47 protein-coding genes, 1 tRNA gene and 1 pseudogene (2 of these 49 only partly in view) are annotated in these 57,671 nt (G+C 67.2%); 38 read left to right on the top strand and 11 right to left on the bottom strand.

The window, feature by feature from the left end; translation table 11 throughout:
* From BCHO_RS00955 to BCHO_RS00920, 8 genes are all read left to right on the top strand, one after another.
* On the top strand, nt 1-56 hold the end of the coding sequence (locus tag BCHO_RS00955; RefSeq protein WP_024540339.1) for an ABC transporter ATP-binding protein. The gene continues 823 nt to the left of window position 1, outside the view; 56 of the gene's 879 nt are visible here — the last part of the coding sequence; the start codon falls outside the window, past its left edge; its stop codon occupies nt 54-56.
* On the top strand, nt 53-1,732 hold the full coding sequence (locus BCHO_RS00950; RefSeq protein WP_051354826.1) for a hypothetical protein: 1,680 nt from the start codon (nt 53-55) through the stop codon (nt 1,730-1,732). The genes BCHO_RS00955 and BCHO_RS00950 overlap by 4 nt, the downstream gene beginning before the upstream one ends.
* An 87-nt stretch (nt 1,733-1,819) precedes the next feature.
* On the top strand, nt 1,820-3,298 hold the full coding sequence (dacB, locus tag BCHO_RS00945; RefSeq protein WP_169743519.1) for a D-alanyl-D-alanine carboxypeptidase/D-alanyl-D-alanine endopeptidase: 1,479 nt from the start codon (nt 1,820-1,822) through the stop codon (nt 3,296-3,298).
* Nucleotide 3,299: 1 nt separating this feature from the next.
* Nucleotides 3,300-4,415 carry a tRNA lysidine(34) synthetase TilS gene (tilS, locus tag BCHO_RS00940; protein WP_024540336.1) on the top strand — a complete coding sequence of 372 codons (1,116 nt, stop codon included), beginning with the start codon at nt 3,300-3,302 and terminating at the stop codon, nt 4,413-4,415.
* Nucleotides 4,390-4,953, top strand: a complete 564-nt coding sequence (hpt, locus tag BCHO_RS00935; RefSeq protein WP_024540335.1) for a hypoxanthine phosphoribosyltransferase — start codon at nt 4,390-4,392, stop codon at nt 4,951-4,953. The genes tilS and hpt overlap by 26 nt, the downstream gene beginning before the upstream one ends.
* Nucleotides 4,950-7,037 (top strand): ATP-dependent zinc metalloprotease FtsH, encoded by a 2,088-nt coding sequence (gene ftsH, locus BCHO_RS00930; protein ID WP_024540334.1) that lies wholly within the window; start codon nt 4,950-4,952, stop codon nt 7,035-7,037. Before hpt ends, ftsH begins: the two co-directional genes overlap by 4 nt.
* A 108-nt stretch (nt 7,038-7,145) precedes the next feature.
* Nucleotides 7,146-7,997, top strand: a complete 852-nt coding sequence (locus BCHO_RS08675) for a hypothetical protein (RefSeq protein ID WP_024540333.1) — start codon at nt 7,146-7,148, stop codon at nt 7,995-7,997.
* A complete protein-coding gene (locus BCHO_RS00920; RefSeq protein ID WP_024540332.1) occupies nt 7,994-8,572 on the top strand; it encodes a DUF3180 domain-containing protein in 579 nt (192 codons plus the stop codon). Before BCHO_RS08675 ends, BCHO_RS00920 begins: the two co-directional genes overlap by 4 nt.
* A 35-nt stretch (nt 8,573-8,607) precedes the next feature.
* On the opposite strand, the gene BCHO_RS00915 is transcribed toward BCHO_RS00920, so the two are convergent.
* From BCHO_RS00915 to BCHO_RS00900, 4 genes are all read right to left on the bottom strand, one after another.
* The gene (locus BCHO_RS00915; protein ID WP_024540331.1) at nt 8,608-9,519 is read right to left on the bottom strand and encodes an acyl-CoA thioesterase; all 912 of its coding nucleotides are present in this window, start codon (nt 9,517-9,519) and stop codon (nt 8,608-8,610) included.
* 391 nt (nt 9,520-9,910) lie between these two features.
* The gene (gene ettA, locus BCHO_RS00910) at nt 9,911-11,587 is read right to left on the bottom strand and encodes an energy-dependent translational throttle protein EttA (protein ID WP_024540330.1); all 1,677 of its coding nucleotides are present in this window, start codon (nt 11,585-11,587) and stop codon (nt 9,911-9,913) included.
* A gap of 173 nt (nt 11,588-11,760) precedes the next feature.
* Nucleotides 11,761-12,189, bottom strand: coding sequence for a peptide deformylase (locus BCHO_RS00905; RefSeq protein ID WP_024540329.1), 429 nt, complete (start codon nt 12,187-12,189; stop codon nt 11,761-11,763).
* A 78-nt stretch (nt 12,190-12,267) separates the two neighbouring features.
* Nucleotides 12,268-13,572, bottom strand: a complete 1,305-nt coding sequence (locus BCHO_RS00900; RefSeq protein WP_029675258.1) for an O-acetylhomoserine aminocarboxypropyltransferase/cysteine synthase family protein — start codon at nt 13,570-13,572, stop codon at nt 12,268-12,270.
* 167 nt (nt 13,573-13,739) lie between these two features.
* On the opposite strand from BCHO_RS00900, the gene BCHO_RS00895 reads away from it, so the two are divergent.
* The 4 genes from BCHO_RS00895 (at nt 13,740) to BCHO_RS00880 (ending at nt 19,680) form a co-directional block, all read left to right on the top strand.
* Nucleotides 13,740-14,264 (top strand): NAD(P)H-dependent oxidoreductase, encoded by a 525-nt coding sequence (locus tag BCHO_RS00895; protein ID WP_024540327.1) that lies wholly within the window; start codon nt 13,740-13,742, stop codon nt 14,262-14,264.
* A gap of 405 nt (nt 14,265-14,669) precedes the next feature.
* Nucleotides 14,670-16,019: a xylose isomerase gene (gene xylA / locus BCHO_RS00890; protein WP_024540326.1), complete on the top strand. Its 1,350-nt coding sequence runs from the start codon at nt 14,670-14,672 to the stop codon at nt 16,017-16,019.
* A 324-nt stretch (nt 16,020-16,343) separates the two neighbouring features.
* The gene (locus BCHO_RS00885) at nt 16,344-18,002 is read left to right on the top strand and encodes a glycoside hydrolase family 43 protein (RefSeq protein WP_024540325.1); all 1,659 of its coding nucleotides are present in this window, start codon (nt 16,344-16,346) and stop codon (nt 18,000-18,002) included.
* On the top strand, nt 17,995-19,680 hold the full coding sequence (locus tag BCHO_RS00880; protein WP_024540324.1) for a glycoside hydrolase family 43 protein: 1,686 nt from the start codon (nt 17,995-17,997) through the stop codon (nt 19,678-19,680). The genes BCHO_RS00885 and BCHO_RS00880 overlap by 8 nt, the downstream gene beginning before the upstream one ends.
* Nucleotides 19,681-19,690: 10 nt before the next feature.
* On the opposite strand, the gene BCHO_RS00875 is transcribed toward BCHO_RS00880, so the two are convergent.
* Nucleotides 19,691-20,695: a LacI family DNA-binding transcriptional regulator gene (locus tag BCHO_RS00875; RefSeq protein WP_024540323.1), complete on the bottom strand. Its 1,005-nt coding sequence runs from the start codon at nt 20,693-20,695 to the stop codon at nt 19,691-19,693.
* A 281-nt stretch (nt 20,696-20,976) separates the two neighbouring features.
* Here BCHO_RS00875 and BCHO_RS00870 point away from each other — a divergent pair, with 281 nt between their 5' ends.
* From BCHO_RS00870 to BCHO_RS00855, 4 genes are all read left to right on the top strand, one after another.
* Nucleotides 20,977-22,260, top strand: coding sequence for an ABC transporter substrate-binding protein (locus tag BCHO_RS00870; RefSeq protein ID WP_024540322.1), 1,284 nt, complete (start codon nt 20,977-20,979; stop codon nt 22,258-22,260).
* Between the two features lie 74 nt (nt 22,261-22,334).
* Nucleotides 22,335-23,399: a carbohydrate ABC transporter permease gene (locus BCHO_RS00865; protein WP_024540321.1), complete on the top strand. Its 1,065-nt coding sequence runs from the start codon at nt 22,335-22,337 to the stop codon at nt 23,397-23,399.
* Nucleotides 23,396-24,310 (top strand): carbohydrate ABC transporter permease, encoded by a 915-nt coding sequence (locus BCHO_RS00860; RefSeq protein ID WP_024540320.1) that lies wholly within the window; start codon nt 23,396-23,398, stop codon nt 24,308-24,310. The genes BCHO_RS00865 and BCHO_RS00860 overlap by 4 nt, the downstream gene beginning before the upstream one ends.
* Nucleotides 24,311-24,389: 79 nt before the next feature.
* Nucleotides 24,390-26,015, top strand: coding sequence for a glycoside hydrolase family 43 protein (locus BCHO_RS00855; RefSeq protein WP_024540319.1), 1,626 nt, complete (start codon nt 24,390-24,392; stop codon nt 26,013-26,015).
* A gap of 234 nt (nt 26,016-26,249) precedes the next feature.
* Here the strand turns inward: BCHO_RS00855 and BCHO_RS00850 are convergent.
* A pseudogene (locus BCHO_RS00850) lies at nt 26,250-27,775 on the bottom strand (xylulokinase).
* A gap of 200 nt (nt 27,776-27,975) precedes the next feature.
* On the opposite strand from BCHO_RS00850, the gene BCHO_RS00845 reads away from it, so the two are divergent.
* The 3 genes from BCHO_RS00845 (at nt 27,976) to BCHO_RS00835 (ending at nt 31,867) form a co-directional block, all read left to right on the top strand.
* Nucleotides 27,976-29,199: an ROK family protein gene (locus tag BCHO_RS00845; protein ID WP_024540317.1), complete on the top strand. Its 1,224-nt coding sequence runs from the start codon at nt 27,976-27,978 to the stop codon at nt 29,197-29,199.
* Nucleotides 29,200-29,534: 335 nt separating this feature from the next.
* Nucleotides 29,535-30,185, top strand: a complete 651-nt coding sequence (locus BCHO_RS00840) for an ECF transporter S component (protein WP_051354825.1) — start codon at nt 29,535-29,537, stop codon at nt 30,183-30,185.
* A 749-nt stretch (nt 30,186-30,934) separates the two neighbouring features.
* The gene (locus BCHO_RS00835; RefSeq protein WP_024540315.1) at nt 30,935-31,867 is read left to right on the top strand and encodes a hypothetical protein; all 933 of its coding nucleotides are present in this window, start codon (nt 30,935-30,937) and stop codon (nt 31,865-31,867) included.
* Between the two features lie 337 nt (nt 31,868-32,204).
* On the opposite strand, the gene BCHO_RS00830 is transcribed toward BCHO_RS00835, so the two are convergent.
* Nucleotides 32,205-32,281 (bottom strand) — tRNA-Ile (locus BCHO_RS00830).
* 399 nt (nt 32,282-32,680) lie between these two features.
* Complete coding sequence (rpmE, locus tag BCHO_RS00825; protein WP_024540314.1) at nt 32,681-32,893, bottom strand: 50S ribosomal protein L31; 213 nt, start codon at nt 32,891-32,893, stop codon at nt 32,681-32,683.
* 306 nt (nt 32,894-33,199) lie between these two features.
* Here rpmE and prfA point away from each other — a divergent pair, with 306 nt between their 5' ends.
* The 12 genes from prfA to BCHO_RS08670 all read left to right on the top strand — a co-directional run bounded on the left by prfA (nt 33,200) and on the right by BCHO_RS08670 (nt 46,925).
* Nucleotides 33,200-34,297: a peptide chain release factor 1 gene (gene prfA, locus BCHO_RS00820; RefSeq protein ID WP_024540313.1), complete on the top strand. Its 1,098-nt coding sequence runs from the start codon at nt 33,200-33,202 to the stop codon at nt 34,295-34,297.
* A gap of 99 nt (nt 34,298-34,396) precedes the next feature.
* Nucleotides 34,397-35,422 (top strand): peptide chain release factor N(5)-glutamine methyltransferase, encoded by a 1,026-nt coding sequence (gene prmC, locus BCHO_RS00815; protein ID WP_232513748.1) that lies wholly within the window; start codon nt 34,397-34,399, stop codon nt 35,420-35,422.
* 125 nt (nt 35,423-35,547) lie between these two features.
* A complete protein-coding gene (locus BCHO_RS00810; RefSeq protein ID WP_024540311.1) occupies nt 35,548-36,207 on the top strand; it encodes an L-threonylcarbamoyladenylate synthase in 660 nt (219 codons plus the stop codon).
* Nucleotides 36,204-37,397, top strand: coding sequence for an MraY family glycosyltransferase (locus BCHO_RS00805; RefSeq protein WP_024540310.1), 1,194 nt, complete (start codon nt 36,204-36,206; stop codon nt 37,395-37,397). The genes BCHO_RS00810 and BCHO_RS00805 overlap by 4 nt, the downstream gene beginning before the upstream one ends.
* Before the next feature lie 106 nt (nt 37,398-37,503).
* The gene (gene guaB / locus BCHO_RS00800; protein ID WP_024540309.1) at nt 37,504-39,045 is read left to right on the top strand and encodes an IMP dehydrogenase; all 1,542 of its coding nucleotides are present in this window, start codon (nt 37,504-37,506) and stop codon (nt 39,043-39,045) included.
* Between the two features lie 510 nt (nt 39,046-39,555).
* Entirely contained in the window at nt 39,556-40,152 is a 597-nt protein-coding gene (locus BCHO_RS00795; RefSeq protein WP_024540308.1) for a hypothetical protein, read from the top strand.
* A 261-nt stretch (nt 40,153-40,413) separates the two neighbouring features.
* The gene (orn, locus tag BCHO_RS00790; RefSeq protein WP_024540307.1) at nt 40,414-41,061 is read left to right on the top strand and encodes an oligoribonuclease; all 648 of its coding nucleotides are present in this window, start codon (nt 40,414-40,416) and stop codon (nt 41,059-41,061) included.
* Nucleotides 41,062-41,163: 102 nt separating this feature from the next.
* Nucleotides 41,164-42,009 carry a Cof-type HAD-IIB family hydrolase gene (locus BCHO_RS00785; protein WP_029675250.1) on the top strand — a complete coding sequence of 282 codons (846 nt, stop codon included), beginning with the start codon at nt 41,164-41,166 and terminating at the stop codon, nt 42,007-42,009.
* Nucleotides 42,009-43,430 carry a PIF1 family DEAD/DEAH box helicase gene (locus BCHO_RS00780; RefSeq protein ID WP_024540305.1) on the top strand — a complete coding sequence of 474 codons (1,422 nt, stop codon included), beginning with the start codon at nt 42,009-42,011 and terminating at the stop codon, nt 43,428-43,430. Before BCHO_RS00785 ends, BCHO_RS00780 begins: the two co-directional genes overlap by 1 nt.
* Nucleotides 43,431-43,601: 171 nt before the next feature.
* Nucleotides 43,602-44,054 (top strand): hypothetical protein, encoded by a 453-nt coding sequence (locus BCHO_RS00775; protein WP_024540304.1) that lies wholly within the window; start codon nt 43,602-43,604, stop codon nt 44,052-44,054.
* 126 nt (nt 44,055-44,180) lie between these two features.
* Complete coding sequence (locus tag BCHO_RS00770; RefSeq protein WP_029675248.1) at nt 44,181-45,983, top strand: proline--tRNA ligase; 1,803 nt, start codon at nt 44,181-44,183, stop codon at nt 45,981-45,983.
* Nucleotides 45,984-46,337: 354 nt separating this feature from the next.
* Nucleotides 46,338-46,925 carry a single-stranded DNA-binding protein gene (locus tag BCHO_RS08670; RefSeq protein WP_024540302.1) on the top strand — a complete coding sequence of 196 codons (588 nt, stop codon included), beginning with the start codon at nt 46,338-46,340 and terminating at the stop codon, nt 46,923-46,925.
* Nucleotides 46,926-47,048: 123 nt separating this feature from the next.
* Here the strand turns inward: BCHO_RS08670 and BCHO_RS00760 are convergent, their stop codons facing one another.
* Nucleotides 47,049-49,136, bottom strand: coding sequence for a M13 family metallopeptidase (locus BCHO_RS00760; RefSeq protein WP_024540301.1), 2,088 nt, complete (start codon nt 49,134-49,136; stop codon nt 47,049-47,051).
* Nucleotides 49,137-49,470: 334 nt separating this feature from the next.
* On the opposite strand from BCHO_RS00760, the gene BCHO_RS00755 reads away from it, so the two are divergent.
* From BCHO_RS00755 to BCHO_RS00745, 3 genes are all read left to right on the top strand, one after another.
* Nucleotides 49,471-50,082 carry an HdeD family acid-resistance protein gene (locus tag BCHO_RS00755; protein WP_024540300.1) on the top strand — a complete coding sequence of 204 codons (612 nt, stop codon included), beginning with the start codon at nt 49,471-49,473 and terminating at the stop codon, nt 50,080-50,082.
* A 162-nt stretch (nt 50,083-50,244) separates the two neighbouring features.
* Nucleotides 50,245-51,051 carry a type I methionyl aminopeptidase gene (gene map, locus BCHO_RS00750; protein WP_024540299.1) on the top strand — a complete coding sequence of 269 codons (807 nt, stop codon included), beginning with the start codon at nt 50,245-50,247 and terminating at the stop codon, nt 51,049-51,051.
* Between the two features lie 224 nt (nt 51,052-51,275).
* On the top strand, nt 51,276-52,571 hold the full coding sequence (locus BCHO_RS00745; RefSeq protein WP_024540298.1) for a citrate synthase: 1,296 nt from the start codon (nt 51,276-51,278) through the stop codon (nt 52,569-52,571).
* Nucleotides 52,572-52,629: 58 nt separating this feature from the next.
* Here BCHO_RS00745 and rlmH read toward each other — a convergent pair whose 3' ends face one another.
* On the bottom strand, nt 52,630-53,109 hold the full coding sequence (gene rlmH, locus BCHO_RS00740; RefSeq protein ID WP_024540297.1) for a 23S rRNA (pseudouridine(1915)-N(3))-methyltransferase RlmH: 480 nt from the start codon (nt 53,107-53,109) through the stop codon (nt 52,630-52,632).
* A 113-nt stretch (nt 53,110-53,222) separates the two neighbouring features.
* Nucleotides 53,223-54,212, bottom strand: a complete 990-nt coding sequence (gene dapD, locus BCHO_RS00735) for a 2,3,4,5-tetrahydropyridine-2,6-dicarboxylate N-succinyltransferase (RefSeq protein WP_024540296.1) — start codon at nt 54,210-54,212, stop codon at nt 53,223-53,225.
* Between the two features lie 202 nt (nt 54,213-54,414).
* On the opposite strand from dapD, the gene BCHO_RS09660 reads away from it, so the two are divergent.
* The 4 genes from BCHO_RS09660 to ftsX all read left to right on the top strand — a co-directional run.
* Nucleotides 54,415-54,549 carry a hypothetical protein gene (locus tag BCHO_RS09660; protein WP_257790230.1) on the top strand — a complete coding sequence of 45 codons (135 nt, stop codon included), beginning with the start codon at nt 54,415-54,417 and terminating at the stop codon, nt 54,547-54,549.
* A 187-nt stretch (nt 54,550-54,736) separates the two neighbouring features.
* Nucleotides 54,737-55,867: a peptide chain release factor 2 gene (gene prfB, locus BCHO_RS00725; protein ID WP_024540294.1), complete on the top strand. Its 1,131-nt coding sequence runs from the start codon at nt 54,737-54,739 to the stop codon at nt 55,865-55,867.
* A gap of 62 nt (nt 55,868-55,929) precedes the next feature.
* On the top strand, nt 55,930-57,198 hold the full coding sequence (ftsE, locus tag BCHO_RS00720) for a cell division ATP-binding protein FtsE (protein WP_024540293.1): 1,269 nt from the start codon (nt 55,930-55,932) through the stop codon (nt 57,196-57,198).
* On the top strand, nt 57,195-57,671 hold the 5' portion of the coding sequence (gene ftsX, locus BCHO_RS00715) for a permease-like cell division protein FtsX (RefSeq protein WP_024540292.1). It continues 447 nt past the right edge of the window; 477 of the gene's 924 nt are visible here — the first part of the coding sequence; the start codon lies at nt 57,195-57,197; its stop codon lies off the right edge, out of view. The genes ftsE and ftsX overlap by 4 nt, the downstream gene beginning before the upstream one ends.

The raw sequence follows: 57,671 nt of genomic DNA, 5'->3' as shown, positions 1-57,671 counted from the left end.
GCGAATCCGCCGATGCCGATGCCGTCGTCGCCGCGACCGAAGGCGGCGCGCGATGAGCGGGGTGGCCTCCGGGACGCCGCCGGCGCCCGAGGCGATGGCGCAGCCGCCGGTCGGCACCTTCGTGCGGCTGCGCTGGGCGATCACGATGGCGACGATCAGACGCTCGGTCTGGCAGCTCGTCGGCTTCATCGTCACGTTGATCATCGCCGCCAGCTGCATCGGCGGCGCACTGGTCGGCGGCATCGTGCTCGGCATGCAGACCGATCCGCTCGTCGGCGTCGTGCTGCGCATCGCGGTGCCGCTCGCCGGCGCCTTCGCGATCCTGCTCGCCGTCATCATCCAGCTGATGATCGTCGGCGAGAACTCGACGATGACGCCCGACAACTTCGCGATCTACGGCATCGACGACCGCCGGCTGACGACCGGGCTCGTCGCCGCCGGCCTCGCCGGGCCGACCGGACTGACCTTCCTTGCATGCCTGCTCGCGTTCGCACCCGCCTACGCCCATTTCGGCGCCGCATCCGTCGCGGCCGCCGTGCTCGCCGCGTTCGTCGTCATCGCCACGGCGATGCTGTGCTCGAAGGCGCTGCTGTCGCTCTTCGGCGTCCTCGTGCGCTCGCAGGCCGGCAAGAACATGTTCTACATCGTCATGATGGTCGTCATCATACTGCTCGCCGAGGCGCCGAGCATGATGATGGCGTCGCTTGACACGGCCGGCGCGGCAATCGACGTGCATCACATGGCGCAAGCCTCGTCGGTCGTCGGCTGGACGCCGCTCGGCGCGCCGTTCATGCTGCCCTTCGACGCCGCCGACGGCGCTTGGGGCGCCTTCGCCGCCCACCTGCTCATCGCCGGCGCAACCTGCGCCGTGTGCTGGTGGCTGACGATGTGGTGCCTGCACTACGCGCGCACCCACGACGCCGCCGTCTCCGGAGGCAAGGCGGAGAAGGGCCTCGGCATGTTCACACGGATGCCCGATTCGCCGTCCGGCGCCGTGACCGCGCGCCTGCTGTGCATGCTCCGGCGCGACCCGCGCCAGTCGGTCATGTTCGTCATGCCGCTGCTCATCGTCTTCATCTTCGCGTTCATGGGACGCCAGATCGGCGACTGGTACGTGTGGACCGGCATGATCGTCAGCTGCATGATGTTCGCGATCGCCGAGGCGAACGGCCTCGGCTACGACGGCCGCGGCTTCGCGATGGAGGTCATCTGCGGCGTGCGCGCCGTCGACGACCGCCGCGGCCGCGCCCGCGCCTATGTGCTCGTCGCGACGCTGAGCATCATCGTGCTGTTCGTCATCTCGATGGCCTGCTCCGGCTTCTGGCGCACGCCCGCCGGCTGGCTGCAGGGCCTGACGATCGGCGTATGCGGATGGTCGTGGACGCTCGCGACGATCGGCGTGGCCGAGGCGATGAACCCGGTCTTCATGTATCCGACGCCGTCGCTCGAGAAGCCGTTCAGCACGCCCCAGGGCCGCGGCGCGGCGCAGATGTTCATCCCGCTGCTGCAGATGCTGCTGTTCGTCGCCGTCATGATCCCGACGGTCGGCGTCATCGCCGGCCTCGGCTTCGGCGGCGCGTTCGACCGGTGGTATCCGGTCCTCATCCCGGTCGCGCTCGCCAACGGCGTAGGCGTCCTGTGGCTTGGTACATGGCTGGGGGCTAAGCTGTTGGAGCGCCGCAAACTCAAGGTCCTCGACACGTTGGACGGATTCGCGGCGCTGCAGCAGTGATCTTCGCGGCCCCGGCGGGCCGCCGCGGCGAGGGGAGGAACGCGCGTGCGCGACGCTACGACGAATCCGCAGGACGGCGACGAGGACGTGCGCGACGGCGCATCGGCCGGCGCGCTGACCGCCGAGCAGACACGCCGCTGGCGTCGTCGCCGCGCGCGCCGCGTCATCCTCGTCGCCGTCGCCGCGCTCGTCTCGATCGCGCTCGCCGTCGGCTACGTGTTCGCCGACGGCTATGACCTCGTCGACGGCGCGCTCACGTTCTCGCCGGTCGCCGAACAGGAGCGCGCCGCCCTGCGCGCCTCGCGCAAGGGCGCGACGCTCGTCGCCGACGCCGACCTCGCACGCCGGATCGACGCCGGCAAGGCCGTCGCGGCCGTCGACGCGCTCGTCCATGCGAAAGGCGTCGGCGACGAGGTCTCGGTCCTCGTGCTGCAGCCCGACGGCACGACGGCCGCCGCGAGCGGGCAGGGCACGGCGCGCGAGCCGGCGTCGACGATGAAGACGCTGACGGCGCTCGCCGCCGCGTCGACGCTCGACATGGGCTCGACGTTCACGACCTCCACCTACCTCGTGCACGAACAGGACGGCGCGGACACGCTGATCCTCAAAGGCGACGGCGACATGCTGCTCGGTGCCGGCGAAAGCGACCAGCACCACGTCAACGGCCGCGCCGGCCTCGGCACGCTCGCCGAACGCACGGCCGCCGCATTGGCCAAGCGCGGCGTCACGAAGGTGCGCCTCGCCTGGGACGATACGATGTTCGGCGACGACCGCTATCCGGACCGCATCGGCGAGATCGACGGCGACCACCTGTACTACACGCCCGTCTCGTCGATGGCCGTCGACGGCGGACGCCAGCGCGGCGGCGCATCGTTCGACCCGGACCGTTTCTCCGACTATCCGCCGCTGTCGCAGACGACGGCGGCCGACGCGGCCGACGTCTTCGCGACGCGTCTGACCGAAGCCGGCGTCGACGTGACGAACGCGAGGCAGCCGCAGCGGATGCGCACGCCCGACGGACGCACGCCGCTCGCCTCGGTCGAATCGGCGCCGCTGAGCGCCGTCATGCGCTTCATGCTCCAGCATTCCGACAACACGCTCGCCGAGCAGTTCGGCCGTCTGCTCGCGCTGCATATGAAGACCGGCAACTCGCCCGAGGCGGCCGTCAAGGCCGTGCGTTCGCGGCTCGAGACGCTCGGCGTGCCGCTCGACGGCCTCGTCATGGCCGACTGTTCGGGACTGTCGCCGGGCTCGCGCGCGACGGTGACGACGCTCGCCGACGTGCAGCTGCGCAACATCGAGGTCGGCGTCGCACCGGCCGCCGCCGAAGGCCTGTCGGTGCCCGGCCTCGTCGGCACCGCCGCGACGCGGCTCGCCGACGCCGGCGCGGCCGGCCTGATGCGCGTCAAGACCGGCAGCCTCGGCACCGTCACGTCGATGACCGGCAACGTCTCGCGCGAGCAGGGCGGTGTCGCCGTGTTCGCGGTCATCGTCAACAACCCGGACGACATGGCCGCGGCGCGCGAGGCGATCGACGTCTTCATCGCCGCGCTCACGGAGCTGTGAGATGGCGTATTCGGCCGTGATGAAACAGGCGATCGGCACCGTGCGCGCCACGCTCGCCAATCAGGGGATCGGGATGCAGGACGCGCGCTTCGCCCGGCATGGCGCACATGAGCCGGACGCCGACGCGCCGCTCGTCCTCGTCGCCTGTTCGGGAGGGCGCGACTCGCTCGCGCTCGCCGCCGTCGCCGCGACCGTGTGCGCCGCATGGGGCGTGCGATGCGGCGCCGTCGTCGTCGACCACCGGATGCAGCCAGGCTCCGCCGACGTCGCCGCGCAGGCCGCCCGCCGATGCGCGGCGCTCGGCATCGACCCAGTCGTCGTACGCGACGTGCGGGTCGTCGACGAACACGGCGAAGGAGGTGAGGCCGCCGCGCGCGACGCGCGCTACGCGGCGCTCGTCGACGAGGCGCGCCGCCTCGGCGCCGCCGTCGTGCTGCTCGCGCACACGAAGGACGACCAGGCCGAAAGCGTGCTCATCGATCTGATCCGTTCGGGCGGCCTCGACGCCATTGCCGGCATGCCTGCGGAACAGCGGATCGACGGCGTGTGTTTCGCGCGGCCGCTGCTCGGACTCGCGCGCGCCGAGACGACGCGCATCTGCGAGGACCTCGGCCTCGCATGGTGGGACGACCCGACGAACGGCGACGCGTTCCCAGCCGACGAGGAGCTGCCTGCGCGTTTCCCGCTGCGCTCGCGCGTGCGGCACACGCTGCTGCCGTATCTGAGCGCCTTCGCTGGTCGCGACATGGCGACGATGCTCGCCGACGGCGCCGCGCTCGCGCGCCGAGACGTCGATCTGCTCGAACGGCTGACCGACGACGTGTTCGCGCGCAGCGTGCGCATCGAGGACGACGGACGCGGCCTGCGCGCGTCGATCGATGTGCGCGCGCTCGCGAAGGAGGACGCGGCGCTGCGCTTCCGCGTCGTCGCGCGCACGCTCGCGCTGTGCGCGCCGGGCAGCGGCAGACGCCACGTCGAAGCCGTCGAGGCCCTCATCTCGGATTGGCATGGGCAGCGGGGCGTGCAACTTCCCAGAAAACGCACAGCCAATCGTCAGAAACACGTCATTGAGGTGTGCGAAGATGTAACGCATGCAAATCGTCGACATAGAGGATGAAATCGATTATGAGCTTCTGAACCATGAACAGATCATGGGGAAGATCACCGAAGTCGCCGCCCGGGCGAGCGAGGACTACCGCGGACGCACACCGTTGCTCGTATGCGTGCTCAAAGGCGCGGCGACGACGATGGTCGCGTTCTCCCAGGCGATGACGATCCCGGTCGAGACGGACTACATGAGCCTGTCGAGCTACGGGTCGGGCACGGTGAGCAGCGGCACCGTCACGGTGCGGCAGGACCTGTCGGCCGACGTGCGCGGGCGCGACGTGCTCATCGTCGAGGACATCATCGATTCGGGGGTCACGCTCAAATGGCTCGTCGGCGAACTGGAGCGCAGGGGCGCTGCATCGGTCGAGATCTTCGCGCTGCTGGAGAAACCGGCGCGGCATCAGGTGCAGCTGGACGTGAAATACAAGGGATTCGTGATCCCGGACGAGTTCGTCGTCGGCTTCGGACTCGACTATGACGAACGCTACCGGAACCTCGATTCGATCGCGGTGTTGAAGCCGGAAGTATACGAAGGAGAGCAGGCATGAGCATCCCGCAGGGGCCACAGCAGCCACGCGGCAACCGCAACGGGTCGCCGGGCAACCGCCCGAACCCGTTCAACCCGTCCGACCCGAACAATCCGGGCGACGGCAACCAGAACGGCAGGAGGAACGCCTGGCGCTCGCCGTGGTTCTGGGGCACGATCGTCGCGCTCGTCGCGCTCGTCATCATCTTCTTCTCGATGAATGGCGGCGCGAAGACGATCACGACCGAGCAGGGCCTGTCGATCCTCAAGAGCAACGCGTCGAACATCACGAACGCGACGATCGTCGACAACCAGAACCTCGTCGAGCTCAAGCTCAAGGACGCCTATTCCGGCAAGGACCCGAACTCGGGCAACGAGCGCAACTACGGCACCGACGTGCAGTTCTACTTCGCGACCGCGCAGGACGCCGACATCGTCAAGGCCGTCGAGGACGCCAAGCCGGCGAACGGATGGACGGCGACGATCAAGACGCAGGGCGCGCTCACCTACATGCTCACGTCGCTGCTGCCGATCCTGATCATTCTCGGCTTCGGCTGGTTCCTGATGAGCCGCATGAGCAGCACGAGCGGCATGCTCGGCATGGGCGGCAAGAAGAACGCCGGCAAGCTCGCCGACGGCCAGATCCCGAAGACGAAGTTCTCGGACGTGGCCGGCGAGGAGGCCGCCGTCCAGGAGGTCGAGGAGATCAAGGACTTCCTCAAGGACCCGGCGAAGTACAAGGCGCTCGGCGCGCGCATCCCGCGCGGCGTGCTGCTGTACGGCCCTCCGGGCACCGGCAAGACGCTGCTCGCGCGTGCGATCGCCGGCGAGGCGGGCGTCCCGTTCTATTCGATGGCCGGCTCCGACTTCGTCGAGATGTTCGTCGGCCTCGGCGCCTCGCGTGTGCGCGACCTGTTCGACGAGGCGAAGAAGAACGCCCCGGCGATCATCTTCATCGACGAGATCGACGCCGTCGGACGCAAGCGCGGCTCCGGCATGGGCGGCGGCCACGATGAGCGCGAACAGACGCTCAACCAGCTGCTCGTCGAGATGGACGGCTTCGACAACGACACGAACCTGATCATCATCGCCGCGACGAACCGTCCCGACGTGCTCGACCCGGCGCTGCTGCGCCCGGGCCGCTTCGACCGTCAGGTGGCCGTCGAGGCGCCGGACCTCGAAGGCCGCGAGGAGATCCTCAAGGTGCATGCGAAGGGCAAGCCCTTCGTCCCGGACATCGATCTGCATGCGATCGCCGTGCGCACGCCGGGCTTCACCGGCGCCGACCTGGCGAACGTGCTCAACGAGGCCGCGCTGCTGTGCGCACGCGTCGGCGCGCAGCTCATCGACAACCGCGCAATCGACGAGGCGATCGACCGCGTGATGAGCGGCCCGCGCCGCCGCACGCGCGGCATGGCGCTCGACGAGCTGCGCAACACCGCCTACCATGAGGGCGGCCATGCGCTTGTCGCCGCCGCGCTGCACAACACCGACCCGGTCACCAAGGTCACGATCCTGCCGCGAGGCCGCGCACTCGGCTACACGGCCGTCATGCCGACCGAGGACCGCTACTCGCAGTCGCGCAACGAGCTGCTCGACCAGATGGCCTATGCGATGGGCGGCCGCACCGCCGAGGAGATCGTCTTCCACGATCCGACGACCGGCGCGTCGAACGACATCGAGAAGGCGACGAACATCGCCCGCCATATGGTCGGCGAATACGGCCTGTCCTCACAGCTCGGCGCCGTCAAATGGATTGACTCCGACGACGATCAGGGCCTCGACGGCCTGCGTCCGCGCAACTACTCGAACGCGACGGCCGAAATGATCGACGAGCAGGTGCTCGACCTCATCGAGACCGCGCATCAGGAGGCGTGGCAGATCCTCACCGACAACCGCGCCATCCTCGACGAACTCGTGCGCCGACTGCTCGTCAAGCAGACGCTCAACGAGAAGGAGCTCAAGGAGGTCTTCGCCGACATCAAGATGGCGCCGGAACGTCCGGTGTGGCTGAGCAACCCGAACCGTCCCGATTCGGACGTGCCGCCGGTGCCGATCCCCGAATCGCTCAAGGAATCGGCGGGCATCCCGCAGCAGCAGTTCTGACCGGATCCGACGAGTCGGTCATCCAACAGGCCCGGCGCCGCAAAGCCCGGGCCTGTCGCATTGGTCGGCGGCAATTAGCGGGAGTCGGCAGGCAGGAAGGATACGGATATGGCAACGCACACACTCAGCTGCCAAGGGATTCGGACGGCGGCGATCGACGTCGTCGACGACCCCTTCGGCGGCGCGAACCATATGGACGTCGACGTCGAGCTCGGCGGCGGCCTCGTCGCGCGCGTCTCGGCGGCGACGCTCGTCGGGTCCGTGCGTCGCGTCGTCGCCGCGCATGACGGCGAGACCGGCGCGATGATCGCCGACGCCGTTGCCGAGGCGGTGCGCCGCGAGACGGCGGCGGCGACGACGCAGGTGACATTGACGCTGACGCCGACGGGGCAGAAGCCGGCATGCCAGGCCGTGCGCTGGACCGCGGCCTCCGGCGAGACGACGACGGACGCGGCGGCGGACGAACAGACGGCGCCCGGTTCGGCATCAGAAACGGGACCGCGTCGCGCCGTCGTCTCGATGGAAAGCGCTTCGCCGCAGGCGGACGTGTTGTTCCGCGACGTCATCGTCGCGCTCGACGAGGCCCCGGGCACGCAGATCGAAGGCATCTCGCCGCTCTACCATGCGATGACGGCCGACGGCGGCGAGACGCGCACCGCCGTCGCCGCGCTCGACACGACGATGGACGCGGCCGCATTGACGGCCTTCCTCAACGCGGCCGCGCGCGTCCACGACGGCGACGTCGCGCTGCATATCGTCGACATCGACGACGCCGAAGGCCGTGCGCGCATCGACGACGGGGGAGCGGGCAACCGCGCCGCGATCCTCGCGCCGTGGATGGACATGGATCCGACGGCGACCTTCCACGGCGACCCGCTTGCGTATCTGCTCGCGAGCGCGCCCGACGCGCCGTTCGCCGGCCCCGAATCGGACCATTGGATCATCGGGGGCGCGCGATGAGGGCGCATCGCATCCGCTGGTGGGTGTATCTGCTGGCCGCTGCGCTCGGCGTCGGCGGCGGCGCCGCGACGGCCGCGCTCGAGGAACGCTACCATGTCTCGCTGCTCGGCCTGCCGTGGTTCGTCTCGGCGATGCTCGTCGTCTTCGGCGGCGGCGTGCTCGTCGCCGCATGGCAGGTGCGTCGCTACACGACGACCGAACCGCGCAAACGTGTGCAGCTCAGGACGGTCACGCCCGAACGCGCCGTCGACACATTGATCATGTCGAAGGCGCTCGCGCTCGCCGGCGCCGTGCTGCTCGGCTGGTACGCGGGCGAGCTGCTCATGCTCGTCGGGCATCTGCAGGCGCCGTACTACCGCCAGATCGCCATCGAATGCGTCGTCGCGTGCGCGGCGAGCCTGATCGACATGGTCTGCGGCATCATCGCCGAGAGCTCCTGCCAGCTGCCGCCGTCCGAAGGCCCCGAGCATCCGAAGGTCGAGGAACGCAAGCGGATGCGCGGTGAACGGCGCGACCGCGGCGTCGCATGGAAGGGCGACGACAACGATGGCGAGGCCGCCGTACCGGGCCGGTGACGGCGGCCTATGGGACAAGGACGGCTACGGGCGGCTCAGTGCGTGTCCTCAGGCTGCGGGACGCGCACCATCGCCTCCTGCACGATCGCGGCGACGAGCGTGCCGTCGCGGCGGTAGACCCTCGCCGTCGACAGGCCGCGGCCGTGGCCGGCGGTGGGTGTGTCCTGCACGTACAGATGCCAGTCGGTGACGTCGATGTCGCGGTACCACCACATCGAATGGTCGATCGAGGCGAAGGAAATGCCCGGCGTCATCACCGTGAGCCCCGCGCGGCGCAGGATCGGCTCGAGCATGATCTGGTCGCAGCCGAGCGCGAGGATCGCGCGGTGCATCGTCTGCGACACGTCGCAGTCTCCATCGGCTCGCATCCACACGAGCTGACGGCCGCAGTCGGCCTCCGCGCTCGCCTTGTCCGGGCCGAGCAGGATCGGCTGGCAGGCGTAGCGGATGTCGAAGGGGGATTTGTACGCATAGTACTTCGCGAAGTTCGACTGGTCGGCGTAGGGCGCCATCAGCTCCTTCGAGCTTTTGAGCGTCTCCGGGGCCGGGATGTCGGCAGGCATCGGGTCGGCGTAGGCGACGCCCGGCTGACCGGTTTTCTGGAAGCTTGCGATCGCCGTGAGGATCGGGCCCTGCGACTGGGTGACGTTGACGCGGCGCGCCGAGAACGAATGGCCGTCGCGCAGGTTTTCGACGTCGAAGAGCAGGTCCTCGTGGATGTCGCCGGGGGCGATGAAGTAGCCGTGGATCGAATGCGGCTCGCGTCCCTCGGGCACCGTCCTCGAGGCGGCGACGAGCGATTGGGCGATGACCTGGCCGCCGTAGACGCGGCCGGTCGGGAAGTACATGCTTTCGCCACTGATGTAGGTGTGGTCGCGGTAGACGGAAGGTTCGCCGAGGCTCAGCACATCGATCAGATGCTTCAGGGGAGTGGTATCCGACGTCATGCGGCGTCCTTTCTTGGTTCGGGGCGTGGCTCGACGCGCCCGGTCGGCGCCCGATGCGCGGGCGATTGCGCTGACTGTCTGCAATCTATCAGCGGCGTGTTAAGAAACGGACACGTCCCGGCGATTGCCACCGACAGCGTAGTCGGGGGAGCCGATGTTCAGGTGAACGCCATGGGTGCATTCCGCGCCGCTCGCGGTCGCGGACGGGGCTCATCGCGAACGTCACGGGCGCGACTTTCACCGCTTGCGGTCGCTGCCGGGTCTCCCCGCGAACGCTACGGATGTGTTCCGCGCCTCCTGCGGTCGCATAAGGGCCCGGTTGCGAACATGGACGCCGTCTCGTGCGGCATTGATGTTCGCAACCGGGCCCTTATGGCAGCCGATACGGCGCTCAGCGGGTGAGCTTGCGGTGCAGGCGGTGCGGACGCGCCGCCTCCTCGCCCAGACGCGCGATCTTGTTCTCCTGATACGACTGGAAGTTGCCTTCGAACCAGTACCAGCGCGCCGGGTTCTCGTCATCGCCCTCCCACGCGAGGATATGCGTGGCGATGCGGTCGAGGAACCAGCGGTCGTGCGAGATGACGACGGCGCAGCCCGGGAACTCGAGCAGCGCGTTCTCGAGGCTTTCGAGCGTCTCGACGTCCAGGTCGTTCGTCGGCTCGTCGAGCAGCAGCAGGTTGCCGCCCTGCTTGAGCGTCAGCGCCAGGTTGAGGCGGTTGCGCTCGCCGCCGGAGAGCACGCCGGTGAGCTTCTGCTGGTCGGAGCCCTTGAAGCCGAAGCTCGCGACATAGGCGCGCGTCGGCACCTCGACGCCGCCGACCTCGATGAAGTCGTTGCCGTCCGAAACGGCCTCCCACAGGTTCTTGTTCGGGTCGAGGCCGGCGCGGTTCTGGTCGACGTAGCTGATCTTGACGGTGTCGCCGATCTTGAGGCTGCCTCCCGACAGCGGCTCGAGTCCGACGATCGTCTTGAACAGCGTCGACTTGCCGACGCCGTTGGGGCCGATGACGCCGACGATGCCGTTGCGCGGCAGCGTGAAGCTCAGGTCGTCGATGAGCACGCGGTCGCCGAAGGCCTTGTGGATGTGCTCGGCCTCGAGCACCGTCGAGCCCAGACGCGGTCCCGGCGGGATCTGGATCTCGGAGAAGTCGAGCTTCTTCGAGTTGCGCGCCTCCTGCTCCATCTGGTCGTAGCGTTCGAGGCGCGCCTTGTTCTTCGCCTGACGGGCCTTCGGCGACGAACGCACCCATTCGAGCTCGTTCTTGAGGCGCTTGGCGAGCTTGGCGTCCTTGGCGCCCTGGATCTCCATGCGCTTCGCCTTCGTCTCCAGATAGGTGGAGTAGTTGCCCTTGTACGGGTAGAGCTGGCCGCGGTCGACCTCGCAGATCCATTCGGCGACGTTGTCCATGAAGTAGCGGTCGTGGGTGACGGCGATGACGGCGCCCGGATACTGGTGCAGGAACTTCTCGAGCCACAGGATCGACTCGGCGTCGAGGTGGTTCGTCGGCTCGTCGAGCAGCAGCAGGTCCGGCGCCTCGAGCAGCAGCTTGCACAGTGCGACGCGGCGGCGCTCGCCGCCCGAGCACACCGACACCGGCGTGTCCGGGTCGGGGCACTGCAGCGCGTCCATCGCCTGCTCGAGCTGCGAGTCGAGATCCCAGCCGTTCGCCGCGTCGATCTCGGTCTGCAGCTTGCCCATCTCCTCCATCAGCGCGTCGAAGTCGGCGTCCGGGTTCGCCATCTCCTCGCCGATCTCGTTGAAGCGCGCGACCTTGTCGGCGATGCCGCCGAAGGCCATCTTGATGTTCTCGCCGACGGTCTTGTCCTCGTCGAGCGGCGGCTCCTGCTGCAGGATGCCGACCGTGTAGCCCGGCGTCAGCGACGCTTCGCCGTTGCTGACCGTGTCGAGACCGGCCATGATTTTAAGCAGCGTGGACTTGCCCATGCCGTTGGGGCCGACGACGCCGATCTTCGCGCCCGGCAGGAAGCTCAGCGTGACGTTGTCGAGGATCACGCGGTCGCCGTATGCCTTGCGGGCGTTGATCATCTGGTAAATAAACTCAGCCAAAGTTGAATCCGTTCCGTTGTCCGTCTTGCTTCGTGGAATCGAAGCGGTCACAAATGCACGACCATTATTCCAAAAGAGGTCTACAGTTCGTTCTACCGCCGCGCCGGTACATGTATTCCATCGGCCGTGTCCCCTCAGCGGCGCGGCGGCGGGGATGTGCGGATGACGTGCGCTCAGATGATCGTGCCGTCGCAGTGATCGATCTCATGCTGGACGATCTGCGCGGTGAAGCCGTCGAGGGAGATGCGCCGCTCGCGTCCGCGCCGCGTCAGATACGTGACGTCGATGTGCGACCACCGACGCGCCGGCCGCTCGCCGTCGAGCGACAGGCAGCCCTCCTCGGTCTCGTACGGGCCGTCGGCGTGCATGACGGTCGGGTTGAACATGACGGTGACCAGACCGTCGAGTTCCTCGTCGACGAAGGCGATGATGCGCCTGCGTTCGCCGATCATGTTCGCGGCCATGCCGACGCAGCGCCCGCGGTGCGCCTTGAGCGTGTCGACGAGATTGGCCGCGATCGCGGCGTCGGCGGGATTCGTCGGGTCGGCGTCCTCGGACGGTTCGGACAGGAACGGGATGGAGGTGACGATCGGTCGTTGCATGGGCAGCCAGTATAGCGGGAGTCCCGCGCATGTCCATGCGCGGGACTCCTTAGACGTTCGCATCGGCGGAAGCGCGGCTCACAGCGCCGCGTCGAGCGCCTGGCGGATGTCGGCGATGATGTCGTCGGCGTTCTCGATGCCGCAGCTCAGGCGCACGAGGTCGATGCCGACGCCGGCCTCGTCGAGCTGCTCCTCGGTGAGCTGGCGGTGCGTCGTGCCGGCCGGGTAGAGCACGCAGCTGCGCGCGTCGGCGACGTGCGTCGCGATCGCGATCATCTTGAGGTGGTCGAGGAACGCGGACACCTTCTCGCGGCCGCCGGGCACGCCGAAGGAGATGACGCCGCAGGTGCCGTTCGGCATGTACTTCTCGGCGAGCGCGTGGTACTTGTCGCCGGGCAGCTCCGGGCAGCTCACCCACGAGATGCGCGGGTCGTTCGCGAGGAACGTGGCGACCTTGAGCGCGTTCGCGCAGTGGCGTTCCATGCGCACGCCGAGCGATTCGAGGTGCATGCCCATGATCCACGAGTTGATCGGCGCCGGCGTCGAGCCGAAGTCGCGCATCAGCTGCGCCGTCGCCTTTGTGATGAACGCCGCTTTGCCGAAGTCCTTCGCGTAGACGACGCCGTGGTAGGAGTCGTCGGGCGTGCACAGCCCCGGGAACTTCTCGGCGTGCGCGAGCCAGTCGAAGTTGCCCGAGTCGACGATCGCGCCGCCGACGCACGAGCCGTGGCCGTCCATGTACTTCGTCGTCGCGTGCGTGACGATGTCGACGCCGTAGCGGAACGGCTGGCAGTTGATCGGCGTCGGGAACGTGTTGTCGACGATGAGCGGGACGCCGTGGCCGTGCGCGGCCTTCGCGAACTTCTCGAAGTCGAGGACGATGAGCGCCGGGTTCGCGATCGACTCGCCGAAGACGGCCTTCGTGTTCGGGCGGAACGCCGCCTCGAGCTCCTCTTCGGAGCAGTCGGGGCTCACGAACGTGCATTCGATGCCCATCTTGCGCATCGTCACGTTGATCAGGTTGAAGGTGCCGCCGTAGATCGCGCTCGACGCGACGATGTGGTCGCCCTGGTTGCAGATGTTGAACAGCGCGAAGAAGTTCGCCGCCTGGCCCGAGGAGGTGAGCATCGCCGCGGCGCCGCCCTCCATCGCGCAGATCTTCGCGGCGACGGTGTCGTTCGTCGGGTTCTGCAGACGCGTGTAGAAGTAGCCGGATTCGGAAAGGTCGAACAGGCGGCTCATCTGTTCGCTCGACGTGTATTTGAAGGTCGTCGCCTGGATGATCGGCGGCGTGCGCGACTCGCCGTTGCCCGGCTGGTAGCCGCCCTGCACGCAGATTGTGTCCTCGTGTTCGGTGCTGATCGGTGTGGCTGTGTCTGACATGTACGCTCCTCGTCTGCGGTTGGCTTCCCGCCACGCGCGCCGTGCGGCGGGTAGACGTGGCGGAGTAGGTTGGACACCGGTATTAAACCACGATGGCCGCGCGCGCCGCCGGCACGTCCCACACTGTGTGCGCCGCTCGTGCGCCGCGCATGACGAAGGAGAGAACGATGACGACCGTCCTGATGGTGTTCCATGACCGGCTGCGGCAGTCGAAGGTGAACCGCGCGCTCGCGCAACGGGCGTCGCGCGAGGACACCGCCGACGTCGTCGTGCGCGACATGTATGCGCTGTATCCCGACTTCCATATCGACGTCGACGAGGAGCACCGCGTGTGCGGCGCCGCCGACCGCCTCGCGTTCCTCTTCCCGTTCTACTGGTACAGCGCGCCGGCGCTGATGAAGCTGTGGGAGGACGCCGTGTTCACGCCCGGCTGGGCGTACGGCGACGGCGCGTCAATCGCCGGCAAGCGCATGCTGCTCGCCGTGACGACCGGCGGCGCCGAGGACATGTATACGACCGGCGGCAGGCACGGCGCGACGATGGACGCGCTGCTGCTGCCGTACCGCACGACGGCGCGCTATCTGGGTCTCGACTACGAGGAGCCCTTCGTCGTGCATGGCTCGTCGAAGGCAATCGACGACGACGAACTCGCGGCGGTCGGCGAGCGGTTCGTGCGGCGGCTGCGCGGCTGAGCGGCGCGCCCTGCCACGTGACCGTGCGGGGCGGCATAGGGGAGCGGCGGCGATCGCGCATACGCCGACGCGCGGCTGGGTGACGCCGTGTGCGTGCGCACGGTTTCCGTATTCGGGCGCCGCGCGGCTGCACGGGTGACATGAAAACGGCGGCGTCATGCGGGACTCGCCGATGAAAATTAGATGGTTTGACAAATAACGGGCGTCGTTGTAGCTTACTTAATAAGACGAATGAACATAGTCGTTCGGAAGCGACCGCCGCCATGACGGGAGCGGTCGGCGCGGCGATGTTCGCGGCCACTTCGACGTGGCCGTCGTCGCGGCGGACGTGCGCAACGACGCAGACGCCGCCGCGCACCGAAGACGACGCCGCAACGCGGCGCAGCACAGCACAAAGGAGTCATGATGGGACTGTGGGACATCGACAAGATCGAGTACGTCGGCCGCGGCAACGGCCCGGTGGAGGGGCTCGGCTTCCGGTACTACGACGCCGACAAGGTCGTCGCCGGCAAGAAGATGAAGGACTGGCTGCGCTTCGGCGTCGCCTGGTGGCACACCTTCGACGCGCCGCTGACCGACCCCTTCGGCAACGGCACCGCGCAGCGCCCATGGGACGGCAAGTACGCCGATCCGATGGACAACGCGCTCGCGAAGGTCGACTACGCCTTCGAGTTCTTCACGAAGCTCGGCGTCGAGTACTTCTGCTTCCATGACCGCGACATCGCGCCGGAAGGCGACACGCTGCGCGAGACGAACGCGAACCTCGACCGCGTCGTCGACAAGATCGAGGAGAACATGAAGTCCACCAGCGTCAAGCTGCTGTGGAACACCTCGTCGCTGTTCACGAACCCGCGCTTCGTCGCAGGCGCCTCGACGTCGCCATTCGCCGACGTCTACGCCTACGCCGCCGGCCAGCTCAAGCACTCGCTCGAGATCGGCAAGCGCCTCGGCGCCGAGAACTACGTGTTCTGGGGCGGCCGCGAAGGCTACGAGAACCTGTGGGTGACCGACATGAAGCGCGAGCAGGAGCACATGGCGAAGTTCTTCCACATGTGCGCCGACTACGCCAAGGAGATCGGCATGGACGCGCAGTTCCTCATCGAGCCGAAGGCGAAGGAGCCGATGACGCACCAGTACGACTTCGACGCGGCGACGGCCTGCAACTTCCTGCGCGCCTACGACCTCATCGACGTCTTCAAGCTCAACCTCGAAGGCAACCACGCGAACCTCGCCGGCCACACCTACCAGCATGAGATCCGCGTCGCGCGCGACAATGGCGTGCTCGGCTCGCTCGACGCGAACCAGGGCGACATGCTGCTCGGCTGGGACCTCGACGAGTTCCCGACGAACCTGTACGAGACGACGTCGGTGATGTGGGAGGTGCTCGACGAAGGCCAGATCGGCCCCCACGGCGGCCTCAACTTCGACGCGAAGCCGCGCCGCACGTCGTTCACCGCCGAGGACCTGTTCCGCGCGCACATCGCCGGCATGGACTCCTTCGCCGCCGGTTTGCTCGTCGCCGACAAGATGCACCAGGACGGCTACATCGAGAACCTCGTCGCCGACCGCTACGGCTCCTACGACTCCGGCATCGGCAAGACGATCGACGACGGCACCGCGACGCTCGCATCGCTCAACGACTACGCGATCGACATGCCGCAGGAGCAGATCATCGCCTCGACGAAGCCCGACCACCTCGAGGACGTCAAGGCGACGGTCAACAACTACATCATCGACGCGCTGGCCAAGGCCTGACGTCGCCCGTCCCGCGCCGCCCGCCGCATCGGGCGGCGCGGGGCATCCCTTCTTCTTCCTTTCCTTCCTTTTACTTTCCCCTGAGGCATCCCCGATCCGATTTCCTTCCCTTTCCTCACACGGATCGCAGATGCCATGGCCCACGGATGGCCGATCTCCGATGCGCACGCACCCGCGCTTGTCATGTCTTCTCTGCGCGCGGGGCGCATCGGGGCACGCGCCGTCCGTGGGCTTTCCCTATGCCTCCGCCATACGGCCCCGTCGGGATGCCGACCGTCGTGCGCCGTCCCGCCATGCGCCATGCGGCGCGAAAAGGAGCATGCGATGCCCATCGCCAACCCGATCCTGCCCGGCTCCCATCCCGATCCGGCGCTCATCCGCGTCGGAGACACCTACTATCTGGTCAATTCGACCTTCGAATGGTGGCCGCCGCTCAACCTGCACCGCTCCACCGACCTGCGGCATTGGGAGCCGCTGGCGAGCCCGATCACGTCCGCCGCGCAGCTCGACCTGCGCGGCGATCCGTCCGGATTCGGCGTCTGGGCGCCCGACCTGAGCTATGCGCACGGGCGCTTCTGGCTCGTCTACAGCGACGTCGCCAGCGTCAAGGCGTCGTTCACCGACTGCCGCAACTACCTGATGACCGCCGAACGCATCGAAGGGCCGTGGAGCGAGCCGATCGCGCTCAACGGCGTCGGCTTCGACGCCCGCATGTTCCATGACGACGACGGCCGCAGCTATCTGGTGCAGCAGACCTGCGACTTCCGCGAATACAAGCCGCCCTTCGCCGGCATCACGCTCACCGAATTCGACGTCGATGCGATGCGGCTCAAGCCGCGCACGGCGCGCATCATCTGGAAAGGCTCGGGTCACGGCGCCGTCGAAGGGCCGCATCTGTACCACATCGGCGACTGGTACTACCTGTTCGCCGCCGAAGGCGGCACCGGCTACGACCACCGCGAATCGGTGGCGTGCTCGCGCTCGCTCGACGCGGCCTCCTTCGAGCCGATGCCCGGCAATCCGCTGCTGACGAGCGCCGACGACCCGGAACTGCCGCTGCAGAAGCAGGGCCATGCGTCGCTCGTCGATACGCCCGACGGCGCATGGTACATCGCCCATCTGTGCGCGCGGCCGTGGCGAAGCGCCGCCGATGCCGCCGACGGCGATGGCATGCGCGGCTGGAGCACGCTTGGTCGCGAGACGGCGCTCCAGCGCGTCGTCTGGGACGACGACGGCTGGCCGCATGTCGTCGGAGGCCGTCACGGCCTGCGGGTCGTGCCGTCGCCCGACGAGGCCGCCGCCGTTCCCGATGCACCCGCCGAGCCGGTCGCGGCTGGCACCGTCGTCGCCGCCGGATTCGCCGACGACGCGCGGTTGCCGGTCGGCTGGAAGACATTGCGCGTGCCGCTGGGCGACGCCGCGCGCTTCGAGCCCGGGCGTCTGACGCTGCGCGGGCAGGATTCGCCGTGCAGCGTCTTCGACGTGTCGCTCGTCGCGCGTCCGTGGACGGCCGTCGCGAACGAGGCGAGCGTCCATGTCGACTTCGCGCCGTGGAGCTTCCAGCAGATGGCCGGGCTCATCCAGTACTACGGCGGCGCGCTGTGGTCGGCGATCGTCGTGACATGGAACGAGGACGTCGGCGCGCGCGTCGTCGAGGTCGTCCGCAACGACGACAACGTGACGGCGTCGTTCCTGCGCGGGCGCGCACCACGCGTCCCCGACGGCTGCGACAGCGTGTGGCTGCGCACGACCGTCGACATCGACCGCTATCGCTATGCCTACTCCTTCGACGGCGTCGACTGGAAGGACGTCGGCGTGGCGTTCGACGCGCGCATGCTCACCGACGAATACGCCGAACATGCCGGCCGAGGCTTCTTCACCGGCGCCTTCGTCGGCGTCTTCGCGACCGACATGACCGGCTACGGCGCCGAGGCGAGGTTCGCCGATTTCACCTACGAGGACCTGGGGGATCGTGATGAGTGAACGTGATGGGATGATCGAGATCGTCAATCCGGTATTGCGCGGCATGTACCCGGATCCGAGTTGGATGTGGGACGGACGGTCGGAGCATGTGGCGATCGTGAATTCCTCGTTCGAGCTGGTTCCGGGGCTGCCGATCCATATGTCGGACGATCTGGCGCACTGGAGGCTCGTCGGGCCCGCGGTGGATGAGGACATGGCGCGGCGTCTGCTGCTGCGGTTCGTGCTGGATTCCGGCGGTCTGTACGCGCCGACGCTGCGCAGGATAGCGGGCAGGTACGTCATTGTCTGCACCGTCGCCCGTCTGGATTTCGAGGCGGCGGCGCAGGCCGGCGTCGACCCCGCCGTGCTCGGGGCGGTCCGGGCGAGCCAGGGCAATTTCGTGCTCGAGGCCGATGCGCTCGAAGGTCCGTGGCGCGGCCCGTATTGGGTCGTCGGCGCCGAAGGCATCGACCCGGATGTGTTCGAGGACGTGGACGGCGCCGTGTACTGGACGCAGACGCGGCCGGCGAAGCATGCACGCTGGCGGGGGCAGACCGAAGTGTGGACGCAGCGGATCGATCCCGCGACGTGGCGGCTGTGCGCGGCGCACGATGCCGACGGCGATTACGGCAAGACGGTGATCTGGTCTGGCTACGGGGTGGAGGCGGTGTGGGCCGAAGGGCCGCATCTGTACCGTCTGGGGGACTGGGTGTATCTGATGACCGCGGAAGGCGGCACGAGCTTCGACCACAGTGAGATGATCATGCGCGCGTCTGCGCCCGACGGCCTCGGGTCGGCGATGGCCGCGACACTGGAGCGTATGCGCGCGTCCGATGTGCGGACACGGGCGCCGCGCGCCGACGAGCGGTCGGTCGTGGGCTGCCGCGTACGCCTGTTCCATCCGGACAGCAAGAATCCGTTCCTGACGCATCGGCATCTGGGGACGGGGGAGCGTGTGCAATGCGTGGGCCACGCCGATCTGCTCCATCATCCGCGGCTGGGCTGGTGGGCGGCGTGCCTGGGCTCGCGCGAGACGCCCACGGCCGGCCATGGCGCACTGAGCTTTCTGGGCAGGGAGACCTTCGTGGCGCCGGTCGACTGGCAGCGCGATCCGGCGCGATGGTCGCTGGATGACGGCGACGTCGGCGTCCGCGACGACGATCCCGGCTGGCCGGTGCTTGCGGGCGGTGCGGGGCGTCTGGCGCAGACGCTGCGTGTCGATGCGGCGGACGGCAGGCCGCACGACATGCGCATGGGGCCTTGCGAGGCCTGTGCGGTCATCGACGCGCGTGCGCCGTTCGACGCATCGCGGGACGACGTCGTCACCGTGCGCATGGACGGCGGCGTCGTCTACCGGCGCATGCCCGAGGATCGGTGCGTCGTGCTCTGCCCGTCGCAGGGCACCGTGCATATGCGGCAGGACGGCCGTCATGCGTTGCATGTCACGACCGATGGAGGGGTCTCGGTGCGATGGGCGCTCGATGAGGGCGACGGCAGGCGCATGGGGGCGGCCACCGTGCCCGACGGGACGTCACGGCAGGTCATGCTCGTCTTCGTCGGCGGTGAGGTGCGCATGGTCATGGCCGATGAGGCCACACAGGCATGGCGTGCGCGGCCGATCGACGTGGTCGATGTGGCCGCGCTGAGCACCGAATGGTCGGGCGGGTTCGTCGGCTGCCTCATCGGCGTCGACGGATGAGGGCATGCGCTCAGCGCAGCTCGCGCGTGCTGCCCCTCACGACAAGCGAGGTCGGCAGGATCACATGATGCTGCGTCGGGCGCCCCTCCGCCGTGTCGAGGAGCATGCGCGTCGACACGGCGGCCATGTCCTGCAACGGCTGGCGCACCGTGGTGAGCGCCGGCCCCAGGAACGCGGCGGCCTGCACGTCGTCGAAGCCGACGACCGAAAGGTCCTCGGGGATGCGCAGCCGGTTCTGGCGGGCGGCTTCGTAGACCCCCATCGCCTGCAGATCGCTGCCGGCGAAGATCGCCGTGGGGCGATGGGGATTCCCCAGCAGCTCCATCGCCTGTGCGTATCCGCCCGCGGTCGTGAAGTTTCCCTCGGTCACGAGCGTCGGATCCACGGCGATGCCCTGTTCGGCGAGCGCCGACGTATAGCCGTCGAGCCGCGCCCTTGAGCACATCATCTCCTCAGGGCCGGTGATGATGCCGATGCGTTTGTGGCCGAGCGCGAGCAGATGCCGTGTGGCGAGCACGCCGCCGGCCCAGTTGTCCGCCTGCACTGAAAAATCGTCGTTCGCCGGCTCGCCGGACGGGTCGAAGATGACGTAGGGGATGCCGTTGATGCGCAGCTTGGCCTTCTCGGCCTCGGTCACGTTCGCGAAGATGAAGATGACGCCGAACGGCTTGCGCCGCAGGACGCCGTCGATCCAGTCGTCATCCGGATGCTGGCGCGTGCCGCTTTCCGTGGTGATCACGCTGATGTCCGGATACCGCCGCGTCTCGTGCAGCACGCCGCGCAGCACTTCGAGCGCCCAGATCGTGTCGAGGTCTTGGAACACCACCTCCACGTAGCGCTGGCTCACCTTCTTCTGCCCGTGGCGCCGGTATCCCGAGTTCTTGAGGGCCGCGTCGATCGTGGAGCGCGCTTCGTCCGAGATGTCCGATCGTCCGTTGAGCACCTTGGAGACGGTGCCCAACGAATATCCGGTCGTTTCGGCGATGTCCGCCAGTCTGATTCTTCGTGCCTCCATAAGGCTCCTTCGTTCGCATGTCCGGTCGCGTCCTCGCGCCGTCAGCCATATACGACAGCGTAGCGAAAGTTTCGAAAACATGCAAATCAAACGCGATATTCGAGCATGTTCGGTCGCACATAAGTGTACAGTAGTGAACGAAACGCCGATGGGATACTTAATTTGACTGTTTAACTAAATAGACTTACGATAGTTTCTAACGAAAACAACGAAAGTTTTCGATAGTCATCGTCCATACGATGTCCGTTCCAACGATGGGGCGGACGAATCAGGAGGAAACTATGAGGGTCAAGTCAGTATTCGCCGCGGTGGTCGCGGCCGCAACCGTCGTCGGCGTATCGGCTTGCGGAGGCGGCTCCGGAACCAACGCGGACGGTAAGACCGAAGTCGTGGTGTGGATGAACTCCACCACGGGCGACGGCAAGAAGTTCTGGGACGACGCCGCGGCGGCGTTCGAGGCGAAGCATCAGAACGTGGACATCAAGATCGAGGCCATCCAGAACGAGGACATGGACGGCAAGCTCCAGACCGCACTGCAGGATCCGTCCTCGGCGCCGGACATGTTCCTGGCGCGTGGCGGCCAGAAGCTGCGTGACGTGGTCGAGGCAGGCCAGGTCATGGACCTGACCGACAAGATCTCCGATCAGGTCAAGACTCAGATGAAGACGGCGCTCGACACCACCACGGTCGACGGCAAGGTCTACGGCGTGCCGCAGTCGGTGCTTCCCGGCGGCATCTGGTATTCGAAGGACCTGTTCAAGAAGGCCGGCATCAACGAGACCCCGAAGACGTGGGACGAGTTCGCCGATGCGGTCAAGAAGCTCAAAGACGCCGGCATCACGCCGATCGCCCTGGGTGGCAAGGATGCGTGGCCTGCGGCGCACTGGTACTACTGGTTCGCGCTGCGTGAATGCTCGCAGTCGGCGTTCGACGAGGCCTCGAGCGACCTCAAGTTCACCAATGAGTGCTGGGTCAAGGCAGGCGACGACGTCAAGAACCTGATCGATCTGGACGGCTTCAACGACGGCTTCCTGACCACATCCGCGCAGCAGGGCGCGAGCTCGTCCGCGGGTCTGCTGGCCAACCACATGGCGGCGATGGAGCTGATGGGTGGCTGGGAGCCTGGCGTGGTGCGCGACCTGACGCCGGACAAGAAGGACATGGCCGACCTCGGCTACTTCGCGTTCCCGGAGATGGAGGGCGGCGAAGGCGACCCGACGGCGATCCTCGCCGGCGCGGACAGCATGTCGATCGGTGCATGGGCGCCACAGGAGGCCGTCGACTTCCTCAACTTCATCTCCGAAAAGGAATGGCAGGAGAAGTACGCCGAGGCGTTCGTCACAATCCCGGCAGCCAAGAACGCACAGTCCGCGGTCAAGAACGAGGCGCTCCAGCAGGTGCTCAAGGTCTATGACCAGGCCTCCTCGGTCTCGCTGTGGCTCGACACGGTCTTCGGCCAGAACGTGGGCAACGCGCTCAACGAGGGCGTGGTCAACATGATGGCCGGCAAGGGCAACGCCGACGACATCGTCAAGGGCATCGAGGCGGCGGCCAGCAAAGGCTGATGCCGTCACGGGGGCCGGATCCGGCCGGATCCGGCCCCTTTCATACCAATGCAGTCATCATAGAGGAGTAAGCCATGTCAGTCGCAACCAGCATGCGGGCCAAGCGCGCCGGCCGCCCGCGCAGCGACAAATTCCGCCAGCGCTTCGAAATGGGCGTCCTGTCGGTGCCCGCCCTCATCATGTTCATCGGATTCGTGATCCTGCCGGTGATCATGGCGGCCTACTACGGGTTCTACAAATGGAAGGGCTTCGGCAAGCCGGATGTGAACGGCCAGTTCGTGGGGTTTGACAACTACCGCATCATTCTCTCCGATCCGAGCTTCCAGCAGGCGCTCGGCCATACGCTGTTCATCGCGGTCATGTCGCTGATCATCCAGGGTCCGCTCGCGATTCTGTTCGCGCTGCTGCTCAACCAGAAGTTCAAGGGGCGCGGCCTGATCCGCACGCTCATCTTCGTGCCGTATGTGGTCTCCGAAGTCATCATCGGCACCGGATGGAGCCTGATGCTGCAGCCGAACGGCGCCGTCAATGCGGTTCTGAAGAATCTGGGCCTGCAGGGCGTGGACTGGATCGCCAATCCCAAGATCGCCATCTGGACACTCATGTTCATCATCTCGTGGAAGTACATCGGGTTCGCCGTCATCCTCATGATCGCGGGCATGCAGGCGATCCCCGAAGAGCTCTACGAGGCGGCCCGTGTCGATGGCGCGGGATTCTGGCGCCAGCAGTGGAGCATCACGCTGCCGCTGCTCGCCCCGACGATCCGCATGTGGGCGTTCATGTCGATCATCGGCTCGCTGCAGCTGTTCGATCTCGTCTACATCATCTGGGGCCAGTACGTCTCGTCCACGGCGGGCACGTCCACGATGGCCACCTACATGGTCAGGGAGGGTCGTCTGGCCAACAACTATGGCTACGGCTCCGCGGTCGCCGTCGTCATCTTCATCATCTCGCTCGTCATCGCGCTCACCTACCAGCGCTTCGTGCTCAACCGCGATCTCGCCGGCGCCACGGAGCAGCGCGAGCGCAAGCAGTACGAACGTCGCGCGAAGAAGCGCGAGCGCGAACGGATGGCGGAGTCGGAAATCGAGGCGGCGATCGTCCCGAACAACGCTTCCATGGAGGTGTCAGCATCATGACGTACACAGGTGAACGCATCGAACGCACGCTGCTGTTCGGCAAGCGCAAGCGCAAGAACAAGAACAATCCATACGCCTATCGCAAATCGGCGAAGACACCGTGGGGCCATCCGGTCGTCTATGTGCTCTCGCTGCTGCTTGTGCTGATCTGCGTGGTGCCGGTCCTCTACATCATCCTCGGCGGCTTCCGCACGAACTCGCAGATCACGCGCGATCCGGCCGGCATGCCGAATCCCTGGAACTTCGAGAACTATGCGAGCGTCATCGGTTCGAGCACGTTCTGGACCGAGCTCGTCAACTCGCTCATCGTCTCGCTCGGCACGATGGTCGGCGTCGTCGTGCTCGCGCTGATGGTCAGCTTCGTGATCGCGCGCTATCGTTTCCGCTTCAGCCGTGTGCTCTACACGGTGTTCTCGGCGGGCATGATGTTCCCGATCACCGTCGCGATCACGCCGCTGTATCTGCTGCTGCGCAACCTGCATCTGATCAACAGCCAGTTGGGCATCATCCTGCCGCAGATCGCGTTCGGCCTGCCGCAGGCGATCATCATCCTCGTCCCGTTCCTGCAGTCGATCCCGAAGGAGCTCGAGGAGGCGGCGCAGCTCGACGGCTGCTCGCGGCTCGGCTTCTTCGCACGCATGGTGTTGCCGCTGAGCGGCCCGGGCGTATCCACCATCGCGATCCTGTCGTTCGTGGCCAGCTGGAACGCCTACATGCTCCCGCTGTTCCTGCTCAACGATTCGACGAAGTACACGCTGCCGCTCGGCGTGCAGATGTTCAGCTCGCAGCATTCCGTCGACACCGCGCAGGTGCTCGCCTTCACGTCGCTGTCGATGATCCCGGCGCTCATCTGCTTCACGATCTTCCAGAAGAAGATCGTGGGCGGCCTCGCCGGAGCGGTCAAGGGCTGATCCGCGGCGTCGCACGCACAGGTATGAAGCACGGCGGCCTGGGCATGACCTGGGCCGCCGTTTCCCCAAGGAGGACGAAATGAAGATCGAAAACCCGGTGCTCACCGGATTCCACGCCGATCCGTCGATGATTCGCGTCGGTGATACCTACTACATCGCCAATTCCACATTCGAATGGTTCCCCGGCGTACGCCTGCACGAATCGCGGGACATGGTGCATTGGCGCGCGCTGCCGAGCCCGCTGAGCCGGCGCTCGCAGCTCGACATGCGGGGCAACCCGTCGTCCGGCGGTGTGTGGGCCCCGGATCTGTCATACGCCGACGGCAGGTTCTGGCTCGTCTATGCGGACGTCAAGGTCGTCAACGGCGCATTCAAGGACTGCGTGAACTATCTGGTGACGGCCGAGGACATCCACGGCCCGTGGAGCGAGCCCATCAGGCTCAACGGCGTCGGCTTCGACGCGAGCCTGTTCCATGACGACGACGGACGCAAGTACCTGGTGCAGCAGACCTGGGACTTCCGCGAGTACCACAACCCGTTCAACGGCATCACGCTCACCGAATTCGATGCGGACACGATGCGGCTCATGCCGCAGACGGCGCGCACCATCTGGAACGGCACCGATGTGAAACTCGTGGAAGGGCCGCATCTGTACAAGATCGACGGACTGTACTACCTGTTCTGCGCGGAGGGCGGCACCGTCTGGACCCATCAGGAGGTCGTGGCGAGGTCGTCCACGCTCGACGCGCTTTCGTTCGAAGGCAGCCCGATCAACCCGTTCCTCACGAATTTCGACACGCCCCGCAGCTATCTGCAGAAGCAGGGCCATGGTTCGCTCGTGGACACGCCGAACGGCGAATGGTACTACGCGTCGCTGTGCGCGCGCCCGTGGCACCATGAGAACGAATCGGTGAGCGATCCACGCGGCTGGTGCACGCTGGGGCGTGAGACATCGATCCAGAAGGTCGATTGGACCGAGGACGGCTGGCCGTACATCGTGGGCGGCCATGGCGGCGAACGCGTCGTCGACGCCCCGACGGACGCCGCCGACGACGAGGCGCCCGCCCCGCACGACCAGCACGACGACTTCACCGGCGCCACATTGGGCGACGACTGGAACACGCTGCGTGTGCCGTTCGACGAACGCATGGGCTCGGTCGGCGATGGTGCGCTCACACTGAAGGGCAGGGGTTCGCTGTGCAATCTGTTCGACCTTTCGCTGGTGGCGCGCCGCTGGCAGGCCTTCGATTTCGACGCCTCGGTGGGCGTGCACTTCGACCCGCACGACTACAACCAGATGGCCGGGCTGACGAACTACTACAACGACCTGTGCTGGTCGTGGGCCTTCGTGACATGGGACGAACGGCGCGGATGCCGCGTGATCGAAGTGGCGCAGAACGATTTCAACGCCTACACCTCGTTCCTGCGCGATGACGCCGTGCCGGTGCCCGACGATGTGCGGACGGTGTGGCTGCGCACCCGTGTGCGCACGCAGACCTACACCTACGACTATTCGTTCGACGGCGAGCATTGGCGCAACCTCGGCGTGGAGCTCGACGCCAAGATCCTTTCGGACGACTATGTGAACCAGCGCTACGGTGGGTTCTTCACCGGCGCGTTCGTGGGACTCGCGGCGGTCGATCTTTCCGGATATGAGACCGAGGCCGACTTCGTCGACTTCGACTATCGGCAGCTGCGGGACTGACGTGCCGGCGGCGCGTCAGCGCCGTCCGCGATTGAACCGCACCGCCGGAATCCGGGCCGGAACATCTCCGACCCGGATTCCGGCGGTGCGGTCTTCCATGCCTCGCGATGAATGGACGCGCTCCCGCCTCGTCCCGTCTCATGGGGACGCCCCATGCCCGGGACGTGATGAGGCCTCTGCGCCCGGTCTGACGGTACGTCGCCAGACCGGGCGCAGAGGCCTCATCACGTCGTGTCAGCCGCGTGCGCGCACGTAGGCTCGTAGACCTGCGGCGTCGGTACGCCGGTGGACACCGCATCGATCGAGATCGGCCAGTCGGGGGCGTCGTCGCCGCCGTCAAGCGTCCACGCCGCCTGCCGCGCCGCGCCGATCGCCACATACTCGTCGGTCGCCGGGCATGAGACATCCAAGCCGAGGACGCACGGCGCGAGCGTGCGCACGGCGAGCGACTTCGCGCCGCCGCCGATGAGCAGCACGCGGTCGATCGGCGCGCCGAGCGAACGGATGAGCTCGATGCAGTCGCGCTGCGAGCACAGCAGTCCCTCGACGAAGGCGCGCGCGATGTCCTCGGCGTTCGTGTTGGCCATCGTCATCCCGGACAGCGTGGCCGTCGCGTCCGGACGGTTCGGCGTGCGCTCGCCGTCGAAATACGGCACGAGCGTCATGCCGTCGGCGCCGGGACGCGCGGCGAGCGCGAGCGCGGCGAGCTCGTCGTAGTCGACGCGCAGCGCGGCGCGGGCGGCGTCGAGGATGCGCGACGCGTTGATCGTGCAGGCGAGCGGCAGGAAGTGGCCGGTGCAGTCGGCGAATCCGGAGACCGATCCGGTCATGTCGTGGACCGGCGTCTCGCTGACGGCGGCGGCGACGCCGGAGGTGCCGAGCGAGACCGAGACGTCGCCGACGCCCATGCCGAGGCCGAGCGACGCCATCGCGTTGTCGCCGCCGCCCGGGGCGATGACGCAGCCGCCGGGGACGTCGGCGCCGGCGACCGAGGCCGCCGCGCGCGTCGGCGCGGCCTCGTGCGGCGCGAGGACATGCGGCAGCACGATATGCTCGGCGAAGTCGAGCGCGGCCTTGTCGGGTTCGCCTGCGCCGGACGTGAGTCCGAGCGCGAGCAGGTCACGGCGGTATTCGTCGTGCGCGGCGTCGAAGTAGAGGGTGCCGGAGGCGTCGGAACGGTCGGTGCGCAGCATGTCGAGATGCGCGTCCTCGCCGTCGCCGACCGGACCATAGCCGGCGATGCGCCAGCTGAGCCAGTCGTGGGGGAGGCAGACGGCGGCGATGCGCGCCGCATTGTCGGGCTCGTGCTCGGCCACCCATTTGATCTTCGTCAGCGTGTACGAGGCGACCGGCGACGAGCCGACCGCCTCGACCCAACGCGCGACGCCGCGCGCATGGACGGCGGCCGCGTCGCCGTCGTCGGCGCCGCGCGCGCCGAGCGTCATGATCAGCTCGTCGGCCTGCGGCGCCGAGCTGACGTCGTTCCACAGCATCGCGTCGCGGATGACATGGCCGTGCTCGTCGAGCAGCACCATGCCGTGCTGCTGGCCGCCGACGGCGATCGCGGCGACGTCGTCGAGGCCGCCGGCCTGCGCCGACGCCTCGAGGAACGCGTCCCACCAGGCCTGTGGATCGACCGTCGTGCCCGACGGGTGCTTCGCCTGGCCGAAACGGACGAGTGCGCCGGTGCGCGCGTCGGTGACGCGCACCTTGCATGATTGGGTGGATGTGTCGACTCCCGCGACGAGCGTGCGCTGCATCGTGGCTCCTTTCCGCGCATATGCGCCGTATGGGCGCGCGTCGTGCACGTCGTCGTGCGTCCGCGTCCGCGCGCCTTCCGATGACGGGCGATCGTCGCCCGCCATGAATAGTTAGATGAATAAACTATACTGTGTAGTGTAGCATGACCGTAAGTTCGGCGCGACCAGAGGGGTACGCCGCGGAAGCGAGGAGGCGGCGTATGGCGACATTGAGGAGCATCAACCAGAACGATCTGAGGAACCACAACCTGTCCGTCGTGCTCGAGACGATGATGCGCCGCACGACGCCGCTCAGCCGCGCCGACCTCGCCAAGGAGACCGGGCTGACGAAGGCGACGATGTCATTGCTCGTCTCGCTGCTCATCGACAACCGCATCGTGCGCGAGGGGATGCCGATCGTGCAGTCCGTCTACGGACGGCCGAGCACGCCGCTGCTCGTCGCCGGCGGCGCGATGTGCGGCATCGGCATCCAGATCAACACCGACGGCTACGGCTACCTCGTCCTCGACCTCGACGGCTCCGTCGTCGCCGAACGCTGGGTCGAGGGCGACCTGCACGGCGCGGACACGAAGGCCGTCTTCGACGACCTCGACGTGATGCTGCGCGCGCAGGAGCGGACGTTGCGCAAGCACGGCTACACGATCGCCGGCGCCGGACTCGCGCTGCCCGGCCTCGTCACCGAGGAAGGCCACCTCATCGTCGCGCGCAACCTCGGATGGGAGGACGTCGACCTCAACGAGCAGGCACTGATGCGCAGGCTCGACGTCATCGCCGGCAACGAATCGAACATGGCCGCCGTCGCGCAGCTGCCCGGCTACGCGACGCAGCGCGCCGACGAAGGCGTCGTCGGGCCGAACGGATCGTTCCTCTACATCTCCACCGACATCGGCATCGGCGGCGCCGTCGTGCGCGGCGGCTCGCTCGTACACGGCGACCGCGGCTTCGCCGGCGAGGTCGGCCACATCTCCGTGCAGATGGACGGACCGCTCTGCCGCTGCGGGCGCCGCGGCTGCGTCGAGGCCTATGCGGGACGCCGCGCGATCGTCGAGGCCGCCGGCATCGCGCATGGCGCCGATGCCGCGAGCCAGGAGTCGGTCGACGAGTTCTTCCGGCGCGCCCAGGCCGGCGATGCACGGGTGCTCGAGGTCATGGACCGTGCGATGCGCGCGATCGAATCGATGATCGTCTCGATCGTCAACGTCAGCGACCTCGATGTCGTCGTCCTCGGCGGCGCATGGGCACAGCTCGACGACGCACGGCTGCGCGCGATGGAACGCCATGTGCAGGATCGCATCCTCGCGCGCGACGTCGTCCATGTGCGCGTCTCGCGCGCCGGCGGCGGCGCGCGGCCGGCGCTGCTCGGCGCCGCCGTCACCGGTCTGCGCCGCTTCGTCGACGAGCCTCTCGCATACCTCAAGTCGTGAGCACGCGGGCACGTTATTCGCGGCGGCTGCGCGTCCGTGACCTGCATGTGCATGACGCCGGTGCATGACGCCGGTGCATGACGCCGGTGCATGACGCATGTGCATGACGCCGAAATCTCATGATGTGAGACCTCGTCGTGGAACGATGCATGGCCTTGCACCGCACGGTTGCGCATGCCATGCGGCCGTCGACGCGGCTATGTCGGCATCGCATGGGCGTGAGCCGCGTCGACGGCCGCTGCTATGTTGGCGGAGGCGTTCCCGCCCGAGCTGCGCAGGTCAAGGAACGTCTTGACGAATCGCTGTGCGCGGCACCGTCGGGAAGAGGGACTTCCATGGTCGAACACACCCAAAATCAAGCCAACACCATCCGTTCCAGCAGAAGACTGCGTTGGACGACCGCGGACATCGCCGTGGCCGCCGCGCTCGGCATCGCCGCCGGCGTCGTCTTCTGGGGATTCAACTTCGCCTACATGTCGATCTCCCCGATGCTCGGCGGCCTGTTGCCGGGATGCGCGAGCATCCTGCACGCCGTGTGGTACTTCTCGGGCACGCTCGCCGTGCTCATCCTGCGCAAGCCGGGATCGGCCGTGTTCGTCAATCTCGTCGGATGCGCCGCGGAGATGCTGATCGGCAGCTCGTTCTCCTTCGGCTTCGTCTTCCTGTCGGCCGCGTTGCAGGGACTGTTCGCCGAACTGCCGTTCGCGCTGACGCGCTACCGCGTCTTCAACCTGCCGATCTCAATCCTCTCCGGCATGTGCACGGCGATCGAATATGGCGTCTACCTGATGCTGTTCCGCTATCAGGGCGTCGCGTTCCTCAGCCCGCGCGGCATCGTGCACATGGTGAGCGAGATCATCGGCGGCGTGCTCATCGCCGGCGTCTGCTCGTGGTACCTCTACTTGGCGATCGCGAAGACCGGCGTCCTCGACCGCTTCGCCTCAGGCCGCGCCGTCCGCACCGCAGCAGCAGCAGCTGACCGCTGAGTGCCGTCGCACCCTGCGTGCGGTGGCGGTTTGTGATTGGGGTCGATTACGGACTGCCGTGGTCGCCGCGGATGGCGGCGGTCTGTGGGTGCATCTGCCTCAATACCGCAGCCATTCCCACTGTCGACGGCATTCTGTGGGTGAGTGCACCCATATACTGCCGCCGCAGCCGCTGTTGCTGGCATTCTGTGGGTGGCTCACCCATATGCTGCCGCCGCAGCCGCTGTTGACGGCATTCTGTGCGTAAGGTCACCCATAAGCTGCCGCCGCAGCCGCCATCGTTGGCATTTTGTGGGTGGCTCGCCTAGATACTGCCGTCGTAGCTGCCGATGGTGGCATTCTGTAGGTGAGTGCACCCGTAGAATGCCGTTGCGGTCGCCGATGGCGGCACTTTGTGCGTAGGCTCACCCGTATACTGCCATCGTGATTGCCGTTGATGGCGTTCTATGCGTGTGCTCATCTATGGAGCGCCCTCGTGATCGTCGTACATGGCACTTTGCGCGTAAGGTTATTCATGCGTTGCCGCCGCTGTTCCCTATGTGCGGCGGCAGTCGGTAATCGGAGTCAATCACGGACTGCCGTGATCGTCGTCGGTGCCGTTCCACTACGTAAGATGGGCGGCGGGCGGACGGGAAGGCGTCCACGTACACTGATGACGACGATGTATCGGCATAAGAGAGAGCGTGCATCGTGACGAGGAAAGCGACATCATCGAGATGGGCGCCATCACGTGAAAAGAAGGTTTGTTCATGATGGACGACAGCACGATTGTGTACGCGGAAGCCGAAGCCGGCACGCAGACCGAACTCATCAACCCCAACGAAATCGCCGCGCTTGCGAAGAAACCCGACAACAACAAGCCGCCGAAGGACGACGAACGCAAATACCTGTGGGTGATCTTCGCGTCGATCGTCGTGCTCGCGCTGTTCGCCGCCGTCATCCTCGTCGGCGTGCAGATTCACAACCATCGTCAGCAGCAGCTCGCCCAGGAGCATGCGCGCTGCGAAAGCGCGATGACTGAGCTCGACAAGAAGGCGAAGCAATACGAGGGCCTGCGTTCGGGCGACGGCGCGGCGGCCGGCGCGATCTCCGACATTCAGGTCGCCGACAGCGGCACCGTCAAGCTGCTCGACGAACAGCTCAAGGCGCAGGCGCCGGCGGCGACGAGCTGCGCCGTGTCGTCGGTCGACCAGTACGACGCGCGCATCCAGCAGATCCACGATTACGAGGAGTGGTACGACGCGCATATGCGCTCGTTGCAGGAGGCCGTCGACGGCGTCAACGATTCGAAGCAGCTCAAGGAGGTCGAGGAGGCGACGGCCACGCTCGACGACACGCTGCGCGAGGCGCAGGCGACGCTCGACCTGACACGCGGGCAGGTGGCGGACGAGGCGACGTGGAATCGTCTGTCCGACCTCTATATGAAGGCGAAGCAGGCTGAGGAGGGCCGCAAACTCGACGAGATCACGTCGGTCGAGCAGGACATCAAGACGGCGATCGGCGACGTCAACGCGTCGCGCGACAAGAAGATCGCCGACGACGAACGCAAGGCGCGCGAGGACGCGCAGAAGAAGGCGCAGGCCGAGGCCGACCGCAGGAAGGCGGAGAACCAGTCCAACCGTGACGGCGACCGCAACACGAATCAGAACAACGGCGGCAACAAGGAGAACGACCGCCGCTGATTATGTACGCGTCGCGGATTGCGTATGCGTGCGCGGTGTGTGACGCCGGGGTGTGTGGTTGCGTCGCGCGGGGCGTATGTGTGCGCGGTGTGTGACGCCGGGGTGTGTGGTTGCGTCGCACGGGGCGTATGTGTGCGCGGTGTGTGACGCTGGGGTGTGTTCCGGTGCCGCGGATTGCGTATGCGTACGCGGATTGGGACGCTGACGGGTGTGATAACGACACGCGGGGCGTATGTGTGCGCAGTGCGTGACGCTGCGGGGCGACGACGCTGGACGGACGCACGGAGCAGAATCGGGGCCGATACGCGAAAACCCGCTGTTTCCAGCGGGTTTCGGATGGTGGGGCCTCAGGGGCTTGAACCCTGGACCGGCGGATTATGAGTCCGATGCTCTAACCGACTGAGCTAAGGCCCCACGTCGTTTCGCGGAAAACACCGCGGATGCGACTCGCTAAAGTGTAGCAAACGACGTGACCATATGGCGTCGCATGAGCACAGCCGTCCGGCCGTGTGCCGACCGTGCGCCGATCATGTGCCGACTTGCTCTGTACATATGCGTCGACCGTGTGTCGACCATATGCCGCGGCTGTATGTCGGCCGTCCGCCGACTGCCTGCCAGTCGCGCGTCGATGATGTGCCGACTGTGTGCCGAGCGTGCGCTGACCGCGGTCGACGACTGGAACGACTTGTCCGCGAGCCGCCGCATGTGACATGTGGACGGCGCGTGTGCGCCGACGCCGCACAGATGCCCCGCGCGTGCCCACATAACGAAAACGCCGACCCGAAGGCCGGCGTTTTCGTATCAGCGTGAGAGTCAGCTGCTCTTCTTGCCGTAGCGCTTCTCGAAGCGAGCCACACGGCCGCCGGTATCCAGAATCTTCTGCTTACCGGTGTAGAACGGGTGGCACTTCGAGCAGACATCCACCGTCATATGGTCGCCCTTGGCGGTCGACTTCGTGACGAAGGTGTTGCCGCAGGAGCAGGTAACCTGCACCGCATGATAATCAGGATGAATTCCTGGCTGCATAATTTGTCTCCTAAAGATACGGGGGACCCGGGTCGCCATGCCCCGATGGCAGGCGTGAACCGGATACATGCATTGTACGGCTGCGCATTGACGCGGCCGCACGGCTCGTCCCGTGGCGAACCGCGAGCCTTGCCATCACAGACAACTTCCCGGGTGCCGTGTTTATTCCCGCCCGCGCGCATCCGCGTTTCCCCGGCGTTCCGGCCGTTGCGACAACGGTTCTTGCTAGGATGGAACGGTTTGGACGAAAGGCCGCATGCGCCGCCGGTCGGCGCGCCCCGTGGCCGCAGCATCGAAAAGGCGAAGATGGCAGAGGCAGAGGAACAGTTCCCGGCGGCGCGTACCGCACTTGAGGAATACCGCAGGATCGAGAAGGAGATGGTGCAGCCGGACGTGGCGTCGTCCCCGGACAAGATGCGCAAGCTGGGGCGGCGCTACGCCGAGCTCGGCTCGATCGTGAACGCGTACGGCGATTATCTGCACCTCCGCGACGACCTCGAGGCCGCCCGCGAGATGGCGGGGGAGGATCCCGATTTCGAAGCCGAGGCGAAACGGATCGAAGAGGCGCTGCCGGCGGCCGAGGAGCGGCTGCGCACGGCGCTCATCCCGCGCGACCCCGACGACGCGCGCGACGTGATCATGGAGATCAAGGCCGGCACCGGCGGCGAGGAGGCCGCGCTGTTCGCCGGCGACCTGCTGCGCATGTACACGCGCTACGCCGAGAAGCGCGGCTGGATCACGACGATCCAGAACGAGAACTCGACCGAGCTCGGCGGCGTCAAGGACGTGCAGCTCGCGATCCGCGCGAAGGGCACGCCGGCGCCCGAGGAGGGCGTCTGGGCGTCGCTCAAGTACGAGGGCGGCGTGCACCGCGTGCAGCGCATCCCGGTGACCGAATCGCAGGGGCGCATCCAGACCTCGGCCGCCGGCGTCATCGTGTTCCCGGAGGCCGACGAAGACGACGACGAGATCGAAATCGACCCGAAGGACCTCAAAATCGACACCTTCATGAGCTCCGGTCCCGGCGGCCAGTCCGTCAACACGACGTATTCAGCGGTGCGCATGACGCACATCCCGACCGGCATCGTCGTGAACATGCAGGACGAGAAGTCGCAGATCCAGAACCGCGCGTCGGCGCTGCGCGTCCTCAAGAGCCGCCTGCTCGCGATGAAGCACGAGCAGGAGGCCGCCGAGGCCGCCGACATGCGCCACTCGCAGGTGCGTTCGCTCGACCGTTCCGAACGCATCCGCACCTACAACTTCCCGGAGAACCGCATCGTCGACCACCGCACGAACTACAAGGCGTACAATCTCGACGCCGTGCTCGACGGCGACCTGCAGGCCGTCATCGACAGCGACATCCAGGCCGACGAGGCGCAGCGTCTCGCGAAAGGCAACGACTGAGCGATCGCGCGGCGCGCGCCGACGACGAACGCAGACGCGGGCGCGGCCGACGCGAACGCGTCACGACAGACGACAGCACCAGACATGCAGGAGGCGACGATGGCATCGACGACCGACGACATGAGCGACGACATGAGCGACGCGGCGACGGCGCGCGCAGTGGGAACGCCGCGCCCTTCCACGCCGACGGACAACGCGCCGACGAACGCCGCTGGCAGCGTCGCCGACCTCATCGCGGCCGGCGGCGAACGCCTCGCCCGCGTCGGCGTCGACACGCCGCGCCACGACGCGAAGCTGCTGCTCGCCGAGGCGACGCGCGCCTCGCTGAGCGACGTCGACAAGGCGGCGCTGCTCGGCGACGGCGTCACGAAGCTCGTCGCCGGCAAATCAATCGGCGTCGACGCCGCGCTCGCCGACTATTCGGCGATGCTCGCGCGCCGCGAGCGCCGCGAGCCGCTGCAGTACATCGTCGGCCATGTGCCGTTCAGGTATCTGGACATCAAGGTCGGTCCCGGCGTGTTCATCCCGCGTCAGGAGACCGAGCTGCTCGTCGACGAGGCCATCGGCTGGGTCACGCGCAACGGCCTGTACTGCCCGCGCGTCGTCGACCTGTGCGCCGGCAGCGGCGCGATCGGCCTGGCGATCGCCACCGAGGTGCCCGGCGCGCAGGTGTGGGGCGTCGAGAAGGACGTGCTCGCCGCGCAGTGGACGCGCCGCAACGTGCAGGAGACGGGCGCCGTCTTCCCCGACATCACCGCGAACTACCATCTCGAGATCGCCGACGCGACCTGTCCGACGACGCTCGCGCAGCTCGACGGCACCGTCGACGTCGTCGTCAGCAACCCGCCGTACATTCCGCTGACCGACGTGCCCGAACAGTTCGAGGTGCGCGAATACGACCCGCAGACCGCGCTCTACGGCGGATCCGCCGATGGCATGATGGTGCCGGAGCGCATCATCGTGCGCGCGGCGGCGCTGCTGCGTCCCGACGGCGTCCTCATCATGGAGCACGACGTCACGCAGACGGACCGCACCGTCGCGTTCGCGCGCGCGAGCGGATTCGCCGACGCGCGCACCGAGATCGACCTCACCGGACGCCCGCGCTACCTCGTGGCGACGCGGTAGGCGGCGGCCGCCGCGGCGACTACAGTCGTCACCGAAGGCCGTCGTGCGCGACGGCACTGAAGGAACATCGCGGGAACATCGCGGAACATCGAACTATCAGCAACGCGGAAAGGCGGGGAGCGAGCATGAGCGACGTACGGACCATCGATGAGGGGTCGCTGCGCGAGGCGAGGAAGGTCGTCGAAGGCGGCGGCCTCATCGTGCTGCCGACCGACACCGTCTACGGCATCGCGTGCGATCCGCGCAACGCCGACGCGATCGCACGGATCTACCGGGCCAAGCGGCGTCCGCGCACGAAGGCGCTGCAGGTGATCATGGCCTCGGTCGACGACCTCGACGGGCTCGGCCTCGTGCTGCCGCCGCCGCTCAACCGTCTCGCCGCGCAGCTGCTGCCCGGCGCGTTCTCGCCGATCGCGCTCGCCGACGACGACTGCACGCTGTGCACGACGAGCCGCGACGCGCGCGGCGGACGCACGCAGGCGATCCGCGTGCCGAACTCGCATCTGTGCCTCGAGGTGCTGCGCGCGACCGGCCCGCTCGCCGCGTCGAGCGCGAACCGTTCGGGCGACGAGAGCGCGCAGAGCGTCGACGAGGCGGTGCGCGCCTTCGGCGACGACGTCGACCTCTATCTCGACGGCGGTGCGACCGCGGGGCATGTCGCGAGCACCGTCGTCGCCGCCGATCCTCTCGCGCGCGACGGCGTCGAGATCCTGCGCGAGGGCGTCGTCCCGGCTTCGGTCATCCGTCGCATGATTCATATGAACGGCGGCGGGCTGGGTCTATGAAGGTCTATCTGTTCATCTGTCTGCTCGCGGCCTGCGCGACCTTCCTGTACACGCCGATCGTGCGCCATGTGGCGATCCGCGTCGGCGCGGTCGGCGAGGTGCGCGCGCGCGACGTGCACACGGTGCCGACGCCGCGCATGGGCGGCGTCGGCATGCTGTGCGGCTTCCTGACGGCGATGTTCTTCGCTTCCCGGCTCAACTTCCTGCAGGGCGTCTTCCGCGAGAACCATCAGGCGTACATCGTCATGGCCGGCGCTGTGCTCATCTGCCTGCTCGGCGTGTGCGACGACATCTGGGACCTCGACTGGATGCTCAAGCTCGCCGGGCAGCTGCTGATCGCGGTGTTCGTCGCGTGGGGCGGCCTGCAGATCATCACGTTGCCGATCGGCTCGCTCGTGACGGCGTCGCCGACGATCTCGATCGCGATCACGGCGCTGCTCATCGTCGTGTCGATCAACGCCGTGAACTTCGTCGATGGCCTCGACGGCCTCGCCGCCGGCATCGTCGCGATCGGCGGCGTCGCCTTCGGCATCTACTCGTACATCCTCGCGCGCTCGGCGCCGTCGTACGCGTCGATGGCGACGCTCGTCGACGTCGCGATGGTCGGCATCTGCCTCGGCTTCCTGTTGCACAACTGGCATCCGGCGAAGCTGTTCATGGGCGACTCCGGCTCGATGCTGCTCGGCTATCTGATCACCTGCGCGTCGATCATCATGACCGGCCGCATCGACCCGGCCACGGTGAACGCGTCGATCTACCTGCCCGCATTCATGCCGATCCTGCTGCCGATCCTCGTGCTGTTCCTGCCGGTGCTCGACATGCTGATGGCGATCTGCCGGCGCCTGAGCAAAGGGCAGTCGCCGATGCATCCCGACCGCATGCATCTGCACCACCGGATGCTGCGCATCGGCCATTCGGTGCGCGGCGCCGTGCTCATCCTGTGGGGATGGGCGGCGCTCATCGCCTTCGGTTCGCTGATGCTGCTGTTCTTCCGCCCGATCCATGTACTCGTCGTCTTCCTCGTCGCGGCCGCCGCACTCACCGTCGCGACGATGTATCCGTACATCCGCCGACGCATGAACGGCGAGGTCGAGGAACTGCCCGAGGAACGCGACGCCGACCATCCGGAGCATGCGCGCGCCGCCGGCGGCCGTCGCCGCCGCGCACGGCACATCCGCGGCGATCGCTGACGTCCGCACGCCCGTCGCGGCGGTCGGGGAGAGGAGACCGGCGGGCGCATGTTGCATCGTGGGACGGCGAGTGGCGTTCGTCGTCGTGCGTCCATATAGTAGGTCTATGGCTACAAATCCTGATATGCATGCAGAATCCCCGTACGCTCCCCTTCCCCCCATCTTCGCCCAGCTCGGGCTCGCCTATGACGACGTGCTCCTGCTGCCGAACGAGACCGACGTCATCCCCTCCGAGGTGGATACGACGACCCATCTGACCCGCAACATCACGATGAAGGTCCCGGCGATCTCCGCCGCGATGGACACCGTGACCGAGTCCGAGATGGCGATCGCGATGGCCCGCAACGGCGGCATCGGCGTGCTGCACCGCAACCTGTCGATCGACGACCAGGCGGCGCAGGTCGATTACGTCAAGCGCTCCGAATCGGGCATGATCACCGACCCGCTCACCGTGAACCCCGACGTCACGCTCGCCGACCTGGACAAGCTGTGCGGCAAGTTCCACATCTCCGGCCTGCCGGTCGTCGACCATGAGAACAAGCTCGTCGGCATCATCACGAACCGCGACATGCGCTTCATCGCGTCGGACGACTACGACCATCTGCGCGTCAAGGACGTCATGACGAAGGACCATCTGATCACCGGTCCGTCGAACATCTCGAAGCGCGACGCGCACGACCTGCTCGCGGCGAACAAGATCGAGAAGCTGCCGCTCGTCGACGACGAAGGCCACCTCACCGGTCTGATCACCGTCAAGGACTTCGTGAAGACCGAGCAGTACCCGGATGCGACGAAGGACGAGCAGGGCCGCCTGCGCGTCGCCGCCGGCATCGGCTTCCTCGGCGACGCCTGGCAGCGCGCGAGCGCGCTGCTCGAGGCGGGCGTCGACGTGCTCGTCGTCGACACGGCGAACGGCGAGGCCAAGCTCGCGCTCGACATGATCCGCCGCATCAAGAACGACCCGGCCTTCAATGGCGTCGACATCATCGGCGGCAACATCGCGACGCGTCAGGGCGCGCAGGCGATGATCGACGCGGGCGTCGATGCCGTCAAGGTCGGCGTGGGCCCCGGCTCCATCTGCACGACGCGCGTCGTCGCAGGTGTCGGCGTGCCGCAGCTGACGGCCGTGTACGAGGCCGCGCGCGCCTGCCGCGCCGCGGGCATCCCGTGCATCGCCGACGGCGGCATCCACTATTCGGGCGACATCGCGAAGGCGCTCGTCGCCGGCGCGAGCTCGGTCATGCTCGGCGGCGTGCTCGCCGGCTGCGAGGAGGCCCCGGGCGAGAAGGTGCTGCTGCACGGCAAGCAGTACAAGCTGTATCGCGGCATGGGTTCGCTCGGCGCGATGGCTCCGCGCGGCAAGAAGTCGTACTCGAAGGACCGCTACTTCCAGGCGGACGTCACGAGCTCGGACAAGGTCGTGCCGGAAGGCGTCGAGGGCGAGGTGCCGTACCGCGGACCGCTCAACGCCGTGCTGTACCAGATGATCGGCGGCCTGCACCAGTCGATGTTCTACATCGGCGCGCACAACATCCCGGAGATGAGCGAGAAGGGCCGCTTCATCCGCATCACCGACGCCGGCCTGCGCGAATCGCATCCGCATGACATCGTCATGACGGCCGAGGCGCCGAACTACTCCGGTCGCTGATCGCCGCCGCGCGCGCATGGCGAAGACCGTGCGTGCCGCGGATTGACGCACTGCGCAAGCACCGAGCCGTCCCCATATGGCTGCAGCCATACGGGGACGGCCCTTTTCGTTCTGTTTGGCCGCTGAGGCGACAGTATTCGGGTGAGGTCACCTACATACTGCCGTCATTGTGCGGTGCGGTGGTCGTATTTGGGTGAGGCACCAGAATACTACCGTTGACAAGGGATGCGACGGCATTCTGTAGGTGGGCCACCCGAATACTGTCATGGTTGGCCGTCGGAATGGCATTCTGTGGGTGGGGGACAATGCGACGGAGGATTGGCGCCGATGCAGTCCGTACGGTGGGCCGGATATGGAGATATTGTGCAAACCTTCCAGTATTGTTGAGGATGATATCGTATTCGTTCACCAGTGGAGAAAGCCGCCGGTGTGGGCGATACGGCCAAAGAGTCAGGGAATCATCGCAATCGCGGCGATTTCCAACACCAAGAGGCAGTAAGGAACCCCTTCATGGACACCCAGGCTACACGGCAGTCGAGGACGCGCAATGCCACCGTTCGCATCGCTGCGCTCGTCGTGACCTTCGCGATGCTCGTCGCGAGCGCCGTGTTCGGCGTCGGCCGCGCGCAGGCCGCCGAACTGACGGCGACCGCCGACCCGACGACCTTCACGCAGTGGACCGAAGGCGTCGGCAACCCGCTCGACCCGCGTTCGAACGGCCGTGTCTGGACCGACAAGTCGGTCACGACCGGCGACGTCTTCGTGCCGGCCGGCACCGTGCGCATGGGCCTGGCGAACTACACGGTCGCGAAGAAGGACAACGTGACGAAGACGGCGACCGCCGCGATCGCGCCGCGCTGGGACGGCACGACCGTCGACGTTGCACTTGGCAACAACGGACGCCTCGCCGTCGCGCAGCAGCCGGCGACGCCGGATCCGAAGCCGGAGCATCAGCCGACGGCGCCGGCCGAGACGACGAACACGTCGACGGCGAACACCGGCTCGAGCGTCGCGCTCATCATCTGCGTCGCCGCCGCGCTGCTGTGCTCGGGACTCGGCACGCTGCAGCTGAAGCGCCATCGCCCGAACGGACGTCACGCCGGCTGAGCGAAAGGCGGCCGCTGAACGGCCGCTCATACGCTGACGACACGACGGGGTCGCGCACATGGAACCGTGCGCGGCCCCGTCCGTCGTCTCCGGCTGCGCACGGCGCTTTTGTTTTGCGGTCAGGATAGAACTGGCGACGGCGGGGCGACGTGAGGTAGGCTCGAATGTTCGGCGCGAAGTCGGCACGGCCGCGCGCCGCGAACCCGCGACGGCCGCGCGCCGCCCGGATGCATCAACGGAACACAAGGAAAGAGGCACGCTATGGTGGAAGCACATGACGACGAGGTGTACTCGGCGACGAATTCACGACTCATCTGGATCGACTGCGAGATGACGGGGCTCGACATCTTCCACGACGAGCTGTGCGAGATCTCCGTCGTGCCCACCGACTTCGAACTCAACGTGCTCGACGACGGCATCGACCTCGTCATCCGTCCCTCCGACGCGGCCGTCGCGCATATGAACGACTTCGTGCGTGCAATGCACACCCGTTCCGGCCTCATCACCGAATGGGAGCAGGGCCTGAGCGTCGAGGAGGCCGAGCGGAAGGTCATCGACTACGTCACGCGCTTCATCCCCGAAGGCGTCAAGCCGCTGCTCGCCGGCAACTCGGTCGGCTCCGACAAGAAGTTCCTCGACCGCTACATGCCGGACCTGATGAGCCGGCTGCACTACCGCGTCATCGACGTGAGCACGATCAAGGAGCTCGCGCGTCGCTGGTATCCGGCCGTCTACGAGAACCGCCCGGCGAAAAACGGCGGCCACCGCGCGCTCGCCGACATCATCGAATCGCTCGACGAGCTGCGCTACTACCGCGCGGCCGTCATGGCGCCGGAGCCCGGCCCCGACGCGGCCGAGGCGAAGCGGATCGCCGGCGACATCGAGCGCACGAGCATCGCGCGGCAGTGAACGGCCGCGGTGCGCGCCGCACAACGCATACTTCCACGACCGCGGACATCGCGCGGTCGCACACGTAACGACACAGCGAGGATGAGGAGGCACCCGCACACCATGACGAATGAGGAACCCAAGGATTGGAAGACGCTCGAGCCGCTTAACGACATCAGGCTCGTCGTCGCGGACATGGACGGCACGCTGCTCGACGGCGACAGCCAGATCCCGCTCGGCTTCAAGCCGATGCTCGACCGGCTCACGCAGCTCGGCGTGCGCTTCGTGCCGGCGAGCGGCCGCCAATACCAGACGCTCGAGAGGATGTTCGCCGACGCGCCGCAGCGGCTGCCGATCATCGCCGAGAACGGCAACGTCGTCGCGCTCGACGGCAAGGTCATCGAGACGCACGGCGTCAGCGGCGCGATCGTCGACGAGACGATCGCGATGACGGAACGCACGAGCGAGGACCTCGGCCTCGTCATCTGCGCGCTCGGAGGCGCCTACGTCAGCCGCGACGACGCGCCGTTCATCGCCGAGGCGAGCAAATACTACACGAAGCTGACCGTCGTGCCCGATCTGCGCGAGGTGCTGCGCTACAAGGACGAGCAGATCCTCAAGCTCGCGATCTTCGACTTCGGCGACGCGCAGGCGATGGCCGAACGCGAACTCGGCTTCGTCGAATCCCCGTACACGGCGACCGCGTCGAGCGCGCACTGGGTCGACATCATGGACGGCCACGTCAACAAGGGCGAGGGTGTCAAGGCGCTGCAGCGCGCGCTCGGCGTCACGCGCGCGCAGACGATGGTCTTCGGCGACTATCCGAACGACATCGGCATGCTGCGCGAGGGCGAGTATTCGTTCGCGATGGCGAACGCGCATCCGCAGGTCAGGAAGGTCGCGCATTATCTGGCGCCGGCGAACACGGAGGAAGGCGTGATCCGCGTCGTCGATCGGCTGGTGCGCTGATGCGGCAGGCCGAGGCGCTCGAGATCATGGACGCCGGCGCGTCCGTCTTCCTCACCGGCGCGCCCGGCGCCGGCAAGACGTACACGCTCAACGAGTTCATCGCCGCCGCGCGCCGGCGCGGGGCGAGCGTCGCCGTCACGGCGTCCACGGGCATCGCGGCCACGCACATCAACGGTCAGACGATCCATTCGTGGAGCGGCCTCGGCGTCGCGAACGCGCTCACCGAGCAGACGCTCAAGAACGTGCGCACGCGCCGGCGCAAGGCGCTGCAGGCCACCGACGTCCTCGTCGTCGACGAGGTCTCGATGATGCACGCGTGGCTGTTCGACATGGTCGACCGCGCGATGCGCATCGTGCGGCGCGACGACCGTCCGTTCGGCGGCGTGCAGGTCGTGCTCTCCGGCGACTTCTTCCAGCTGCCGCCGGTCAGCGTCGGGGCGCACAACCGCGACGTCGTCGCGCCGAGCCCCGAATTCGTCGCCGAACGCGAGCGCTATGCGCGCGCCGGACGCAACCCGGAGGGCTTCATCACCGAATCCTTCGCATGGGACGAGCTCGACCCGGTCGTCTGCTATCTCGAGGAGCAGCACCGTCAGGACGACGGCGCATTGCTCGGCGTGCTGACCGACATCCGCGAAGGGCATGTCACGCGGCAGGACCGCGACCTGCTCGTCACGCGCCTCGGCGTGCGGCCGCCGGAGGGGAGGACGGCCGTCAACCTGTTCCCGGTCAACCGCCAGGCCGACCAGCTCAACGACCGCATGCTCGCCGCGATCGACGCGCCCGCGCACACGTTCCACGCGACCTGCGCGGGGCCGGCGAACCTCGTCGAACGGCTCAAACGCAACATGCTCGCCCCGGACGTGCTCACGCTCAAGGAGGGCGCCGAGGTCATGGCCGTGCGCAACGACGCCGACCACCAGTTCGTCAACGGGTCGCTCGGCACCGTGCGCGGCTTCGCGCCGGAGAACAAGGGCGGCTGGCCGATCGTCGCGTTCGAGAACGGCAACATCGCGACGATGAAGCCGAGCGACTGGGAGCTCACCGACAACGAGAAGACGCTCGCCGCCGTCTCGCAGGTGCCGCTGCGCTGCGCGTGGGCGATCACGATCCACAAGTCGCAGGGCATGACGCTCGACGCGGCCGTCATGGACCTCAAGCGCACCTTCGCGCCCGGCATGGGCTACGTCGCATTGTCCCGCGTCGAACGGCTCGACGGGCTGTTCCTCAACGGCGTCAGCAACCGCATGTTCGACGTCAGCGACGACGCCGTGCGCCTCGACGGCACATTGCGCGAACGTTCGGCGCAAGCGGCGCGCGCATTGCACGAGGACGGCGCCTCGTCGATCGTCGCCGCGCAGGGGCACGCGCAGACGGCGGCCGGGGACGACGACGAGTTCGCGCAGGACGAGCTGTTCTGAGCCTTTGTCGTTCCCGCATGCGCGGCCACGCCCGTCGTGAACGCGGGCGCGGCCGCGCATCGCTACAATGTGAATCGACATCGGCGACCGGCGTCGCGCCGTCATCGGCGCCGCGCCGATCGCACAACGAGAGAGGCCGGCGGCGGCCGCGGCAGGCAGGAGGAAGGCATCATGAAGCGTAGGAACGCGTATATCGTCTCGGGGGTCGGCGCCATCGTGCTGTTCGTCGCCTTCCTGATGTACAACGCGCAGCCGGTGCCGCTGTGGAACTGGATCAAGCTCTCCGACATCCTGACGATCGTCGGCGGACTGATGTTCGTCGTCCCGTTCTACTCGCTGTCGGTGCGCATCAAGGCGCAGGAGCATGCGCCGAACCCGTGGGTGTGGCAGCTGCTGCCGGTCATCGGCATGTTCCTGATGGTCGTCGGCCTGCTCATCCCCAACGATTTCGTCAGCCTCGGCTCCCTCGCGCTGTGCGACGTGCTGTATTTCCTCGGCTGCGTCGGCATGCTGATGATCTTCGTCTACCCCTTCGGCTCGGTCAACGACGAGATCCTCGAGAACGACGTCGACGAGCGCGCCGAGGACGCCGGAGACACGGCGAAGTACCCGAAGACGGAGTGAACGCGGGCCGACGGACGGAGGCCTCGACCACCGTATTTCGTCGAAACGTCCGTCGTGCATCCGCAGCATGCGCGGCGGACGTTTCCGTATGGGTCTTCGTCCCGCAAGCCGCGTAGGTTAACAGGTATGACCAAAGCTCTTCGAATGTCCACCATGTTCCTGCGTACGCTGCGCGAAGACCCCGCCGACGCAGACGTCGATTCCGCGAAGCTGCTCCAGCGCGCCGGCTACATCCGCAAGGCCGCTCCGGGCATCTGGACCTGGCTGCCGCTGGGCCTCGCCGTCCTCAACAAGATCGAGGGCGTCATCCGCGAGGAGATCAACGGCATCGGCGCCCAGGAGGTGCACTTCCCGGCGCTGCTGCCGCGCGAACCGTACGAGGCGACGCACCGCTGGGAGGAGTACGGCGACAACATCTTCCGTCTCAAGGATCGCCACGAGGCCGACTATCTGCTCGCGCCGACGCATGAGGAGATGTTCACGCTGCTCGTCAAGGACATGTATTCGTCCTACAAGGACCTGCCGGTGACGCTCTACCAGATCCAGACGAAGTACCGCGACGAGTTCCGTCCGCGCGCCGGCCTGATCCGCGGCCGCGAGTTCATCATGAAGGACGCCTACTCGTTCACCGTCGACGAGGAGGGCATGCGCAAGGCCTACATGGACGAGCGCGGCGCCTACGAGCGCATCTTCCAGCGTCTCGATTTGAAGTACGTCCCGGTGTTCGCGATGAGCGGCCCGATGGGCGGCTCGGCGTCCGAGGAGTTCCTCGCGCCGATGCCGATCGGCGAGGACACCTTCGCGCTCGCGCCGAGCGGCAAGGCATGGAACGTCGAGGCGCTGCACACGCCTCAGGTCGAGGCGATTGACTTCTCGGCGACGCCGGCCGCCGAGAAGCGCGCGACGCCGGACGCGAAGACGATCGACGAGATGGTCGCGTTCGCGAACGAGACCTATCCGCGTGCCGACGGCCGCGCATGGCAGGCTTCGGACATACTCAAGAACGTCGTCGTCGCCGTCAGGCACGCCGAGGACGACGAGCACGACGAACCGTGGCGCGAACTGATCGTCGTCGGCATCCCCGGCGACCGCAAGATCGACATGAAGCGCCTCGAGGCGCAGTTCGCCCCGGCCGAGCTCGAGGAGGCGACCGAGGAGGACCTCAAGGCGCATCCGGAACTCGTGCAGGGCTTCATCGGCCCGATGATCGCCGGTCCGCAGAACGACGCCGACGATGCGCTGCGCTACTTCATCGACGCGCATGTGGCCGAAGGCTCGGCATGGTTCACCGGCGCCGACGAGCAGGACGTCGACTACTACGACCTCGTCTACGGCCGCGACTTCAAGGCCGACGGCGTCGTCGAGGCCGTCGAGGTCCGCGACGGCGATATGAGCCCGGACGGCTCCGGCCCGCTGAGCTTCGAACGCGGCGTCGAGATCGGCCAGGTCTTCCAGCTCGGCCTGAAGTATTCGGAGGCGCTCGGCCTCAAGGTGCTCGACCAGAACGGCAAGACGGTGCCGGTGTGGATGGGCTGCTACGGCATCGGCGTGAGCCGTGTGCTCGCCTGCATCGCCGAGACGCATCACGACGAGCGCGGCCTGGCATGGCCGTCGAACATCGCCCCGGCGCAGGTGCACGTCGTGGCGACCGGCAAGGACCAGAAGGCCTTCGAAGCGGCCGAGCGCCTCATCGAGCAACTCGAGGCCGACGGCGTCGAGGTCATCTACGACGACCGTAAAAAGGTCTCGCCGGGCGTCAAGTTCAAGGACGCTGAACTCATCGGCGTGCCGATCATCGCAGTCGCCGGACGCGACACCGTCAACGACGGCACGATCGAGATACGCGACCGCGACGGCGGCAACAAGGAGGCCGTGCCGGCCGAATCGGCCGCACAGGTCATCGCCGACCGTCTGCGCCGGATGCTCTGATCGCCGCGCCGCACGCGCGTGCATGATCGATCGGGACCCGCCACTGCACACGGTGGCGGGTCCCGTCGTCTGCGCCGGGAGTCGCCATGTCCGCGTCGCCGATGACGGCGGACGGCAGCGGCGGGCAAGCCATGCACGACGTGCATGACTTTGCGAATCCATCCACATCGCGCATGTGGATTGCTGTGGATGGAGGTCCTGCCCATCCACATTCCGGGCGCGACACACCCTTCCGGTCACATGACCCCGTCACGCTTGCGCCGACGGGGCGCCCGCGCCGATAGTGGTGGGACCCAACAGGTGGGGTCAACCCGGGCGCCCGACGACGGCGCAGCCAGACGAAAGGACACGACCATGGCGATACAACAGGGACAGATCACGATCACCGGATTCCTCGGCAGCGAGCCGACGCCGCTCGGCATGCACGACGGGGCGCGCGCCGCCTGCCGGTTCCGCCTCGCATGCACGCGCGGCTACCGGGACGGCGCCGGGCGCTGGCAGTCGCTGCCGACGACGTGGATCACCGTCAAGGCGTTCCGCGAACTCGCGCTCAACATCGTCAACTCGTTGCACAAGGGACAGGCCGTCATTGTCGTCGGCGTGCTGTCGACCGAGGAATGGAAGGACGAGGACGGCAACCCGCGCTCGCACACCTTCATCGAGGCGAGCAACGTCGGCCACGACCTCAACTACGGCGTGACGGTGGTGCGCAGGATCGCGAAGGAACAAAATGACGCGCAGGACGCAAGGCCGCCACGGCCGGGCGAAGGGCGCGACGACGCGCCGGCCGAGCTCGACGCGCAGGCGGTGCAGGTCGACCCGCGCACCGGCGAGGTCACGGCCGACGAGGCCGCGCAGGCCGAGGTCGTCGCCGAGGCGAACGCCGTCGCCGCGCAGGCCGCCGAACCGGTCGCCGTCGGCGCACAGGGCGACGATTTCTGACGGGCGGCGGACGCCGGCGACACGGCGACACGACGACGCGACGAAAAGGGGAGTGCGCGGTTCAGTCCAGAACTGAACCGCGCACTCCCCACCGTCATATCCGGCGTATCAAGCCGGAGCGTGTCACCAGATGTGGACGCGCTCCTCGGGCTTGAGCCACATGCGGTCGTCCGGCGTGACGCCGAAGGCCTTGTAGAACAGGTCGACATTGCGCGCGATGCCGTTCGTGCGGCATTCGGCCGGCGAATGCGGGTCGATCTGCAGGTACTGTTCGGCGAGCTCGTCGCGGTTCTTCGTGCGCCAGATCAGCGCATAGCCAAGGAAGAAGCGCTGCAGGCCGGTGAAGCCGTCGAGCGTCGGCGCCGTGTCGAGCGCGGCCTCGACCGCGTTCGGGTCGCCGTCGATCGGCTTGCCCTGCGCCTCGTCGAGCGAGAACGCGTAGGCCTTGAGCGCGATGTTGACGCCGGACAGGTCGCCGATGTTCTCGCCGATCGTCAACGCGCCGTTGACGTGAGGCGCCTTGTCCGGATCGTCGCCGTACTTCTCCTGCAGCTGCGTCGGCACGAACTGGTCGTACTGGTGGATCAGCGCCTTCGTCAGCTGCTGGAAGCGCGCCTTGTCCTCGGCGGTCCACCAGTCCTCGAGCTTGCCCTCGCCGTTGAACTGCGCGCCCTGGTCGTCGAAGCCGTGGCCAATCTCGTGGCCGATGACCGAGCCGATGCCGCCGTAGTTGACCGCGTCCTCGGCGTCCGGGTCGAAGAACGGCGGCTGCAGGATCGCGGCCGGGAACACGATGATGTTGAGCGTCGGCTCATAGTAGGCGTTGACCGTCTGCGGGTTCATCAGCCATTCGTCCTTGTCCACCGGCTTGCCGCACTTGGCCATCTGGTAGCCGAACTCGTAGACCGAGGCGGCGCGCATGTTGTCCATCAGGTCGGCCGACATGTCGACGTCGAGCGCCGTGTAGTCGCGCCAATGGTTCGTATAGCCGATCTTCGCCTCGAAATGGTCGAGCTTGTCGAGCGCCTTGCGCTTCGTCTCGTCGCCGAGCCAGTCGCTGTTCAGGATCGAGACGTGGTAGGCCTCGGTCAGGTTGCGCACGAGCTGCTCCATGCGCGTCTTCGAGGATTCGGGGAAGTGCTCGCGCACGTAGACGCGGCCGACGTCCTCGCCGCAGACGCCGTTGACGAGCGAGACGCCGCGCTTCCAGCGCGCGCGCTGCTCCTTGGCGCCGGAGAGCGTCCTGCCGTAGAAGTCGAAGTTCGCCGTGTCGAAGGCGCTCGATAGCATGCTCGCGCGGCCGACGATGACGTGGACGCGCGCCCACAGCCTGAGGTCCTCGAGGTCGGCGTCCGCCCAGAACGTGTTGAGTCCGGTGAAGAACGACGGTTCCATGACGTTGACGTGCGCGAGCGCGCCGAGCACGTCGACCGGGTAGCTGCGCGCCGTCTTCGAACGGTCGTACGACGTCTGCATCGCCTTCGCCCACGCCTCGACGTCGAACGCGGCGAGCATCGACGACAGCGCGGCGAAGTCGGTCGGGTTGTTCGTCTTCTGCGAGTCGCGCGTCTCGACGTTCGTCCAATGGTGGGAGGCGATCGTCCTCTCGACGTCGAGCAGACGCTCGGCCTGCGCCTGCGCGTCGTCGTAACCGGCGTTGCGCAGCTGGCGGGCGACCATCGTCACGTAGGCGTCGCGGATCGGCGCGTAGTGGTCCTCGCGGTAGTAGGCCTCGTCGGGAAGGCCCAGACCGCCCTGGCTCATATGCATGATGTCGTGGTCGGGGTCGTTGAAGTCGCCGAAGATGTCGAAGCCGAACAGGTCGGGGCCGCCGTAGGGGCTCAGCTCGCCGAGCAGCGCGGTCAGCTCGGCCTTCGACTGCACGGCGTCGATGCGGTCGAGGTCGGGGCGGATCGGCTCGGCGCCGGCCTTCTCGACGGCGTCGACGTCGAGGAAGGAACGGTAGATCGCCTTCGAGACGGCGGCCTCGTCGCCGTCGGACTCGAGGATGTCGCGGATCTGGGATTCGGCGTTCTCGGCGAGGCGGTCGAAGGAGCCGTAGCGGGAACGGTCGTCGGGAAGCGCGTAGGTGTCGATCCACGGGCCGTTGACGTAGCGGAACAGGTCGTCGGCGGGGCGGATCACGGAGGAGAACGCGGCCGGATCGATGCCGGATCGACCGGGCCGGTGGGATTGATAGCTGTTGCTCATGATTCCACACTATAGAGCTTTTCTGACAACGCCGGAGGGACGGCGGACGGCGGACCCGGCCCGGCGCGGCGGATGCCGGAAGTCCGGAACGGCCCTGCATGCGGGTGCCTCGGCGGGGTCCGCGGCGCGCCGGCCACATCCGGACCGATTTCGCCGCCGACTACGCGACAAGGGAAACAATCGCGAAAACGCGACGGCGGGACGACGCATGGGGCACACTGGAGACATGGCCGCGGGCGGAACCGCGGTCGGAACCATGTGGTCGCGGAACCCCGAATGTGCGGCGCCCGAAGGCGCGATATGCATGGGCCGCGACGGGAAGAAAGGAGTCACCATGTCCAACGTCAATGATTCGCCGAACGGCAACTGGAGCCCGTTCAGGCTCGTCGAGCAGTCGCTGCCGACCGGCGCGAAGAACGCCGTGCGCATCGCCTACGCCGTCATCGGCCTCGCCGCGCTCGCGCTCGGCATCTGCCTGCTCGTGTGGCCGGGCAAGACGCTCGTCGTCGCCTGCATCATGCTCGGCATCTACTTCCTGATCTCCGGCATCGTGCGCATCGTCAGCTCGATCGTCGAAGTCGGCCTGCCGGCCGGATGGCGCGTGCTCGGCATCCTCATCGGCATCATCCTGATCATCGGCGGCCTCGTCACACTGCGCTACACGGCGTTCTCGACGGCGACGCTCGCGATCATGTTCACGCTCATCGTCGGCATCTGCTGGATCCTGGAAGGCGTCATGGCGCTCGCCGAATCATGGTCGATGCCGAGCTCCGGCTGGGCGATCGCCTACGCGATCATCTCGATCATCGCCGGATTCGCGATCCTGTGCATGCCGGCCGCCTCGACCGTCGCGCTCATCATCTTCGGCGGCTGCGCGATGATCGTCATGGGCATCGTCGCGATCGTGCGCGCCTTCACCTTCGGACGCGTGCCGAAGCAGAACTGAGCCATATGGCCTGACGCATCCTTCACAGGCCGGTCCCGCATCGCGCGGGGTCGGCCTGCGCCATATCCGCCGCCTGAGCGCCCAATGTAAGCTGTGGGGGATAGAGTGACAGGGCAGTCGCTGCAATGATCGGCAAGCGTGACAAAAGGTGGTAGAAACTCCATGATCGAACTCAAGACCCATTCGGAAATCGAAGCGATGAAGCCGGCGGGCCGCTTCGTCGGCGGCATCCTGCATGACCTGCAGGAACGCACGAAGGTCGGCACGAACCTGCTCGAGATCGACGAATTCGTGCATCAGCGCATCGTCGACCGCAAGGGCGCGGAATCCTGCTACGTCGACTACGCGCCGGACTTCGGCACCGGCCCGTTCGCGCACTACATCTGCGTGTCCGTCAACGACGCCGTGCTGCACGGCGTGCCCTACGACTACGACCTCAAGGACGGCGACCTCGTCAGCCTCGACCTCGCGATCAGCGTCGACGGCTGGGTCGCCGACTCCGCCGTGAGCTTCGTCGTCGGCAAGGACAAGGACCCCGAGGACCTGCGCCTGATCAAGTGCACGCAGGAGGCGCTCGCCGCCGGCATCGCCGCCGCGCAGCCGGGCAACCGCCTCGGTGACATCTCGCACGCCGTCGGCGACGTCGCGCGCGCCTACGGATACCCGATCAACCTCGAGTTCGGCGGCCACGGCGTCGGCCACATCATGCACGGCGACCCGCATGTGCCCAACGACGGCAAGGCGCATCACGGCTACAAGCTGCGTCCGGGCCTCGTCATCGCGATCGAACCGTGGTTCCTCAAGACGACCGACGAGATCTACCAGGATCCGAAGGACGGCTGGACGCTGCGCAGCGAGGACGGCTCGCGCGGCGCGCACAGCGAGCACACGATCGCGATCACCGAAGGCGGTCCGATCGTGCTCACGCAGCGTGAAGGCGACCCGATCTCGGCCGAATTCAAGGGCTGATCGGCCACCGGCGCCCATCGACGGACAGGGGCCCCGCGCATCCGATGCGCGGGGCCCGTGCATTTCACGGGCGCCGCGACACCCGTTTTGAGACGGCGCGGCGCCCGCGAAATACGGATACCCTATAGTGGTCGGCAGTGCCCGGAGCCGCGCGCATGGAGCCTTTGCCGGCGGTGCGCACGCCACGGGCGGAAGGAAGCAGCGTCAGACACAGAGGAGGCGGCATGGGCGTAGCGCAGTTGCATGTGGAGTCCAACCAGTTCGAATTGCCGGTCGTGAAGGCGAGCGCGGGACCCGACGGCATCGTCATGTCCTCGCTGCGCAATGACAAATGGGTTTCGCTCGATCCGGGATTCCTGACGACGGCGCAGTGCGAGTCGAAGATCACCTACATCGACGGCGAGCATTCGATTCTGCGCTACCGCGGCTACCCGATCGAGCAGCTGTGCGAACGCTCCGACTTCCTCGAGGTCTCGTGGCTGCTGCGTCACGGCGAGCTGCCGACGCGCGCGCAGTACGAGAAGTTCGTCGACGACATCAACCACCACACGATGGTCGGCGAGGATTTCCGCACCTTCATGGGCTCGTTCCCGCGCGAGGCGCAGCCGATGAGCGTCATGGCGTCCGCCGTCAACGCGCTCGCCGCCTTCAATCCGGAGACGACCGACATCGGCGATCCCGAGCAGCTCGACGAGGCGGCGACGATCATCATGGCGAAGGCGCGCACGATTGTCAGCTACATCCTGCGCCGCCGGCGTGACGAGCCGATGCTCTACCCGGACTATGCGCGCGGCTACGTCGACGATTTCATCCGCATGTGCTTCGCCGTGCCGTATGAGCAGTTCGAATCCGACCCGCTCTACGTGCACGCGCTCGGCCGTCTGCTCATCATCCACGCCGACCACGAACAGAACTGCTCGACGTCGGTCGTGCGTATCGCCGGCTCGGCGCACGCGAACCTGTATTCGGCGGTCGCGGCCGGCATCAACGCATTGTCCGGGCCGCTGCACGGCGGCGCGAACGAGGCGGTGCTGCACCAGCTGATGAAGATCCGCGACTCGGGCATGAGCGTGCGCGAGTTCGTCGACCGCGCCAAGCGCGACGGCGAACGCATCTCGGGTCTCGGCCATCGCGTCTATAAGTCCTACGACCCGCGCGCGGCGATCGCGAAGCACTATCTGGAGCGGATCATGGAGCAGACGGCGACGCTCAGACTGCTGCCGGGCGACGAGGAGCTCTTCGACGTGGCGCTCAAGCTCGAGGAGATCGCGCTCAACGACGACTACTTCGTCTCGCGCCACCTCTATCCGAACGTCGATTTCTACACCGGCCTGATCTACCGCGCGATCGGCTTCGGCCCATCGATGTTCACGCCGCTGTTCGCGCTGGGCCGCATCCCCGGATGGATCGCCCAGTACCGCGAGATGCTCGCCGACCCGATGACGAAGATCGGCCGTCCACGTCAGGTCTACACCGGCGAGGTGCTGCGCGACTACGTGCCGATGGACGAACGCGGCTGAGTCGTCCGTTCGTGTCCGAACGTGCGGGGCGTGCCCTCCATGGGCGCGCCCCGCACGTTCATTTGTGGTACGGCTCGTGCGCGTTGATCTTGAAGGCCCGGTAGACCTGCTCGAGCAGGATGACGCGCATCAGCTGGTGCGGGAACGTCATCTTCGAGAAGCTCAGCAGCATGTCCGCACGTCTGAGGACCCGCGGGTCGAGGCCGAGCGAGCCGCCGATGACGAACTGCAGATGGCTGACGCCGTGCAGCCCCCACTGCGCGATCTGCGCGGCGAGCCGCTCGCTCGTCAGCTGCCTGCCCTCGATCGCGAGCGCGACGACGAAGGCGTTGTCGCGCAGATGCCGGAGGATGCGCTCGCCCTCCTTCGCCTTGATCTGCTCGTTGAGCGTGTCGGAGGCGTGCTCCGGCGTCTTCTCGTCGCCGACCTCGATTACGTCGACCTTCGCGAAGCGCGACAGGCGTTTGCGGTATTCGTCGATCGCGTCGCGCAGATAGCGTTCCTTGACCTTGCCGACGCAGACGATGTCGATGTTCATGGCTTCCCCCTATATGGAAAATGCTCCTCCCCAGCGGGAATACGTCCGCGGAACCGGCACGATGACGCCGTTTCGCGAAATCGATTCCCGCTGGGGAGGAGCATTTTCCTCCGTCAGTTCCTGTGCAGCGCGTCGTTGAGCGCGATGCCGACCTTGCGCGCACGCGCCTGGACGGCGCCGGTCAGCGAGTTGCGGATGAACATGATGTTGTCCCTGCCGCTCAGCTCGGCGCCCTTGACGACGTCGAGCGCGACGCCCGCGGCCACCTTCTCCTTGTCCCACACCTCGATCTTCGTGCCGGCCGTCACGTACAGGCCCGCCTCGACGACGCAGTTGTCGCCCAGCGAGATGCCGATGCCGGCGTTCGCGCCGAGCAGCGAATGCTCGCCGATCGAGTTGCGCAGCTTGCCGCCGCCGGACAATGTGCCCATGATCGACGCGCCGCCGCCGACGTCGGAGCCGTCGCCGACGACGACGCCCTGCGAGACGCGGCCCTCGATCATGCAGGTGCCGAGCGTGCCGGCGTTGAAGTTGACGAAGCCGGCGTGCATGACCGTCGTGCCTTCGCTCAGATAGGCGCCGAGGCGCACGCGGTCGCCGTCGCCGATGCGCACGCCGCTGGGCACGACGTAGTCGAGCATGCGCGGGAACTTGTCGACCGACAGCACGTTGACGTCGGCGTGCATGCCCGGCATGCCGGCGCCGGCATTCGCGTTCATGGCGTCGAGGCGGCGCAGCGCGAAGTCCTCGACGGCGAAGGGGCCGTAGTTCGTCCACACGACGTTGTTGAGCGCGCCGAAGATGCCGTCGAGGTTCATCGAGTTCGGCCTGACCATGCGCATGCTCAGCAGGTGCAGGCGCAGGTAGGCGTCCGCGGCGTCGGCGATCGGCCCGTCGATGTTCGCGGCCGTGAACACCGGCACGCGCTTGACGCCGCGCGCGTCGGGGCCGTCGTGCACGAGCGTGCCGAAGCCGTGCGTGCCGGCCGGTGCGGACGGCTTCGCTTCGCCCATCTCAAGTTTCGGATACCAGACGTCGAGGGTGTTGCCGGCGGCGTCGACGTTGGCGAGACCCCAGCCCCATGCCCAGCGTTCATCGGTCATGTGCGCTCCTTCAGTGAAGACGGTGCCGGCCGGCGTCGTGCCGGCCGCGCTGCCACGGCGCATCCACGCGCGCCGCGCGCTTCCCACGATACAACGGGGGATGCGCCGTGGGGCCACTGCGGCGTGCGCGGGCACGCATGGGCACGGGGCGGATGCGGCCCGGCGCGAACACGGGTTGGGTGTGCGCTACACTGTGGTTCCTGTGAGCGCCAAGAACCAGCATGAACCGGAACGTCGAGACGAGGGCGGCCATGACCTGCGCCGCATCCTCACCGTCGCCGTCATCGCGGCCATCGTCGTCGGGATGTGCGTCCCGATGGTTCTGTCCGGCCTTTGAACCTCCATGTTCCCGTGACATGGACGTCCGGGAATGCATGTCCGTCCCGAACAGTTGGACGAGATGACAGTTCGACGAGATGACGGACGACACCGGAGCGGGGAGCGCGGAACCCCGCCTCGCGCGCCTGCTGGACGCGCGGAACGATACCGAACCCACGATTTTGTAGAGTTTTTTGAGGAGCATCATGGCAGAATTTGATTTTTCCCAGGCGATCGCCGACGCGCGCGCCAAATACGAGGAGATCGCGCTCGCGCTCGACGTCGACCGTCTCAAGCGTCAGGAGCAGGAGCTCGAGGTCGAGGCGGCCGAGCCGGGCCTGTGGGACGACCCGGAGCACGCGCAGCAGGTGACGTCGAAGCTCTCCGCCGTGCAGTCGCAGATCAAGCGGCTGTCCTCGGCGGCCTCGCGCATCGACGACATCGAGACGCTCGTCGAGCTCGGTCGCGAGGAGGACGACGCCGACACGCTCGCCGAGGCGCAGAACGAGATCGGCTCGATCACGAAGGACCTCGAGGACATGGAGATCCAAACGCTGATGGACGGCGAATACGACGAGCGTTCCGCCGTCGTGACGATCCGCTCCGGCGCCGGCGGCGTCGACGCGGCCGACTTCGCACAGATGCTGCTGCGCATGTACCTGCGCTGGGCCGAACGCAACGGCTACAAGGCGAAGGTCATGGACACGTCCTACGCCGAGGAGGCCGGCATCAAGTCGGCGACGTTCCAGGTGGATGCGCCCTACGCGTACGGACGCCTGTCCGTCGAGGGCGGCACGCACCGCCTCGTGCGCATCTCGCCCTTCGACAACCAGGGCCGCCGCCAGACGAGCTTCGCGGCCGTCGAGGTCGTGCCGCTCGTCGAGGCGACCGACCACATCGACGTGCCGGACAGCGAGATCCGCGTCGACACCTACTGCGCGTCCGGCCCCGGCGGCCAGGGCGTGAACACGACCTACTCGGCCGTGCGCATCACCCACCTGCCGACCGGCATCGTCGTGACGATGCAGGACGAGCGCTCGCAGATCCAGAACCGCGCCGCCGCGATGGCCGTGCTCCAGTCCCGACTGCTCGTGCTGCGCCACGAGGAGGAGGCCAAGAAGAAGAAGGAGCTCGCCGGCGACATCAAGGCCAGCTGGGGCGACCAGATGCGTTCCTACGTGCTGCACCCGTACCAGATGGTCAAGGACCTGCGCACCGGCTACGAGACCTCGCAGACGCAGGCCGTCTTCGACGGCGACATCGACGAGTTCATCCAGGCCGGCATCCGCTGGCGCCACGAGCAGCGCCGCGAGGCCGCTGAGCAGGCTGCCGAGTAGACTTGCCGCACGGCGACCGGCGCGTCGGCGCGCAGCCGTGCGCACGATGGATTGGAGATGACATGGCGCTGATCTCGATGGACCATGTGAGCAAGATCTACCCGAATTCCACGCGTCCCGCGCTCGAGGACGTCAACCTGCGGATCGACCGCGGCGACTTCGTCTTCCTCGTCGGGGCCTCCGGCTCCGGCAAGACCTCGCTGCTGCGTCTGCTGCTGCACGAGGAGGAGGCGACCGACGGCGAGATTCGCGTCGGCGGCTACGACCTGCGCCGCCTGCCGAACCGGCAGGTGCCGCAGTACCGCCGCTCGGTCGGCATGATCTTCCAGGACTACAAGCTGCTGACGAACAAGACCGTCTGGGAGAACGTCGCCTTCGCGCTCGAGGTGATCGGCACGCCGCGTTCGGCGATCCGCTCGCTCGTGCCGAAGGTGCTCAAGACGGTCGGCCTGACCGGCAAGGAGCGCAACAAGCCGCTCGAGCTGTCCGGCGGCGAGCAGCAGCGCGTCACGATCGCGCGCGCCTACGTCAACCATCCGCAGCTGCTGCTCGCCGACGAGCCGACCGGCAACCTCGACCCGACGACGTCGCTGGGCATCATGGAGGTGCTCAACGCGATCAACCGTACCGGCACGACGATCGTCATGGCGACGCACAACGAGGAGATCGTCAACTCGATGCGCAAACGCGTCGTCGAGTTGCATAACGGCAGGATCGTGCGCGACCAAGCGGCCGGCGTCTACGATTCGGCGCTGTACTTCCCCGACGAGCAGGTCGTCGCGCAGGCGCACGACGCGATCAGCGGCGACGCGGCGATGGCGACGCGGCCGGCCGCCGACCTCGCGCACGCGGCGCGTCCGAAGAACCGCCGCGAACGCATCGAACGCGCCGAGGCGGCCGCCGACGCCGTCAACGACGTGATCGAGCACGAGTCGAGCGAGGGCATCGCGCGGCTCGCGAAGAGCGTGCACGCCGGCAAGACCGGACGCTACGGCGAGGCCTTCGCGCCGGTCGAGGAGACGCTGACGTGGGGCGGCGGACTGACGTTCGACGAGCTCGCGCAGCGCGAGGACGGCGCCGGGGCGCAGACGGCGGCGGATGCTGCCGCCGAAACCGAGATGGCGACGACCACGACGACCACGACGAACGAAACGACCGAGACGGTCATGGCGGACGGCACGACCGCGACCGAGACGACGACGGACGCGACGGGCGAGCCGCCGACGCCGCCGCTCGCACCGCCGAGGCCCCCGCAGCCGCCGAGGCCCCCGCAGGGCGGACGGCACGGCCGCGGACACGGACAGACGCATCAGCAGGAGGGCAGCCGATGAGATTGCGATTCATCCTCAGCGAGACATGGACGAGCCTGCGGCGCAACGTCCCGATGCTGCTGTCGGTCATGCTCGTGACCTTCATCTCGTTCCTGTTCATCGGCGCGTCCTTCCTCATGCAGGCGCAGATCACGAAGGCGAAGGGCGACTGGTACGACAAGGTCGAGGTCGTCGTGTGGCTGTGCCCGGACGGCACGAGCCAGTCACCGAACTGCGCGGCCGGCAAGGCCGCGACGGCGCAGCAGATCAACGCGCTGCAGGACGTCATCCAGCAGGAACTCGGCGACGACGTCTCGTCGGTGACCTACGAGAGCCCCGAGGATTTCTACAACGACTCGTTCCTCAAGCAGTACCCGAACGGCGAGTTCCAGGGGCGCACGCTCACCGCCGCCGACATGCAGGGCTCGCTGTGGCTCAAGCTCAAGAACCCGGAGAAGTACAAGGTCGTCTCCGAAGTGCTGTCGGGACGCGAC

The organism is Bifidobacterium choerinum (genome assembly GCF_000741135.1).
Taxonomy (GTDB): domain Bacteria; phylum Actinomycetota; class Actinomycetes; order Actinomycetales; family Bifidobacteriaceae; genus Bifidobacterium; species Bifidobacterium choerinum.
The sequence above is the reverse complement of the archived record's forward strand: the minus strand, read 5'-3'. Positions and strand labels throughout refer to the sequence as shown.

Excerpts from the sequence above, each read along its gene's own strand:
- BCHO_RS00805 (WP_024540310.1), top strand. The coding sequence starts at position 36,204 with ATGAAGGTCTATCTGTTCATCTGTCTGCTCGCGGCCTGCGCGACCTTC.
- BCHO_RS00950 (WP_051354826.1), top strand. The coding sequence starts at position 53 with ATGAGCGGGGTGGCCTCCGGGACGCCGCCGGCGCCCGAGGCGATGGCG.
- BCHO_RS00865 (WP_024540321.1), top strand. The coding sequence starts at position 22,335 with ATGTCAGTCGCAACCAGCATGCGGGCCAAGCGCGCCGGCCGCCCGCGC.
- prfB (WP_024540294.1), top strand. The coding sequence starts at position 54,737 with ATGGCAGAATTTGATTTTTCCCAGGCGATCGCCGACGCGCGCGCCAAA.
- dapD (WP_024540296.1), bottom strand. The coding sequence starts at position 54,212 with ATGACCGATGAACGCTGGGCATGGGGCTGGGGTCTCGCCAACGTCGAC.
- guaB (WP_024540309.1), top strand. The coding sequence starts at position 37,504 with ATGGCTACAAATCCTGATATGCATGCAGAATCCCCGTACGCTCCCCTT.
- BCHO_RS00870 (WP_024540322.1), top strand. The coding sequence starts at position 20,977 with ATGAGGGTCAAGTCAGTATTCGCCGCGGTGGTCGCGGCCGCAACCGTC.
- BCHO_RS00840 (WP_051354825.1), top strand. The coding sequence starts at position 29,535 with ATGGTCGAACACACCCAAAATCAAGCCAACACCATCCGTTCCAGCAGA.
- BCHO_RS00795 (WP_024540308.1), top strand. The coding sequence starts at position 39,556 with ATGGACACCCAGGCTACACGGCAGTCGAGGACGCGCAATGCCACCGTT.
- BCHO_RS00760 (WP_024540301.1), bottom strand. The coding sequence starts at position 49,136 with ATGAGCAACAGCTATCAATCCCACCGGCCCGGTCGATCCGGCATCGAT.
- prmC (WP_232513748.1), top strand. The coding sequence starts at position 34,397 with ATGGCATCGACGACCGACGACATGAGCGACGACATGAGCGACGCGGCG.
- BCHO_RS00880 (WP_024540324.1), top strand. The coding sequence starts at position 17,995 with ATGAGTGAACGTGATGGGATGATCGAGATCGTCAATCCGGTATTGCGC.
- BCHO_RS00900 (WP_029675258.1), bottom strand. The coding sequence starts at position 13,572 with ATGTCAGACACAGCCACACCGATCAGCACCGAACACGAGGACACAATC.
- ftsH (WP_024540334.1), top strand. The coding sequence starts at position 4,950 with ATGAGCATCCCGCAGGGGCCACAGCAGCCACGCGGCAACCGCAACGGG.
- BCHO_RS00885 (WP_024540325.1), top strand. The coding sequence starts at position 16,344 with ATGCCCATCGCCAACCCGATCCTGCCCGGCTCCCATCCCGATCCGGCG.
- BCHO_RS00905 (WP_024540329.1), bottom strand. The coding sequence starts at position 12,189 with ATGCAACGACCGATCGTCACCTCCATCCCGTTCCTGTCCGAACCGTCC.
- rpmE (WP_024540314.1), bottom strand. The coding sequence starts at position 32,893 with ATGCAGCCAGGAATTCATCCTGATTATCATGCGGTGCAGGTTACCTGC.
- BCHO_RS00770 (WP_029675248.1), top strand. The coding sequence starts at position 44,181 with ATGACCAAAGCTCTTCGAATGTCCACCATGTTCCTGCGTACGCTGCGC.
- BCHO_RS00745 (WP_024540298.1), top strand. The coding sequence starts at position 51,276 with ATGGGCGTAGCGCAGTTGCATGTGGAGTCCAACCAGTTCGAATTGCCG.
- prfA (WP_024540313.1), top strand. The coding sequence starts at position 33,200 with ATGGCAGAGGCAGAGGAACAGTTCCCGGCGGCGCGTACCGCACTTGAG.
- BCHO_RS00860 (WP_024540320.1), top strand. The coding sequence starts at position 23,396 with ATGACGTACACAGGTGAACGCATCGAACGCACGCTGCTGTTCGGCAAG.
- BCHO_RS08675 (WP_024540333.1), top strand. The coding sequence starts at position 7,146 with ATGGCAACGCACACACTCAGCTGCCAAGGGATTCGGACGGCGGCGATC.
- BCHO_RS00755 (WP_024540300.1), top strand. The coding sequence starts at position 49,471 with ATGTCCAACGTCAATGATTCGCCGAACGGCAACTGGAGCCCGTTCAGG.
- BCHO_RS00845 (WP_024540317.1), top strand. The coding sequence starts at position 27,976 with ATGGCGACATTGAGGAGCATCAACCAGAACGATCTGAGGAACCACAAC.
- BCHO_RS00785 (WP_029675250.1), top strand. The coding sequence starts at position 41,164 with ATGACGAATGAGGAACCCAAGGATTGGAAGACGCTCGAGCCGCTTAAC.
- BCHO_RS08670 (WP_024540302.1), top strand. The coding sequence starts at position 46,338 with ATGGCGATACAACAGGGACAGATCACGATCACCGGATTCCTCGGCAGC.
- BCHO_RS00920 (WP_024540332.1), top strand. The coding sequence starts at position 7,994 with ATGAGGGCGCATCGCATCCGCTGGTGGGTGTATCTGCTGGCCGCTGCG.
- BCHO_RS00895 (WP_024540327.1), top strand. The coding sequence starts at position 13,740 with ATGACGACCGTCCTGATGGTGTTCCATGACCGGCTGCGGCAGTCGAAG.
- BCHO_RS00855 (WP_024540319.1), top strand. The coding sequence starts at position 24,390 with ATGAAGATCGAAAACCCGGTGCTCACCGGATTCCACGCCGATCCGTCG.
- BCHO_RS00835 (WP_024540315.1), top strand. The coding sequence starts at position 30,935 with ATGATGGACGACAGCACGATTGTGTACGCGGAAGCCGAAGCCGGCACG.
- orn (WP_024540307.1), top strand. The coding sequence starts at position 40,414 with ATGGTGGAAGCACATGACGACGAGGTGTACTCGGCGACGAATTCACGA.
- BCHO_RS00775 (WP_024540304.1), top strand. The coding sequence starts at position 43,602 with ATGAAGCGTAGGAACGCGTATATCGTCTCGGGGGTCGGCGCCATCGTG.
- tilS (WP_024540336.1), top strand. The coding sequence starts at position 3,300 with ATGGCGTATTCGGCCGTGATGAAACAGGCGATCGGCACCGTGCGCGCC.
- ftsE (WP_024540293.1), top strand. The coding sequence starts at position 55,930 with ATGGCGCTGATCTCGATGGACCATGTGAGCAAGATCTACCCGAATTCC.
- BCHO_RS00915 (WP_024540331.1), bottom strand. The coding sequence starts at position 9,519 with ATGACGTCGGATACCACTCCCCTGAAGCATCTGATCGATGTGCTGAGC.
- BCHO_RS00875 (WP_024540323.1), bottom strand. The coding sequence starts at position 20,695 with ATGGAGGCACGAAGAATCAGACTGGCGGACATCGCCGAAACGACCGGA.
- xylA (WP_024540326.1), top strand. The coding sequence starts at position 14,670 with ATGGGACTGTGGGACATCGACAAGATCGAGTACGTCGGCCGCGGCAAC.
- map (WP_024540299.1), top strand. The coding sequence starts at position 50,245 with ATGATCGAACTCAAGACCCATTCGGAAATCGAAGCGATGAAGCCGGCG.
- hpt (WP_024540335.1), top strand. The coding sequence starts at position 4,390 with ATGCAAATCGTCGACATAGAGGATGAAATCGATTATGAGCTTCTGAAC.
- BCHO_RS00810 (WP_024540311.1), top strand. The coding sequence starts at position 35,548 with ATGAGCGACGTACGGACCATCGATGAGGGGTCGCTGCGCGAGGCGAGG.
- rlmH (WP_024540297.1), bottom strand. The coding sequence starts at position 53,109 with ATGAACATCGACATCGTCTGCGTCGGCAAGGTCAAGGAACGCTATCTG.
- BCHO_RS00780 (WP_024540305.1), top strand. The coding sequence starts at position 42,009 with ATGCGGCAGGCCGAGGCGCTCGAGATCATGGACGCCGGCGCGTCCGTC.